General features: G+C 67.9%; 47 protein-coding genes (1 of these 47 running past the window's edge). 23 read left to right on the top strand and 24 right to left on the bottom strand.

Annotated features, from left to right (window positions below; genetic code table 11):
* The 3 genes from ACZK5G_RS22460 to ACZK5G_RS22450 all read left to right on the top strand — a co-directional run.
* A protein-coding gene (locus tag ACZK5G_RS22460; RefSeq protein ID WP_478464891.1) for a polysaccharide deacetylase family protein crosses the window boundary here: on the top strand, positions 1-2,600 show its 3' portion. The gene continues 73 nt to the left of window position 1, outside the view; only the last 2,600 of its 2,673 coding nucleotides appear in the window; the start codon falls outside the window, past its left edge; the stop codon is at positions 2,598-2,600.
* A gap of 3 nt (positions 2,601-2,603) precedes the next feature.
* Positions 2,604-3,953, top strand: coding sequence for a tRNA uridine-5-carboxymethylaminomethyl(34) synthesis GTPase MnmE (mnmE, locus tag ACZK5G_RS22455; protein WP_182266967.1), 1,350 nt, complete (start codon positions 2,604-2,606; stop codon positions 3,951-3,953).
* 270 nt (positions 3,954-4,223) lie between these two features.
* Positions 4,224-5,339, top strand: a complete 1,116-nt coding sequence (locus tag ACZK5G_RS22450) for a glycerophosphodiester phosphodiesterase (RefSeq protein WP_478464890.1) — start codon at positions 4,224-4,226, stop codon at positions 5,337-5,339.
* A gap of 306 nt (positions 5,340-5,645) precedes the next feature.
* On the opposite strand, the gene ACZK5G_RS22445 is transcribed toward ACZK5G_RS22450, so the two are convergent.
* Positions 5,646-6,416 (bottom strand): rhomboid family intramembrane serine protease, encoded by a 771-nt coding sequence (locus ACZK5G_RS22445; protein WP_049400340.1) that lies wholly within the window; start codon positions 6,414-6,416, stop codon positions 5,646-5,648.
* A gap of 106 nt (positions 6,417-6,522) precedes the next feature.
* Positions 6,523-7,485 carry a TerC family protein gene (locus ACZK5G_RS22440; RefSeq protein ID WP_032128501.1) on the bottom strand — a complete coding sequence of 321 codons (963 nt, stop codon included), beginning with the start codon at positions 7,483-7,485 and terminating at the stop codon, positions 6,523-6,525.
* Positions 7,486-7,935: 450 nt separating this feature from the next.
* Here ACZK5G_RS22440 and ACZK5G_RS22435 point away from each other — a divergent pair, with 450 nt between their 5' ends.
* Positions 7,936-9,105, top strand: a complete 1,170-nt coding sequence (locus ACZK5G_RS22435; RefSeq protein WP_478464888.1) for a class I SAM-dependent rRNA methyltransferase — start codon at positions 7,936-7,938, stop codon at positions 9,103-9,105.
* 124 nt (positions 9,106-9,229) lie between these two features.
* The gene (locus ACZK5G_RS22430; RefSeq protein WP_478464886.1) at positions 9,230-10,471 is read left to right on the top strand and encodes a dipeptidase; all 1,242 of its coding nucleotides are present in this window, start codon (positions 9,230-9,232) and stop codon (positions 10,469-10,471) included.
* 92 nt (positions 10,472-10,563) lie between these two features.
* On the opposite strand, the gene ACZK5G_RS22425 is transcribed toward ACZK5G_RS22430, so the two are convergent.
* The 4 genes from ACZK5G_RS22425 to ACZK5G_RS22410 form a co-directional block, all read right to left on the bottom strand.
* The gene (locus ACZK5G_RS22425; protein ID WP_478464884.1) at positions 10,564-11,991 is read right to left on the bottom strand and encodes an amino acid permease; all 1,428 of its coding nucleotides are present in this window, start codon (positions 11,989-11,991) and stop codon (positions 10,564-10,566) included.
* 177 nt (positions 11,992-12,168) lie between these two features.
* A complete protein-coding gene (locus ACZK5G_RS22420) occupies positions 12,169-12,858 on the bottom strand; it encodes a suppressor of fused domain protein (protein WP_229301260.1) in 690 nt (229 codons plus the stop codon).
* 5 nt (positions 12,859-12,863) lie between these two features.
* The gene (locus tag ACZK5G_RS22415; RefSeq protein ID WP_478464882.1) at positions 12,864-13,289 is read right to left on the bottom strand and encodes a hypothetical protein; all 426 of its coding nucleotides are present in this window, start codon (positions 13,287-13,289) and stop codon (positions 12,864-12,866) included.
* A 56-nt stretch (positions 13,290-13,345) separates the two neighbouring features.
* On the bottom strand, positions 13,346-14,428 hold the full coding sequence (locus ACZK5G_RS22410) for an aldo/keto reductase (RefSeq protein ID WP_478464881.1): 1,083 nt from the start codon (positions 14,426-14,428) through the stop codon (positions 13,346-13,348).
* A 100-nt stretch (positions 14,429-14,528) separates the two neighbouring features.
* Here ACZK5G_RS22410 and ACZK5G_RS22405 point away from each other — a divergent pair, with 100 nt between their 5' ends.
* A complete protein-coding gene (locus tag ACZK5G_RS22405) occupies positions 14,529-15,431 on the top strand; it encodes a LysR family transcriptional regulator (protein ID WP_478464880.1) in 903 nt (300 codons plus the stop codon).
* A gap of 124 nt (positions 15,432-15,555) precedes the next feature.
* Here ACZK5G_RS22405 and leuE read toward each other — a convergent pair whose 3' ends face one another.
* Complete coding sequence (leuE, locus tag ACZK5G_RS22400; protein WP_005411716.1) at positions 15,556-16,185, bottom strand: leucine efflux protein LeuE; 630 nt, start codon at positions 16,183-16,185, stop codon at positions 15,556-15,558.
* Positions 16,186-16,200: 15 nt separating this feature from the next.
* On the bottom strand, positions 16,201-17,172 hold the full coding sequence (locus ACZK5G_RS22395; protein ID WP_121504956.1) for a LysR family transcriptional regulator: 972 nt from the start codon (positions 17,170-17,172) through the stop codon (positions 16,201-16,203).
* A 91-nt stretch (positions 17,173-17,263) separates the two neighbouring features.
* Here ACZK5G_RS22395 and ACZK5G_RS22390 point away from each other — a divergent pair, with 91 nt between their 5' ends.
* Complete coding sequence (locus ACZK5G_RS22390; RefSeq protein ID WP_049420932.1) at positions 17,264-18,271, top strand: zinc-binding alcohol dehydrogenase family protein; 1,008 nt, start codon at positions 17,264-17,266, stop codon at positions 18,269-18,271.
* Between the two features lie 121 nt (positions 18,272-18,392).
* Here ACZK5G_RS22390 and ACZK5G_RS22385 read toward each other — a convergent pair whose 3' ends face one another.
* Positions 18,393-18,998 carry a glutathione S-transferase family protein gene (locus ACZK5G_RS22385; protein ID WP_478464878.1) on the bottom strand — a complete coding sequence of 202 codons (606 nt, stop codon included), beginning with the start codon at positions 18,996-18,998 and terminating at the stop codon, positions 18,393-18,395.
* A 44-nt stretch (positions 18,999-19,042) separates the two neighbouring features.
* On the opposite strand from ACZK5G_RS22385, the gene ACZK5G_RS22380 reads away from it, so the two are divergent.
* From ACZK5G_RS22380 to ACZK5G_RS22370, 3 genes are all read left to right on the top strand, one after another.
* Entirely contained in the window at positions 19,043-20,602 is a 1,560-nt protein-coding gene (locus ACZK5G_RS22380) for a DNA recombination protein RmuC (RefSeq protein ID WP_032128491.1), read from the top strand.
* Positions 20,603-20,674: 72 nt separating this feature from the next.
* Positions 20,675-21,073 carry a hypothetical protein gene (locus ACZK5G_RS22375; protein ID WP_032128490.1) on the top strand — a complete coding sequence of 133 codons (399 nt, stop codon included), beginning with the start codon at positions 20,675-20,677 and terminating at the stop codon, positions 21,071-21,073.
* Positions 21,074-21,210: 137 nt separating this feature from the next.
* The gene (locus tag ACZK5G_RS22370) at positions 21,211-21,756 is read left to right on the top strand and encodes a glutathione peroxidase (RefSeq protein WP_010487473.1); all 546 of its coding nucleotides are present in this window, start codon (positions 21,211-21,213) and stop codon (positions 21,754-21,756) included.
* A gap of 84 nt (positions 21,757-21,840) precedes the next feature.
* Here ACZK5G_RS22370 and ACZK5G_RS22365 read toward each other — a convergent pair whose 3' ends face one another.
* The 6 genes from ACZK5G_RS22365 to ACZK5G_RS22340 are packed head-to-tail and all read right to left on the bottom strand — an operon-like array spanning position 21,841 to position 25,937.
* Positions 21,841-22,854, bottom strand: coding sequence for an MlaA family lipoprotein (locus ACZK5G_RS22365; RefSeq protein ID WP_478464876.1), 1,014 nt, complete (start codon positions 22,852-22,854; stop codon positions 21,841-21,843).
* A 1-nt stretch (position 22,855) separates the two neighbouring features.
* Entirely contained in the window at positions 22,856-23,167 is a 312-nt protein-coding gene (locus ACZK5G_RS22360; RefSeq protein ID WP_032128488.1) for an STAS domain-containing protein, read from the bottom strand.
* The gene (locus ACZK5G_RS22355; RefSeq protein ID WP_010487479.1) at positions 23,157-23,819 is read right to left on the bottom strand and encodes an MlaC/ttg2D family ABC transporter substrate-binding protein; all 663 of its coding nucleotides are present in this window, start codon (positions 23,817-23,819) and stop codon (positions 23,157-23,159) included. The genes ACZK5G_RS22360 and ACZK5G_RS22355 overlap by 11 nt, the downstream gene beginning before the upstream one ends.
* Positions 23,816-24,340: an outer membrane lipid asymmetry maintenance protein MlaD gene (gene mlaD / locus ACZK5G_RS22350; RefSeq protein ID WP_010487482.1), complete on the bottom strand. Its 525-nt coding sequence runs from the start codon at positions 24,338-24,340 to the stop codon at positions 23,816-23,818. Before mlaD ends, ACZK5G_RS22355 begins: the two co-directional genes overlap by 4 nt.
* Positions 24,341-24,399: 59 nt before the next feature.
* Positions 24,400-25,149 (bottom strand): MlaE family lipid ABC transporter permease subunit, encoded by a 750-nt coding sequence (locus tag ACZK5G_RS22345; protein ID WP_005414955.1) that lies wholly within the window; start codon positions 25,147-25,149, stop codon positions 24,400-24,402.
* On the bottom strand, positions 25,149-25,937 hold the full coding sequence (locus ACZK5G_RS22340; RefSeq protein WP_049462908.1) for an ABC transporter ATP-binding protein: 789 nt from the start codon (positions 25,935-25,937) through the stop codon (positions 25,149-25,151). Before ACZK5G_RS22340 ends, ACZK5G_RS22345 begins: the two co-directional genes overlap by 1 nt.
* 189 nt (positions 25,938-26,126) lie before the next feature.
* On the opposite strand from ACZK5G_RS22340, the gene recC reads away from it, so the two are divergent.
* From recC to recD, 3 genes are read left to right on the top strand one after another with little or no spacing between them, the layout of a single operon-like run.
* Positions 26,127-29,474: an exodeoxyribonuclease V subunit gamma gene (gene recC, locus ACZK5G_RS22335; RefSeq protein ID WP_478464874.1), complete on the top strand. Its 3,348-nt coding sequence runs from the start codon at positions 26,127-26,129 to the stop codon at positions 29,472-29,474.
* Positions 29,471-33,151, top strand: coding sequence for an exodeoxyribonuclease V subunit beta (gene recB / locus ACZK5G_RS22330; protein ID WP_478464873.1), 3,681 nt, complete (start codon positions 29,471-29,473; stop codon positions 33,149-33,151). Before recC ends, recB begins: the two co-directional genes overlap by 4 nt.
* Positions 33,148-35,028 (top strand): exodeoxyribonuclease V subunit alpha, encoded by a 1,881-nt coding sequence (recD, locus tag ACZK5G_RS22325; protein ID WP_478464872.1) that lies wholly within the window; start codon positions 33,148-33,150, stop codon positions 35,026-35,028. The genes recB and recD overlap by 4 nt, the downstream gene beginning before the upstream one ends.
* Before the next feature lie 163 nt (positions 35,029-35,191).
* On the opposite strand, the gene ACZK5G_RS22320 is transcribed toward recD, so the two are convergent.
* The 6 genes from ACZK5G_RS22320 to ACZK5G_RS22295 all read right to left on the bottom strand — a co-directional run bounded on the left by ACZK5G_RS22320 (position 35,192) and on the right by ACZK5G_RS22295 (position 40,837).
* A complete protein-coding gene (locus ACZK5G_RS22320) occupies positions 35,192-35,587 on the bottom strand; it encodes a hypothetical protein (protein WP_478464870.1) in 396 nt (131 codons plus the stop codon).
* A 61-nt stretch (positions 35,588-35,648) separates the two neighbouring features.
* Positions 35,649-37,688, bottom strand: coding sequence for an FUSC family protein (locus ACZK5G_RS22315; protein ID WP_197655743.1), 2,040 nt, complete (start codon positions 37,686-37,688; stop codon positions 35,649-35,651).
* Between the two features lie 3 nt (positions 37,689-37,691).
* Complete coding sequence (locus ACZK5G_RS22310; RefSeq protein WP_049421033.1) at positions 37,692-39,152, bottom strand: efflux transporter outer membrane subunit; 1,461 nt, start codon at positions 39,150-39,152, stop codon at positions 37,692-37,694.
* Complete coding sequence (locus ACZK5G_RS22305; RefSeq protein WP_478464868.1) at positions 39,149-40,066, bottom strand: efflux RND transporter periplasmic adaptor subunit; 918 nt, start codon at positions 40,064-40,066, stop codon at positions 39,149-39,151. The genes ACZK5G_RS22310 and ACZK5G_RS22305 overlap by 4 nt, the downstream gene beginning before the upstream one ends.
* Complete coding sequence (locus tag ACZK5G_RS22300; RefSeq protein ID WP_010487502.1) at positions 40,063-40,272, bottom strand: DUF1656 domain-containing protein; 210 nt, start codon at positions 40,270-40,272, stop codon at positions 40,063-40,065. The genes ACZK5G_RS22305 and ACZK5G_RS22300 overlap by 4 nt, the downstream gene beginning before the upstream one ends.
* A gap of 109 nt (positions 40,273-40,381) precedes the next feature.
* Positions 40,382-40,837 (bottom strand): MarR family winged helix-turn-helix transcriptional regulator, encoded by a 456-nt coding sequence (locus ACZK5G_RS22295; protein WP_012481667.1) that lies wholly within the window; start codon positions 40,835-40,837, stop codon positions 40,382-40,384.
* A 751-nt stretch (positions 40,838-41,588) separates the two neighbouring features.
* Between ACZK5G_RS22295 and folE the strand changes: the two genes are divergently transcribed.
* From folE to ACZK5G_RS22275, 4 genes are all read left to right on the top strand, one after another.
* Positions 41,589-42,200, top strand: a complete 612-nt coding sequence (gene folE / locus ACZK5G_RS22290; RefSeq protein WP_004141296.1) for a GTP cyclohydrolase I FolE — start codon at positions 41,589-41,591, stop codon at positions 42,198-42,200.
* 112 nt (positions 42,201-42,312) lie between these two features.
* Positions 42,313-43,782 carry a DUF3375 domain-containing protein gene (locus ACZK5G_RS22285; protein WP_032130217.1) on the top strand — a complete coding sequence of 490 codons (1,470 nt, stop codon included), beginning with the start codon at positions 42,313-42,315 and terminating at the stop codon, positions 43,780-43,782.
* Entirely contained in the window at positions 43,769-44,470 is a 702-nt protein-coding gene (locus tag ACZK5G_RS22280; protein ID WP_005411692.1) for a DUF4194 domain-containing protein, read from the top strand. Before ACZK5G_RS22285 ends, ACZK5G_RS22280 begins: the two co-directional genes overlap by 14 nt.
* 16 nt (positions 44,471-44,486) lie before the next feature.
* The gene (locus ACZK5G_RS22275) at positions 44,487-47,867 is read left to right on the top strand and encodes an ATP-binding protein (RefSeq protein WP_478464866.1); all 3,381 of its coding nucleotides are present in this window, start codon (positions 44,487-44,489) and stop codon (positions 47,865-47,867) included.
* A 96-nt stretch (positions 47,868-47,963) separates the two neighbouring features.
* Here ACZK5G_RS22275 and ACZK5G_RS22270 read toward each other — a convergent pair whose 3' ends face one another.
* Entirely contained in the window at positions 47,964-48,743 is a 780-nt protein-coding gene (locus tag ACZK5G_RS22270) for a sulfite exporter TauE/SafE family protein (protein WP_032130226.1), read from the bottom strand.
* A 102-nt stretch (positions 48,744-48,845) separates the two neighbouring features.
* Between ACZK5G_RS22270 and ACZK5G_RS22265 the strand changes: the two genes are divergently transcribed.
* Positions 48,846-49,238, top strand: coding sequence for a YchJ family protein (locus ACZK5G_RS22265; RefSeq protein WP_132811068.1), 393 nt, complete (start codon positions 48,846-48,848; stop codon positions 49,236-49,238).
* A gap of 3 nt (positions 49,239-49,241) precedes the next feature.
* On the opposite strand, the gene ACZK5G_RS22260 is transcribed toward ACZK5G_RS22265, so the two are convergent.
* Positions 49,242-50,522, bottom strand: coding sequence for a GGDEF domain-containing protein (locus ACZK5G_RS22260; RefSeq protein ID WP_478464864.1), 1,281 nt, complete (start codon positions 50,520-50,522; stop codon positions 49,242-49,244).
* Positions 50,523-50,672: 150 nt separating this feature from the next.
* On the opposite strand from ACZK5G_RS22260, the gene egtB reads away from it, so the two are divergent.
* From egtB to ACZK5G_RS22235, 5 genes are all read left to right on the top strand, one after another.
* The gene (gene egtB / locus ACZK5G_RS22255; RefSeq protein WP_478466551.1) at positions 50,673-51,944 is read left to right on the top strand and encodes an ergothioneine biosynthesis protein EgtB; all 1,272 of its coding nucleotides are present in this window, start codon (positions 50,673-50,675) and stop codon (positions 51,942-51,944) included.
* Positions 51,941-52,915, top strand: a complete 975-nt coding sequence (gene egtD / locus ACZK5G_RS22250; RefSeq protein ID WP_478464863.1) for an L-histidine N(alpha)-methyltransferase — start codon at positions 51,941-51,943, stop codon at positions 52,913-52,915. The genes egtB and egtD overlap by 4 nt, the downstream gene beginning before the upstream one ends.
* A gap of 84 nt (positions 52,916-52,999) precedes the next feature.
* Positions 53,000-54,268 (top strand): lytic murein transglycosylase, encoded by a 1,269-nt coding sequence (locus tag ACZK5G_RS22245; RefSeq protein ID WP_180838002.1) that lies wholly within the window; start codon positions 53,000-53,002, stop codon positions 54,266-54,268.
* Positions 54,269-54,308: 40 nt separating this feature from the next.
* Positions 54,309-55,175 (top strand): D-hexose-6-phosphate mutarotase, encoded by an 867-nt coding sequence (locus tag ACZK5G_RS22240; protein WP_478464861.1) that lies wholly within the window; start codon positions 54,309-54,311, stop codon positions 55,173-55,175.
* A 49-nt stretch (positions 55,176-55,224) separates the two neighbouring features.
* Entirely contained in the window at positions 55,225-56,001 is a 777-nt protein-coding gene (locus ACZK5G_RS22235; protein WP_478464859.1) for a DUF2628 domain-containing protein, read from the top strand.
* 6 nt (positions 56,002-56,007) lie between these two features.
* Here the strand turns inward: ACZK5G_RS22235 and ACZK5G_RS22230 are convergent, their stop codons facing one another.
* Entirely contained in the window at positions 56,008-57,195 is a 1,188-nt protein-coding gene (locus ACZK5G_RS22230) for a benzoate/H(+) symporter BenE family transporter (protein ID WP_049421023.1), read from the bottom strand.
* Between the last annotated feature and the right edge of the window lie 476 nt (positions 57,196-57,671).

Here is a 57,671-nt window from a genome sequence, read left to right as displayed (position 1 = left end):
ACAAGGACGCGAAGGCACCGGTAACCGGCGTGACCCAGCCCAGCGCGCAGGCCGCGGCCGCCGCCGATCCCGCCGCCGCGCCGTTGCTGGCTGCGCTGCAGAAGCAGCTCGACGGTTACCGTCGGATCATCGTGCTGCTGGCCGACGAAGAACAGCAGTCGGCCGCCGACCGCGGCACCTCCACGCGTGTGGGCCAGCAGCTGTTCCATGATGGCCTGGAACAACGTACGGCCATCGCCGCGCAGTTCGACACCCTGCTGCGCGGTTCCAGTCCGCAGCGCTTCGCCACCCTCGGCACCGTGCTGGACTACATCGAGTCGGCGCCGGAACTGTTCGATGCCGACCGCTTGGCCTTCCGCGAAGTGCTGCGTGATCTGCATGAGCGCATTGGCACGGATTCGTCGCTGCAGGCGGTGAAGCTGCATCAGCGCATCGGCGAGGACCTGGAGGCGCTCGACGAGATCGAACGCAACTACAACCAGGAACTGACCCGCATCTTCAGCCGCTTCGAGCGCACCCGCGCCATCGAGCTGAAGCGCGAGAAGTGGGACGATTACATCGCGCACCTGCACAAGGACTACAGCCGCGAAGCGATCCTGCGCGACTACGGCGTGATCGAGCCGTACCCGATGTCCATGAAGGACAGCGACCGCGAAATCTTCGGCCGCGACCTGCCGGCCAAGACCGTGGTGCTGACCTTCGACGATGGCCCGCACAAGGCCTACACCGATGAAGTGGTGGCCATCCTCAAGCGCTATGACGTGCCGGGCGTGTTCTTCGAGGTAGGTCGCAACCTGGGCAAGGTCGAGGCCGACGGCAAGGTCAGCCTGGGCCCGATGGCGAAGATCAGCCGCAACCTGATGGAGGAGGGCTACGCTGTGGGCAACCACAGCCTGACCCATGCCCAGCTGTCGCGCACCACCGGGGATGCGCTGCGCCAGCAGGTACTCGACACCGACACGCTGCTGAAGGATGTCGACAGCAAGCGCGCGCCGCTGTTCCGCTTCCCGTATGGCGCGCGCAATGCTGAAGGCCTGCAGCTGCTCAACGAAGCCGGGCTGAAGTCGATCATGTGGAACATCGACTCGATGGACTGGGCCGACCCGGTGCCGGAATCGATCGTGCAGCGCGTACTCGACCAGGTGAACAAGGAACAGCGCGGCATCATCCTGTTCCACGACATCCACGATCGTGCGGTGAAGGCGCTGCCGCAGATCCTCGACCGGCTGATCGCCGATGGCTACCAGTTCGCCGGCTGGAATGGCCGCGACTTCACCGTCACCCGTGCGCGAAAGGGCGACGCCGGTGCCGCCACCGTCACCACCGGCTACGAGAAGTCGTGGGCGATCGTGGTCGGCATCGACAACTACGCCAAGTGGCCGAAGCTGGAGTACGCCAGCCATGATGCTCAGGCAGTGGCCGATACCTTGACCGGGCAATTCGGCTTCCCGTCCTCGCAGGTGATCGTGCTGAAGAACGAGCAGGCGACCCGCAACAACATCCTGGCCGCCTTCCACGACCGCCTGGCCGATGACCGCACCGGCAAGAACGACCGCGTCTTCGTGTTCTTCGCCGGCCATGGCGCGACTCGCCAGCTCGCCTCCGGGCGCGATCTCGGCTACATCATTCCGGTCGATTCGGATCCGAAGGAATTTGCCACCGACGCGATCGCGATGACCGACATCCAGAACATCGCCGAAAGCATGCAGGCCAAGCATGTGATGTTCGTGATGGATGCCTGCTACAGCGGCCTGGGCCTGACCCGTGGCGGTCCCTCGTCGTCGTCGTTCCTGCGCGAGAACGCCCGCCGCAGCGCGCGGCAGATGCTGACCGCCGGTGGTGCCGACCAGCAGGTGGCCGATGCCGGCCCCAACGGCCACTCGGTGTTCACCTGGGTGCTGCTGCAGGCGTTGGCCGGCAAGGGCGACCTCAACGGCGATGGCCTGATCACCGGTACCGAACTGGCCGCCTACGTGGCGCCGGCGGTGTCCGCGGTCTCGCACCAGACGCCGGCCTTCGGCAGTCTGCCCGGCTCGCAGGGCGGCGAGTTCGTGTTCCAGGTGCCGGACAGCCAGGAATTCCTCAACGCCGATACGCGGCAGCTGACCGCCGATGCGATCGCGCTGAACAACAAGGTCGATGCCGCCAGCGAGGCCAAGGGCAGCCAGGCACCGGTAACCGTGGCCGACCTGCAGGGTGGCAAGGCCAAGCTGGTGGTGCCCACCGCCGGCCCGGCATCCGACCGCCAGCGCGCGCAGCAGGCCAATGACCGTGGCCTGCAGCTGTACCGCGAGAAGCAGTACGACGAAGCGGTAGCCCAGTTCACCGAGGCGCTGAAGCTGCGCCCGGACTTCGCCCAGGCCGCCAACAACCTCGGTTTCGTCTACTACCGCCAGCAGCGCTATGCCGAAGCGGCGCGCTGGCTGGAGAACACACTGAAGATCGACCCCTCGCGCGCCGTGGCCTATCTCAACCTGGGCGACGCCTACTTCAACGCCGGCGACAAGGCCAAGGCCAAACAGGCCTACACCACCTACCTGGCGCTGCAGCCGCAGGGCAGCGGCGCGGCCCAGGCGCGTGCGCAGCTGGAGAAACTCTGAGCCATGAACGACGCGATCCGCACCGACACCATCGTGGCCATCGCCAGTGCGCCCGGCGCCGGCGGTGTCGGCCTGCTGCGCCTGTCCGGCCCGCGCGCTGCAGCGATTGCCAATGCGCTGGGTGCACCTGCACTGCGTCCGCGCCACGCGCACTACGCGCGCCTGCGTGATGCCGACGGCGAGGTCATCGACGATGGCATCGTGCTGTGGTTCCCGGCACCGAACAGCTTCACCGGCGAAGAGGTGGTGGAGCTGCAGGGCCATGGCAGCCCGGTGCTGCTGCAGCAACTGGTCGCGCGCTGCATCGCGCTCGGTGCGCGCCAGGCGCGCCCGGGTGAGTTCAGCGAACGCGCGTTCCTCAACGGCAAGCTCGACCTGGCCCAGGCTGAGGCCATCGCCGACCTGATCGCCGCGGGTGACAACCGCGCCGCACGCGCTGCACGCCGTTCGCTGGACGGCGTGTTCTCCCGCCGCATCGACGCGGTGGTCGAGCAGTTGGTGCTGCTGCGCATCCATGTGGAAGCAGCGATCGACTTCGCCGACGAACCGCTGGATACGCTTGGTGGGGCACAGGTGCGGCGTGGCCTGGAGCAGGCGCGCGGCGATCTTGCCCTGCTGCGGCGGGATGCCGAGCGCGGCCGCCGCCTGCGCGATGGCCTGCATGCGGTGCTGATCGGGCCGCCGAATGCCGGCAAGAGTTCATTGCTCAATGCGCTGGCCGGCAGCGAACGCGCCATCGTCACCGACATCGCCGGCACCACCCGCGACACCCTGCGCGAGACCATCCGCCTGGACGGCCTGGAGCTGACCCTGGTCGACACCGCGGGCCTGCGCGACGGTGGCGACGCCATCGAACGCGAAGGCATGCGCCGCGCGCATGTGGAAATCGAGCGTACGGACCTGGCGCTGATCGTGCTGGATGCGCGCGATCCAGCGGCCGGCGAAGCGGCGCTGGGCGATGCCGTGGCGGCGGTGCCGCACAAGGTCTACATCCACAACAAGTCGGATCTGCTGACGGCGCTGCCGACGCTGGACGATCCGGATCGGGTGTTCGTTTCGGCTGCCACCGGCGCCGGACTCGAAGATCTGCATGCGCGCCTGCGTTCGATTGCGTCGGCCGGGGCAGGCGAGCAGGTGGATGGCGAGTTCTCCGCGCGCACGCGCCACGTCGATGCGATCGAGCGCGCGCAGGAACATGCGCAGCGCGCCGATGGTGAGCTGGCGCATGAGCACCTGGAACTGGCCGCCGAGGAACTGCGGCTGGCGCATGACGCGCTGGGCGAGATCACCGGGCAGATGAGTGCCGATGACCTGCTGGGAAGGATCTTCTCCAGCTTCTGCATCGGCAAGTAAGGTCGGGGTCAGATCCCCGGAGGGATCTCTGACCCCGTCATCGATCAATCGCGCGGCTCATGCTCTGGCAGGCGCCAACCTTCGCCCTGGCAGGTGCCAACCTTCGCTCTGGTAGGTGCCAACCTTGGTTGGCACAGGGCGTCCGGGGTCATGGACGCCGGTTGGCAGAGCGCCGACCAAGGTCGGCGACTACCGGATCCATGGGGTCCCCCGCCTGTCACATTGCCGCCGCATACTGACGCCCATCACATACCGCTTGGGGAAGTCGCAGTGAAGTCGTGGGGTTGTGCGTTGCTGTTGTCGCTGGCCGTGGCACCATCGGTGGCCATGAGTGCTGAATCCTCCACCCCGGCCGCGCACAAGGTGTCGGTCTATGGCCACCGCGGGGCAAGCGCACTGCTGCCCGAGCACACCCTGGCGGCCTATGCGCAGGCCATCGCCGATGGCGCCGACTACATCGAACCGGACCTGGTGATGACCAAGGACGGGGTGATGGTGGCCCGCCACGAGAACGAGATCAGTGGCACCACCGATGTCGCCTCGCATCCCGAATTCGCCAGCCGCCGCACCAGCAAGGTCATCGACGGGCAGAAGGTCGATGGCTGGTTCACCGAAGACTTCACCCTGGCCGAGCTGAAGACGCTGTACGCACGTGAGCGCCTGCCGGAACTGCGCAGCACCGCCTACGATGGCCAGTTCCGCATTGCCAGCCTCGACGAGATCCTTGCGTTCCTGGTGCAGCAGGCCGGCCGCGCCAACCGCGGCATCGGCCTGGTGCCGGAGATCAAGCATCCGACCTACTTCCAGTCGATCGGCCTGCCGATGGAAGACAAGCTCCTGACCGCGCTGCGCGGCAACGCCTATACCAACGTCGGGCCGGTCACCATCCAGTCGTTCGAGACCGCCAACCTGCGCTACCTGCGCGGCAAGATCGGGCGGGGCAGCAACATCCGCCTGCTGCAGCTGCTGTGGAAGGGCGATACCCAGCCGGCCGACATCGCCAAGGCCGGTGGCACGCTGACCTACGCGCAGATGATGACGCCGACCGGACTGAAGGACATCGCCAGCTACGCCGACAGCATCGGCCCGGAGCTGCGCTCGATCATTCCGCTGGACGCCAAGGGCGCACTGGGGACACCGACCACGCTGGTACAGGACGCACATGCAGTGGGCCTGATGGTGATTCCGTACACCTTCCGCCCGGAGAACCATTTCCAGGCCAGCAACCTGCGCAAGGGCGCCGACAACGCGCGCAATGCCGAGGGGTCAATTGCCGAGATGCGCGCCTATCTGGCCACCGGCATCGATGCCTTCTTCACCGACGACCCGGCACTGGGCCGGCAGGCGGTGGATGGCATGGGCGCGGCGGGGAATGCGGCGAACTGACCGGCCAATGCCGCCGGGCATGGCCCGGCGCTACCGGATGTGACGGAATGCTCTGGTAGTTGCCAACCTTGGTTGGCATGCAGCGGGAGCGCCGACCAAGGTCGGCCACTACCGGTTCATGAGGTTGCCGGCCAGCGGCCGGCACTACCGGGGCGTTTTCTTCAGCCGCGCGGGTCTTCCGGGAATGCGGCGAACTGACGGGCTCTGGTAGATGCCAACCTTGGTTGGCATGCAGCGGGAGCGCCGACCAAGGTCGGCCACTACCGGGTCATGAGGTTGCCGGCCAGCGGCCGGCACTACCATCGCTCAGCCGCGCGGCTCGTCCGGCCGGCGGAACGGGATCACCACGTAGTCCTGGCCCTCGCGCGGCTGCCACAGCACCGGCACGCGCTGCGGTGACGGCGGCTCCAGCTCGTCGTCGGCCAGCGGTTCGACGTCTTCTTCTTCGTCTTCCCAGCTGTAGCGCGGACGCGGCGGCAGCGGGTCGGCGTTGCGGAACAGCAGCGCAGCAATGATGCCGGCGAAGGCGCCGCCCATGTGCGACTGCCAGGACACACCATCGGCGTGCGGCAGGATGGTCATCAGCATGCCGCCGTAGAACAGCATGCCGATCAGGCCGGTGGCGATGGCCGCGCGATCGCGGCGCAGCAGGCCCAGACTGGCCAGCAGGAACATCAGGCCATGGGTGACGCCGCTGGCGCCCAGGTGCACGCTGCCCGGATTGCCCAGCATCCACGCACCGATGCCCGAGCCCAGCCACAGCAGGGGCAGGGCGCGCACGGTGGCTTTCGGGTAGACGCTGCCGGCCAGCGTGCCGAGGATCAGGATCGCGATGCTGTTGGCGGCGATGTGCTCGACCGAGGCATGCAGCATCGGGCCGCCGATCAGGCCAAGCAGGCCCTTGGCTTCCAGCGGCGCGACCGCCCACGGTCGCCAGTCGAACGTACCCTGCAGGGCGAACACGGCCACCAGCACCAGCACGGCGGCCAGGCTGACATTGAACGCCCGCAGGATGCGCGAGCGGTCATTGCGGGGGGCCGGCACGTCGCCAGCGGGCAGGGGCGCGTTGTTGTTCATACCTCAGCAATGGCGGTGGTTGGTGCGAAACCAAGGCCACCGCCGCGGGAGAGTGGAAACGGCCGGCGGGACAATCCCACCGGCCGCGCCATCCAGCGGGTCAGGCTCAGGCCTGGCCTTCGCCTTCCTTCGGCGGGTACTTCAGGCTCAACACCACGGTAGCGGCGATGATCACCGCCACCACGCCCAGCGAGATCGGGGTCGGGATCTTGAACAGGTCGATGATCATCATCTTGATGCCGATGAAGCCCAGCACCAGCGCCAGGCCGTACGGCAGCAGGTGGAAGCGGTCGGCCATGCCGGCCAGCAGGAAGAACATCGCACGCAGGCCCAGCACCGCGAACACATTGGAAGTGAGCACGATGAACGGGTCGGTGGTGATCGCGAAGATCGCCGGGATGCTGTCCACGGCGAAGATCACGTCGGTCACCGCGATCAGGATCAGCACCGCGAACAGCGGGGTGAACCAGCGCACGCCGTCGCGCTTCACGCTCATCGCGTTGCCGGCGTAATCCGGCAGCAGGCGCAGGTGCTTGCGCATCCAGCGCAGGGCCGGGTTGGCTTCCAGATCGGGCTCCTGCCCGGCGGCGAACCACATCTTCCAGCCGGTGAACAGCAGGAAGGCGCCGAACACGTAGAGCAGCCAATGGAACTGGGTGATCAGCACGCTGCCGGCGAAGATCATGATCGTACGCAGCACGATCGCGCCCAGGATGCCGATGATCAGCACCTTCTGGCGCTGCTCCTCCGGCACCGCGAAGTAGCTCATGATCATCAGGAAGACAAAGATGTTGTCGACCGCCAGCGCCTTCTCGACCAGGTAGCCGGTCAGGAATTCGAGGCCGACCTTGTTGGCCACCACCTGGCCCGCGGTCTCATTCAGGTAGTACCAGAGGCCCGCATTGAACAGCAGGGCCAGCGCGACCCAGCCGATGGACCACCACAGGGCCTCCTTGAAGGTGACCTTGTGCGGTCCACCATGGCGCATCAACACGAGGTCGACCAGCAGGGCGATGACCACCACCGCTGCGAAGCCGCCCCACAACCACACGTTACCGATCGTCTGCATTGGGAATGTCCGTTGGAAAGATGAATGCCAGGCCGGACGGCGAGGATCTGCAACGGAGGATCGGGAGGGGGATCCAGGGACAGAGCTTCGCCAGTACGGCGAAGGTCTCGCTCGCAGTTCCAGTCGGCTGGAACTGCCGTTGCACCGGAGCCTGCGGGCTCGAAATGACGGCGACAACGTCTGGGAGCTACTCCCCTTCTGGCGCCGATTCTGCGGCCTGGCCGGGCTGCCGTCAAATGCCGGGCGGCCGGGGTCCCCGCTCTGGCAGGTGCCAACCTTGGGTTGCCATGCCTGCCTGCCCGCCGCGGTAGGTGCCAACCTTGGTTGGCACGCCGGCCGGCCCGCCCTGGTAGGTGCCAACCTTGGTTGGCACGCCTTGCCCGGGCCGTTCAGCAACGCCCGTCGCGCCAGCTCGACTCTACGAAAGCGCCCCCCGGCTACAATAGGTGGATGAATACCCCCCTTCCGATTGTCCGCCTCAAGAATGCGTGGCGTTCCAGCCACCCGTGGATCTTCCAGAAACTGGTCGAGAAGCCGACCGTCCGGCCCAAGCCCGGTTCCATCGTCGACGTGGTCGGCGTGGACGGGGAGTTCATCGGCCGCGGGTTCTACAACGGGCACTCGCGCATTGCCGTGCGCATCCTCGAAACCGACCAGAATGTGCCGGTCGATGCTGGCTGGTTCTCGCGCAAGATCGCCCAGGCGGTGTCGCTGCGCCGTGAGGTGCTGAAGCTCGACGCGGTGTCCGACGCCTGGCGCGTGGTGCACAGCGAGGGCGATGGCTTGTCCGGCCTGGTGGTGGACCGCTACGGCGACCTGGTGGTGGTCGAATTCTTCGCCGCCGGCATGTTCCGCCACCGCGAGTGGATCTACGACGCCCTGCGCGAGCAGTTCCCGGGCTGCCGCTTCCACAGCTTCGCCGACGAGCACGTGCAGAAGCAGGAAAGCTTCGACTTCCACGGCAACACCACCACCGAAGCGGCGGTGATCACCGAGTACGGCATCAAGTTCCGCGCTGACCCGGCCGGTGCGCACAAGACCGGCTTCTTTGCCGACCAGCGCGAGAACCGCGAGTGGCTGAGCCAGCAGGTGGAAGGCAAGAGCGTGCTCGACCTGTGCTGCAACACCGGCGGTTTCGCCGTGTACGCAGCGGCGCGTGGTGCCATTGAAGTGGTCGGCATCGACATCGATGAAGACGTCATCCAGATCGCCAAGGGCAATTCGCGCCTGAACAACGTGCGCCCGAAGTTCGTCCAGTCCGACATCTTCCCGTGGCTGCGCGACGCCGCCAACCGCGGTGAGCAGTACGACGTGGTGATCCTGGACCCGGCGAAAATGACCCGCGACCGCGACCAGGTGATCACTGCGCTGAAGAAGTACCTGGACATGAACAAGCTGGCACTGGGCGTGGTGAAGCCGGGTGGCCTGTTCGCCACGTTCTCCTGCACCGGCCTGGTGGCCGAGGACCAGTTCCTCGACATGCTGCGCCGCGCGGCCTACTTCTCCGGTCGCACGATCCAGATCCTGAAGGTGGCCGGCGCCGGCCCGGACCATCCGTTCATGGCCCACGTGCAGGAATCGCGTTACCTCAAGGCCGTGTTCTGCCGCGTGGTGGACTGATTTCCAGATGCAGAGTCGAGCGATGCTCGACTCGCGGTGCCTGATCAGTCGAGCACAGTTCGACGCTACAAATCCGCGGTCCGCAGCGCTATGGTCGGGCTCTTCCCATTGCCGGTGAGAGCCCATGCCATCGTTGAGCCACCTGTCCGTCGTGCTTGCCCTGGCGCTGTGCGCGCCGCTGTCGGCTCATGCCATCGAGTTCAGCGCACAGGAGCTGGCGCGCGCCAAGGCCCTGCAGCAGCGCCTGGTCACCCTCGACAGCCACCTGGATACGCCGGCCAATTTCGGCCGAACGGGCTTCGACATCGAGCAGCGTCACGACCGCAACGCGCTTTCGCAGGTGGACTACCCGCGCATGGTCGAAGGTGCGCTGGACGGCGGTTTCTGGGCGATCTACACCGATCAGGGCGACCGCAGCCCCGCCGCGCACCTCGCCGAGCGTGACCATGGCCTGCAGCGGCTGCTGGAGATCCGCGAAATGCTGGCGGCCAACCCCGAGCGCTTCGCGCTGGCATTGACCGCCGATGACGCGGCGCGGATCAAGGCCGCCGGCAAGCGCGTGGTCTACATCAGCATGGAAAACGCCAGCCCGCTGGTGGAAGACCCGAGCCTGCTGTCGTTCTACCACCGCGCCGGCCTGCGCCTGCTCAGCACCGTGCACTTCGCCAACAACGAGTTTGCCGATTCGGCCACCGACCCCAACGGGGCGGAGTGGAAAGGCCTGAGCCCGGCCGGCAAGGACCTGGTGCGGCAGGCGGTGAAGCTGGGCATCGTGATCGACCAGTCACATGCCTCGGATGCGGTGTTCGACGACCTGCTGGCGATGATGCCGGTGCCGTTCGTGCTCTCGCACAGCTCGGCCAAGGCGGTCTACGACCATCCGCGCAATCTGGATGACGCGCGCCTGCGCAAGCTGGCCAAGGCCGGCGGTGTGATCCAGGTGAACGCCTATGGTGGCTACCTGATCGACACCGCAAAGACGCCCGAGCGCAAGCAGGCCGAGGAAGCGCTGAGCAAGCAGCTGGGTGGCTGGGAAGGCATGGGCATCGAACAGGGCGTTGCCCTGCTGAAGGCCGAGCAGGCGCTGGATCACGAGCACCCGGTGCGCCATGCCAGCCTCGACGACTTCTTCGCCCACTTTGAGCACATCCTCAAGGTGGTCGGCCCCGAGCACGTGGGCATCGGCCTGGACTGGGATGGCGGCGGTGGCCTGAGCGACCTGCCCGATGTCAGCCAGCTGCCGAAGATCACCGCGTGGCTGCTGCGCAAGGGCTATACCGAGAAGCAGATTGCCGGCATCTGGGGCGGCAACCTGCTGCGGGTGATGCGCCAGGCGCAGGACTACGCTGCAAAGCAGGGCGGTTGACCGCCCTGCGGTAGTGCCGGCCGCTGGCCGGCATTGCCCGTATCAACAGGATGCGAGGTGCCGGCCAGCGGCCGGCACTACCGGTGATCCGGTTATTTCGCGATCAGCGCGTGGCGGCGGCTGTACAGGAAGTACAGCACCAGGCCGGCCAGGTTCCACAGCAGGAAGTACAGCTGGGTGCTGTGCGGCAGGCTGAGGAACAGGTAGATGCAGCCCAGCGCGGCCAGCGGACCGACCACGAAGGCCAGCGGGGTACGGAAGGTACGTTTGCGGTTCGGCTCGCGCAGGCGCAGCACCACCAGGCAGATGCCCACGGCGGTGAACGCGGCCAGGGTGCCGGCATTGGCCAGCGCCGCGATCTCGTCCAGGCGGGCCACACCGGCCAGCGCCGACACCACCACCGCGGTGAACAGCGTGGTCGCCACCGGCGTGCCGGTACGTGCGTTGACCTTGGACAGGCCACGCGGCAGCAGGCCATCGCGGCTCATCACGAAGAAGATGCGGCTCTGGCCGTACAGGAAGGCCAGCAGCACCGTCGGCAGCGCGATGATCGCGATCACGCCGATCACCATCGCCGCGGTCGGATGGCCCAGCTGGCGCATGATCAGGGCCAGCGGCTCGGCACTATGGCCGAACACCACGTAGCTCATCGCACCGACCGCGGCCAGCGCCACCAGCACGTAGACGATGGTGCAGCCGATCATCGAACCGATGATGCCGATCGACAGGTCGCGGCCTGGGTTCTTGGTTTCTTCGGCGGCGGTGGAGATCGCATCGAAGCCGTAGAAGGCGAAGAAGATGATCGCTGCCGCCGCCATTACGCCGTGTTCGACGCCATCAGGGCCCATCGACTTGGCAAAGCCATACGGCATGAACGGCTGCAGGTTGGCGCTGTCGAAGGCGGGCAGGGCCACGGCCACGAAGATGGCCAGCGCGATCAGCTTGAACACCACCAGGATGGCATTGAGGGTGGCGCTTTCCTTGGTGCCGGCCATCAGCATGCCGGCCACCAGCCAGGTGATGACGATCGCCGGCAGGTTGATCATGCCGCCTTCCACGTGCGGGCCGGCCGCCAGCCAGGCGGGCAGGTGCACGTTCCAGCCGAACTGGGTGTGGACCCATTCGAGGAAGCCGACGAAGTAGCCGGACCAGCCCACCGCCACGGTACTCACCACCAGTGAGTACTCCAGGATCAGGCTCCAGCCCACCACCCAGGCGAACACCTCGCCCAGCGCGCTGTAGCTGTAGGTGTAGGCACTGCCGGCGGCCGGCATCATCGTCGACAGCTCGGCGTAGGACAGTGCCGCGCAGGCGCAGACCGCACCGGCGATGGCGAAGGAGATCAGCACGGCCGGGCCGGCCAGGTTGGCACCGACGCCGATCAGCGTGTAGATGCCGGTACCGACGATGGCGCCGATGCCCAGCGCGATCAGGTGCGGCCAGCTGAGCGTCGGGATCAGGCGCCTGCCGGCTTCGTGGACGGTGACGGAATCTAGGGACTTGCGCCGGAACAGGGACATGCAGGCCTCGGAAGGGGTGACTAAGAACGACAAGTTCCCGAGTGTGACCGAACGCAGCGCAGCATTACCACTGACGGGGGTCATGCGAGGGTCAGATGCGTCACCGGCGCGGCTGTACTCCGAGCATTCTGCCGGAATCGGCACAAATGCTGGCAGGATTCGAAATGATTCGATCCCTCAAGGCGAGCCGGGAGGCGCTTGAAGCGTGAGAGCAGGGGCCAGATCGATGCTGACCCGCTGCGAATCAACCACTGGCGCCGCACCTTGGGTTCTCAACTGGGCCACCAGTACTTCGAAGCCCTGGGCGCGGCCGAACGCGTGCTCGTCCAGGGTCAACGGCAGCAGCTGCAGGAAGTCGAATCGTCCCGATGGCAGTTGCTGGGGTCCCGGGAAATGCAACGACGGAACGAAGACGGCCGCCTGCAGCATGCTCCCTGCGTGATCCACCGGCCCCCCCAGCTTCAGCCGGTCCCATGGCGCCAACGGATTGCCGGGCATGCGTGAGTGGCACAGCAGCAGGTGGTACGCGGTGAACCAGCGCAAGGTGGTCAGTGCCCAGGTCGCTTCTTCCTGCGTCTCAAGCATCAGTTCGATGCCCAACCCCGAATCGCCATCTTCGTGCCGCCCTTCCCAGGGGTTGGACAGGCCGGAGCTGACATAGATCCAGTGCCTTCGATCACCGTGCGGAGGGCAGGCATTGACGCCGACATGCAGCCAGCGCGGGTCGATCTGGTCCTGCTTGAAGACGTTGCGCAGCAGATCCATGTCGATCGGATAGATCCCCGGCCCGGTATCGCCGAACAACCGCCGGTACAGCGTCTCCTCCCGATATTCCCAGCTGCGCTCCAGCAGGGTGTCGTCGTCCATGGTGCTCACTCGGCCACCTTGCCGGGCCAGCGGCAGCCGTCTTCCTGCCAGGCCTCGACGTCATCGTGGAAGGTGGTGCGACGTCCGTCGCGGCTACGCTCGTAGCTCAGGTCCAGCACCAGCGCGCCCTGCGTGCTGAGCCGGTAGCGGCCGTTGAGGCGGCCGTTGATGCGCTCTTCCCAGACGCTGTCGAACTGGTAGGGGCGGTCTTCGGCCAGCACCGTGGTCTCCATCGAAACCTGCCGCAGCAGCAGGCGTTCGTGGTGCCCGGCGTAACGCACGTCGGCCTGGCCATCCTCCAGCCAGCGCCATTCCAGGTGGATGCTGTCGTTGCGACCGCCGCTCAGGCAGCGATGGTCCTGCGCGGTGCCGGCAGACGCAGTGCCGGCCAGCAGCAGCAAGGGCAGGGTGCAGCGAGCCAACCGGACCATCCACGCGCATCCATTCGAGAAGGGGGGCAGCATAGCGCGCCCTCCTTGCCACGGCCTCAGCCTCCGCGTGGCCGCAGGCGTGTACCGCCGCTCATCAGCATTCGCGGCAACGGCATCTGCAGGAAATCGTGCGGGAATGCCGGCGCGACCGCACTGATTGCATCGAGGCGGGCCAGCGCCTCGGCGGGAAGCGCCAGCTCCAGTGCGGCCAGGTTGTGCTCGAACTGCGCCAGGGTGCGGGCGCCGATGATCGGCAGCGCGCCCGCGCCGGGTCGCTGCAGCAGCCAGGCCAGCGCGACCTGGGCCGCCGAACATGAGAGATCGGCCGCGATCTTTGCAACTTCCCCGGCGATCTGCAGCGAACGCGGTGTCAACGCGCCATTGATCAGGGCCACGCTGCGGCGCGATCCGCCCGGCGTGGCCTGCAGCGTATCGGCGCTGGCCAGATCGGCCGTGCTGTACTTGCCGGTCAGCACGCCGCTGCCCAGCGGCGACCACGCCACCACGCCCAATCCCAGCGCGTCGGCCATCGGCAGCAGTTCGTGTTCGACGCTGCGCTGGATCAGGCTGTACTCGATCTGCAGCGCCACCAACGGCGACCAGCCGCGCAGGTCGGCCAGGGTCTGCATGCGCGCGATCTGCCAGGCCGGCGTATCGGAGATGCCGGCGTAGAGTACCTTGCCGCTGCGGACCAGGTCGTCGAAGCCCCGCATCACCTCGTCCACGCCGGTGGTGTCGTCCCAGGCGTGCAGGTACAGCAGATCCAGATAGTCGGTACCCAGCCGGCGCAGGCTGTCCTCCACCGAGCGCAGCATGCTCTTGCGATGGTTGCCGGCGTTGTTCGGGTCGCCGGGCATGGTGGCCAACGTGTACTTGCTGGCGATCACCAGCCGGTCGCGCTGGCCTTGCGCGAAGCGGCCGAGCAGGGTCTCGGCACTGCCATTGGTGTAGTTGTTTGCAGTATCGATGAAGTTGCCGCCCCGATCGACGTAACTGTCGAAGATGCGGCGGGCCTCGGCTTCGTCCGCACCCCAGCCCCAATCGGCGCCGAAGGTCATCGTGCCCAGTGCCATCGGGCTGATTCGCAGGCCGGAGCGGCCGAGCAGGCGGTAGTGGTCCAGCGACATGACAGGTTCCATCACAGGAGGGCGGGCATACCGCCGGGAGGCACAGCATCCGCCGCCCGATCCTGTGGATAAACTGGATGGAACCGGACTCACCATGAAGGTTGGCTTCACAATGAATCCCTCCGCACCGTTGTCGGCGGTGGTCGCCTTCGTCCACGTCGCCGACCATGCCAGCTTCACCCGCGCTGCCGATGCGCTGGGCATCTCCACCTCCGCGCTGTCACAGAGCGTGCGCGCGCTGGAAGCGCGGATGGGGGTGCGCCTGCTGCAACGAACCACGCGCCGGGTTGGCCTGACAGAACACGGTGCGCGCTTCCTCGAGCGTGTACGCGGCGGGCTGGAGCAGATCGAGTCGGCGTTCGCAGATCTCGACAGCGCGCGCGCGGTTCCTGCCGGCAAGCTGCGCATCACCCTGCCGAGGATCGTCGCCGAGCGCCGGGTGCTGCCGTCACTGCCCTCGTTCCTGGCGCGCTACCCGCAGGTGGATGTGGAGCTGTGCGTGGAGCCGGCGTTGACCGATCTGGTGGCCGAAGGCTTCGATGCCGGCATCCGCCTCGGCGAATCACTGGCGCGCGGCATGATCGCGGTACCGATCGGGCCGCCGGAACGGCAGGTGGTGGTGGCCACGCCCAGTTACTTCGCGCAGCACGGCATTCCGGCCAGCCCGCACGATCTGCAGGGCCACGCATGCATCGTCCACCGTCGTGCCAACGGCCGCTTGATGCCCTGGGAGTTCAGTCGCGATGGCCACGACATGGAAGTGGAGGTTGATGGGCGGCTGGTGTTCAACGATGCCGAACTGGCCTATGCCGCCGTGCTGGCCGGGCTCGGCATGGCGCAGGGGTTCGCGTCACTGGTGGCCAATGATCTGGCGGCAGGGCGCCTGCAGGCGGTGCTGCAGGACTGGCAACCGCCGTTCCCCGGTTTCCACCTGTATTTCCCCGCCCGCGAGCATATGGCGCCGAAGCTGCGGGTGTTCATTGATCACATGCGCGCGGAACTGCACGGCGGGTAGAGACCCGCCTCATGAACGCCGATGGCGCCAGCGCCGACCAAGGTCGGCGACTACCGGATCCCGCGCTCTGGTAGATGCCAACCTTGGTTGGCAGATGTAGCGCCGAGCCTGCTCGTCTGCGGTATCAGCCGTTCAGCCCCAACCGGATGCCGAACCCCACCAGGAACAGGCCGGCCACGCGGCGCAGCGCATCGCTGATTCGCGGGTGCTGGATCAGGCGGCGGCGGGCCAGGTTGCCCACGCCGATCAACATCGAGCAGTAGGCGATGCTGACCACCAGGATGATGCCCGCCAGCGCAGCGAAGGTGGCGATGCCCTGGTGTGCCTTCGGATCGATGAACAACGGCAGGAAGGCCATGTAGAACAGGATCGCCTTCGGGTTGAGCAGGCTGACCAGGATCGCCTGCTGGAAGTAGCGCCCCGGCTGCATGCGGATCGGGCCGGCGTCGCCGCCCTCGTGCTTCGGCGTGCGCAGCAGGCTGATGCCGACCCACACCAGGTAGGCCGCACCCAGGTACTGCACCGCGTGGAACACCAGCGGGTTGGCCTTGAGCAGCGCCGCCACGCCCGCCAACGCCAGCCACATCAGGATCTGATCGCCGACCAGCAGGCCGGCCAGCGCGGTATAGCCGCCACGCACGCCGCCACGGCCGGTGGCGGTCAGCAGCGTGAAGGTGCCGGGGCCGGGCAGGGCGAGAAACACCAGCACGGCGACCAGAAACGTCCACAGGTCCTGGATGCCCATCCACGGCATGGCGGCGTTCTCTTGTTACGGGGGGCCGCCATTGTCGGCCAGTGCCGCCGTTGGCGACAGGGGGCGGGTGAGGCCAGTGGGCATGCCAGACAGCAGCGGTTGCAGGTGCTGGCGCAGCTGCGCATGCAGTTGCCGTACCGCGGGCGAGAACTGCTTGCGGTGCGGGCATACCAGCTGCAGCGGGATGCTGCTGCCAACACCATCGAGCAGCAGCTGCAGGCGCCCGGCCAGCACGTCCTCGCGCAGGTCCAGCCAGGACTTGTAAGTGATGCCTTCGCCGGCCACGGCCCAGCGTCGCACTACATCGGCGTCGTCGCAGACCAGCGGACCGCGCACCGGAATCACGCTGCGACGCCCGTCGACCTCGAATGACCAGCGATCGTAGGCGCGGCCGTTGAGTTGATAGACCAGGCAGTCGTGCTCGCGCAGATCCTCCAGGCGGGTGGGCGTGCCACGCCGCTGCAGGTAGCCGGGCGAGGCGGCCAGCACGCGTCGATTGCCTTCCAGCAGCGGCAGGGCGACGTAGTTGGCGTCGTCGAAGTGGCCGATGCGGATGGCCACGTCGACCGGGTCGCGGAATACATCGGCCACCTCGTCGGACAGGCGCAGGTGCAGGCGCAGCCGCGGGTGCGCAGCTCGGAAGGCGCTCAGCCAGGGCAGCAGCAGGTTGCGGCCGAGGTCCGAGGGCGCCGACAGCTGCAGGGTGCCGTGCAGCTCGGTGTCCTCGCCCTGCACGCGGGCCTGTCCCTCGCGCAGGGTGGCCAGTACCTCCTGCGCATACGGCAGGTACAGCGCACCCTCGCCGGTGAGGCGCAGGCTGCGGGTGGTGCGCACGAACAGGCGCAGGTCCAGCTCGCGTTCCAGCCGCGCCACCGCCGCGGCGACCTGCCCGGGCAGCAGGTCGGCCTCGCGCGCCGCCTGCGAGAAGCTGCCCAGTGCGGCAGTGCGGACGAACAGCTGCAGATCGTCGAAGCGGATCATCTTCATTGCCAGAGTGAAAGTGCTGCCCGATTCTGCGCCTTTCTGCGGGAGCGCGTGCGGCGCAACCTGTCGCCTCCTTCCCCACTGGACCGCTGCCATGCGCGCCATTGCCTACACCCAAGCCGGCCTGCCGATCGATGATGCTCAGGCCCTGATCGACATCGAACTGGAGCTGCCGCAGCCCGGCCCGCGTGACCTGCGCGTGGCGGTACGTGCGGTGGCGGTGAACCCGGTCGACACCAAGGTCCGTCGCGGCGTGGCCACCGATGGCCCGCGCGTGCTGGGCTGGGATGCGGTCGGCATCGTCGACGCGGTGGGCAGCGAGGTGACCCTGTTCCAGCCTGGCGATGCGGTCTACTACGCCGGCGTCATCGATCGCCCGGGCAGCAATGCCGAGTACCAGCTGGTGGACGAACGCAGCGTCGGCCGCAAGCCGGCCAGTCTGGATGACGCCGCCGCCGCCGCGCTGCCACTGACCGCGATCACCGCCTGGGAGCTGTTGTTCGACCGCCTGAGAATTCCCGAGGGCGGCGGCGAAGGCCAGACCCTGCTGGTGATCGGCGCTGCCGGCGGTGTCGGTTCGATCCTGGTGCAGCTGGCGCGGAAGCTGACGAAACTGACGGTGATCGGCACCGCCTCGCGTCCGGATACCCAGGACTGGGCGTACGCAATGGGTGCACACCATGTGATCGACCACAGTCTGCCGCTGGCCGAGGGCCTGGCGCGGCTCGGCATCAGCGAGGTGCAGCACGTGGCCAGCCTGACCCACTCCGACCAGCACTACGCGCAGATCGTGGAACTGCTGGCGCCGCAGGGCCAGCTGGGCCTGATCGATGATCCCGGCCAGGTCGACGTGATGGCGCTCAAGCGCAAGGCGTTGTCATTGCACTGGGAGTCGATGTTCACCCGGCCGCTGTACAAGACCGCCGACATGCAGCGCCAGCATGACCTGTTGAACCGGGTGGCCGAGCTGATCGACACAGGCGTGCTGCAGACCACCCTGGGCGAGCATTTCGGGCGCATCGACGCGGCCAACCTGCGGCGTGCCCACGCGCTGCTGGAGAGCCACCGCGCCAAGGGCAAGATCGTGCTGGAAGGCTGGTAAGGCCCGGTTTTTCCTGTGGAGCCGAGCCTGCGCCCGGCTCTACAGCGTTTCATCCACGCATGGCGTGGATCAGCCGTGTCGACCCAGGTCGACACCTGCCAACAGCTGCGGAAGCCACTGCTCAGGCCACACCGTTGTCGACGTACTCGGCGAAACCGGGCTGCTGGCGTAGGCGTTCGAACCAGGCATCTACGTGTGCCAGTACCGGCTTGCTGCCCGGCGTGCTGCACCAGCGTTGGGTCGACAGCCCGAGCACGATGTCGGCCAGAGTGAAGGTGTTGCCCGCCACGTAGCCGTCGGTAGTGGCGAGCTGTGCATCAAGGACGCCCATCAGCCGGTTCCACTGCGCCAGGCTGGCCTCGGCACGGGCGTCATCCGGATAGTCCGGATGCTGGCGCACGCGTGCCATGAACACATGGCGCCATGCGCTGTTGAGGTCGCTGGCCTGCCAGTCCATCCACTGCTCCACCCGGGCCCGTGCCTGCGGCACCACCGGCAACAGGTCGTGGCGCCCGGCGCGCGCGGCCAGGTAGCGGCAGATGCTGTTGGATTCCCACAGCACGAAGCCGCCCTCGCGCAGCACCGGCACCTGTGCGTTCGGGTTCAGGCCGCGCAGCAGGTCGGCATCGGGTGCCGCATGGTGCCGCACCGCCAGGTCCAGCCCGGCACACAGCCACAGTACCTTGCGCACATTGATCGAGGTCGGCTTACCGTACAGTTCGAGCATGGCCTGACGCAGCGTTTGAGACGGGGCCAGCCTACACTGGTGGCATGAACATCGAATTTCTCATGATCCTGGCCGTGGCCCTGCTGCTGGCGACACTGGTGGCACTGGTCATCCTGCTGCGCCGTGGGGCAGGCGACGCGTCCTCGGGTGATCTGCACCAGCAGCTGATCAGTGAACGCGAACAGCACCGGTTGGCCCTGGTCGATGCCGGCCAGCTGCGAGGCCGTCTGGACGCGCTGACTGCGGAGCTGGAAAGCGAGCGTCTGCGGGGACTGCAACACGCCGAGGCCATTACCACGCTGACCACGCAGGTCGCGCGTGAGACTGCCGTGTCAGCCAGCCGCGAGGCACTTCTGGCAGAACGCGAATCGGCCTTGGCTCAGACACGCACGGCGCTGAACGAATCCAGCGCGGAACTGCAACAGGCACAGCAGCGCTATCAGCAGCTGCACGGCGAACATGCGCGCGCGCTGGCGAACCTGCAGCATTCGGAGCAAGCCAGCACGGAACTGCGAAGCTATCTGGAGACTGCGAAGGAAAAGCTTTCGGGCGCCTTTGCTGAACTGGCCGGCAAGGTCTTCGAGGAGCGCGGACAGCAGTTCGAAAAGAACGTGCGCCAGGCCACGGTGCAGTCGCGTGCGGATATCGAAGGTCTGCTGAAGCCGTTCGCCGACAAGCTGGGTGATTTCCGCACCCGGGTCGATACCCTGTATGGCGAGGAAGCCCGCCAGCGGGCCAGCCTGCTCGGCGCCGTGGGCGAATTGAAGACGCTGAACCAGGATATGGCCGCGCAAGCGTCCGCCCTGACCAATGCGCTGAAGGGCAGCGCCAAGGTCCGCGGCGACTGGGGCGAACTGATGCTCGACAACGTGCTGCGTGGGTCGGGTCTGGAAGAGGGCGTGCACTATCAGCGGCAGAAGCACGCCGTGGACGATGACGGCGCACGTCTGCGCCCGGACGTGGTCGTGCAGTTCCCTGACGAACGCAGCGTAGTGATCGATAGCAAGGTCAATCTGATCGCTTGGCAGGAGGCGATGAACGCTGCCACTCCGGAGGAATCCGAAGATGCGCTGCGCCGCCATGCCGTCGCGCTGCGCCAGCACGTCAAGGATCTCGGCGAAAAGAACTACCCCAAAGCACTTGGCACCGAGACGCTGGACATCACCATCGCCTTCGTTCCCATCGAAGGTGCATTGTCCGCCGCGCTGGGTGCCGATGGCAGCCTGCAGGCCTACGCCTTTGACAACCGCGTGGTGTTTGCTTCGCCCAATACGTTGATGGCCCTGCTGCGCGTGGCCGAGCGCCTGTGGACGCGCGACAAGGTGCAGAAACAGGCACTGAAGATCAGTGAGGCAGGCGGGTTGGTGCTGGACGCACTGACGGGCTTCCTGAAGGACTTCAGTGACATGGGCAAGAAGCTGGACGATGCTGGCAAGGCCTACGCCGATGCACGCAACCGTCTGATCGATTCGCCGCAGTCGGCCATCAGCCGTGCGCGTCGACTTGCCGAACTGGGCAGCAAGGCCAAGCGCGCGCTGCCGCCGGAGTTGACCCCGGATCCGATGCAGCAGCTGACTGCCCCGGAGGGCGGCGAAGAGACCTGAGTGCACTGACACACCACCTGCACCATGCAATGCGTATGCTGGTGGTCTCGATTACCGCCTGCAGGTCCGACCATGCGTCTGCGCTTCCTTGCCAGCCTGGCCCTGGCCGTCCTGTTGTCGGCCTGCAGCAGCACGCCGCCCGCCGCCGATGCGGCGGCACAGCCGGCGGCGGCAGACACGCCGGAAGCCACCGAGGCCTACCAGGAGGCGCGCGACGTCGACTGCCAGGCCGCCGGTGGCAGCCTGCAGCGGCTGGGCCGGCTGCAACGCGAGCAGTGCGTGATTCCCTATGCCGATGCCGGCAAGGCCTGCAGCCGCAAAAGCGACTGCACGGGCCAGTGCCTGGCCGGTCCCGAGGTGGGCGCTGGCAGCGCCGCTACCGGTACCTGCCAGCGCGATGTGCGCCAGAACTTCGGCTGCCGCCAGCGCATTGATGACGGCAAGGCGCAGGGCACGATCTGCGTGGACTGATCGTAGTGCCGGCCACTGGCCGGCAACCGCATGAACCCTTGCGAACGGTCGCACGATTGCCGGCCAGCGGCCGGCACTACCGCCATCGCGCGGCGCTATGCTGGTGGGCCATTCCCCGCTGTTGCCGGAGCCCCCGCGTGAGCACCCCGATCCAGGACATTTCCCTCACCACCATCGACGGCCAGCCGTCCTCGCTTGCCGACTACCAGGGCAAGGTACTGCTGCTGGTCAACGTCGCCTCCAAGTGCGGCCTGACCCCGCAGTACGAAGGCCTGCAGGCGCTGTATGCGGAAAAGCACGCGCAGGGTCTGGAAGTACTGGGCTTCCCCGCCAACAACTTCCTCGGCCAGGAGCCGGGCAGCGAGGCGGAGATCCAGCAGTTCTGCCAGCTCACCTACGACGTCAGCTTCCCGATGTTCTCCAAGATCAGCGTAGCCGGTGACGATACCCATCCGCTGTACCAGCAGCTGACCGCCGCCCAGCCGCAGTCGATCGGCGAAGGCCCGCTGCGTGAGCGCCTGGCCAGCAAGGAGATCCCGATCCACGCAGCACCGGCGGTGCTGTGGAACTTCGAGAAGTTCCTGGTTGGCCGCGACGGCAAGGTCATCGCGCGTTTCGCCCCGGACGTGGCTGCCGATGACGCGCGCCTGCGCGAGGCCATCGAGGCAGCGCTGGCAGCCTGAGGAAAGCGTGCCAACCAAGGTTGGCACCTACCGGAAAAGAAAAACCCCGCCGAGGCGGGGTTTTTCATGCGCTGCAGACCGGACTCAGTGCGTCCACTGCGGCATCGGCATCGCATCGACCGGGATCGGCGAATTGGCATCGTCGTGGCCACGGTCGCGCTTGCTGCGCAGATCGTTCTCGATCTGGTAGTTGCGGCGCTGCATCCACGCATCGCGTACCAGCGAGTACTCGTCCACGGCGGTGTCACGCAGGTCGTCGATTGCCAGCAGCTGCGCGCGGGTATCGACCAGCTGCATGCCCTGCAGGCCGATGCGGATCTTGTCCTCTTCGATGCGGCGGATCGGCGACAGCGGAATGTCACCGGCCAGGCCGAACACATCGCGCACGGTGCGAGGGCCGAAGAACGGCAGTTCCACGTAACGCGAACGACGCCAGCCCCAGGCACCCAGGGTCTGCCCGAAGTCCTCATTGCGACGCGGCACCATCGCCTTGCTGGCCGGATCGAACAGGCCGCCGATACCCAGCGTGCTGTTCATCAGGAAGCGGCCGAGGCTGTCCCACGCATCGGCACCGCGGCCCTGCAGCAGCTGGTTGGTGATGGTCACCGGTGCGCGCAGGTTGCTGAAGAAGTTGCTGACGCCGGTGCGGGCGAAGCGCGGCACCACGTGGGTGTAGGCCGTGGCCAGCGGGCGGGCGATGCCACGGTCAACCGCGTTGTTGAACGTGTGCACCTTGCGGTTGAACGGTTCCCACGGATCGTAGGCTGCCGCGCTGCCAGTGTTGCCGGCACCGCCGTAGAGGGCATCGAAGTCGTCGTCACCACCGGGGGCGGTCGCCGCCGCGGCCCTGGCCGCATCGGTGTCGGCGCTGCGGGCCGGTGCGGATGGCGGCGTGGCCGGCGCAGGTGCGGCAACCACGGCTGTTGCCGGTGCGGCATCGACCGTAGCGGTATCGGCGGTGGGGGCAGAGGCCTCGGCGATGGCGCTGGCCGGGACCACGGTGCTGGCTGCGGGCGCATCGCTGCGTGCGGGCTTGCCGGCGCAGGCGGTCAGGGCGGTGGCCAGGACGATCAGGGGGAAAGTGCGTACGACGTTCATGTCAGCTCGCAGCAGAAGTAGCGTTGAAATCCAGGTCGGGCGACAGCCGGTAGGCTGCGCTCAGCTCGTTGTAGCCGGCCGGCGCGCCGGAGACTGCCAGCGGGTGACCGCTCTTGCGCGCACGTGCGGCCAGCTCGGCCAGCAGCGCCAGGCCGGCGCTGTCCACGCGTTCGACCTCACCCAGCTCCAGCCGTGACAGCTTTGCCGGCAGGGCCTGCAGCTGCGGCCACAGTGCGATCACCGCGGCACGGTCGAGCACCCCGCGCAGGCGCAGGGTGTCGCCTTCCAGCAGCGCCAGTGCGTTACTTGCCATTGCCCGCGGGCCCGGCCTGCATGCTGCCGCTGTGCAGTTCGTTGGCCACCTGCTTGATGCCCTTCTGGCGCAGCGGGGTGTCGAACTGGTTGCGGAAGGTCTGCACGTAGGAAATGCCTTCGATGTTGACGTCGAAGATCTTCCACTGGCCGTTCACGTTGCGCATCCAGTACTCGACCGGGGTCGGTTCGTTGCCGGCGCGCACCAGTTCGGTGCTCACGCGCACGCCACGATTGCCCGGCAGCGGGCTTTCACCCTTCAGGCGGAAGCTCGGCTTGCCCTGGATGTTGAGCAGGGTGGAGCCGTAGCGCTGCATCAGGCTGTCGGCCATGGCATCGGCGAACAGCTTGATGTCGGCGTCGGAGGCGCCGCGGGCGTGCGGGCCCAGCACCAGGCGCGCGGCGTAGTCGCGGTCGAAGGTGCGGGTCAGCTCGCTGTCGATGTAGCTGCGCAGGCTGGCCGGGTTGCTGGTGAACTCGCTCTTGCGCTGCTGCAGCGTGGACAGGATGCGGCTGCTGGCATCGATCACCACCTTGCCGGCCTGGCTCTGCGTTGCGGCAGCGGCCGGCGCAGCGGCCTGGGCCTGGGCCAGGAACGGGGTGGCCGCCAGCAGCGCCGAGGCGAGCAGGGCCGGGATCAGTTTCATCTTCATGGTTGCGGTTCCGTTGCAGGCGCCTGCGCGCCATCGTTGGGCTTCTGAGCAGCGCCGCCACCGGCACCGCCACTGAACATGTACTTGCCGACCAGCTGGATCAGGTCCACCGCCGGCTGGGTGAAGACGATCTCGTCACCGGCCTTCAGCACGTCCGGATCACCGCCCGGCTGCAGACCGATATAGCTCTCGCCGAGCAAACCGCTGGTGAAGATGCCGGCCGAGGTGTCCGCCGGCAGGTCCTTGACCTTGCTGTCCATGCGCAGGGTGACGATCGATTCGAACTTCACCGGGTCCAGGTCGATCGAAGCGACCTGGCCGACAGTGACGCCGCCGATCTTCACCGGCGCCTGCTTGCGCAGCTGGCCGACCTGGGAGAAGCGTGCCTTCAGGTCGTAGCCTTCGCTGCCCCAGCTCCAGCGCTGGTTGGTCGAGGCCACGGCCAGCACCATCAGCGAGGCCAGGGCCAGCAGCAGGAAGGCGCCGACGGAAAATTCGAGTCTGGGACCGCGGATGGCCATGTGGATTACCTGATCGAGTCGTTGTGGCCGCGCGCGCCTGCGCACCGCCGGTGGAGGGGTTAGGTGAACAACATTGCCGACAGCACGAAGTTGAACATCAGCACCAGCAGTGAAGCGTTGACCACCGCACGGGTGGTCGCCACCGACGTGCCTTCAATGGTCGGCTCGGCGTGGAAACCCACATAGGCGGCAACCAGCGCGGCAGTGCCGCCGAAGATCGCCGACTTCAGCATTGCCACGCCGAAGTCGTCCCAGAAGTCCACGCTGTTGCGCAGCGCCGACCAGAACACGCCATTGTCCAGGCCCAGCACGTGCACCGCTTCGAAGTAGCTGGCACTGATTGCAAGCGAACAGAAGATGCCGGTCAGCAGCGGCACGGTCAGCACCGCCGCCCAGAAGCGCGGCGCCACCGCCTTGGCCACCGGGTCGATCGCCATCAGCTCCAGCGCCTTGATCTGGTCGGTGGCACGCATCAGGCCTAGCTCGGCGGCGATCGAGCTGCCAGCGCGGCCAATGAACAGCAGCGCGGTCAGCACCGGTGCCAGCTCGCGGTACAGCGAAAGCCCGAGCAGGGTCGACAGTGCGTCGGCCGCACCGAAGGTGGTCAGCGTGCGGTAGCCCTGCAGGGTCAGCACCAGGCCGACGAAGGCACCGCCGACGGCGATGATCGGCAGCGAGCGCGCACCGATCTTGTAGATCTCGCGGGTCAACTCGGCAAGGAAATCACGGGTCGGCAGCGAACCGCGCAGCACGGTCAGCGAGAACAGGCCGGCACGGCCCAGCGAGCGGGTGGCTTGAACGAACGGCATCAGGCGACCCTCGCGCGCGGCGCGGCATCGAACGGGATGGGACCATCGGGCTGGCCGTGCAGGAACTGCCGCAGCAGCGGGTCCTGGCTGGACTGCAGTGCCTCGGGCGTGCCCTGGAACACGATGCCGCCATTGGCGATCGCGATCACCTGGTCGCAGATCGGCAGGGTCTCGTGCACGTGGTGGCTGACGATGATGCTGGTCAGGCCCAGGCTGTGGTTGAGGCGCTGGATCAGGCTCATGATCACCCCCGAGGCGATCGGGTCCAGCCCGGTCAGCGGCTCGTCGTAGATCATCAGCGGCGGATCCAGCGCCAGTGCACGGGCCAGCGCCACGCGGCGCGCCATGCCACCGGACAGCTCGCGCGGCCAGGCATCGGCGGCGGCCAGCAGGCCCACCGAATGCAGCTTCATCTGCACCAGCCGCCGCAGCACGGCGGTCGGCAGGCGGGTGTGCGTACGCAGCGGCAGCGCCACGTTCTCGGCCACGGTCAGGTCGGTCAGCAGGCCGTTGCCCTGCAGCAGCACGCCCACGCTCTTGCGCATTTCCAGCAGCGCGCCGCTGTCATGCGGAATCGGCTTGCCGAACAGGGTGACCTCGCCGGCGACCGGGCGCAGTTCGCCGGTCAGCGCCGCCAGCAGGGTCGACTTGCCGCTGCCGGACGGACCCAGAACGGCGGTGATGCTGCCCTTGGGCACCTGCAGCGACACGTCGCGCAGGATCGTGCGTCCGCTCCGGTCGATGCGGACGTTGGATAACTGCACCAGACTGGAGGTGGAAGCCGACATGGGCACCATTAACGTTTTTTAGACATCGAAGGATCGGGCCCGTCGGCTGAACATAAGCAGACTGGACGGTGCAGTATTGTTGCACGACAAGCCTCGGCGGAGGCCGGGACAATCGACTGGCGTCCCGGAACAATCCGTACCGCTCGCGGCCCAACCATTGAATACTGCCTGCCGTCCTGCACACTGTGCATGATGAGTGACCCAGGCAGCGATTTCCGCCTCTACCATTCCAACTCCCTGGACGTGCTGGCCGCGCTGCTGGCGCGCAATGTGCGTGCGCCCGTTCCTGGCCAGCCGCTGCTGGCACCGGAAGTGGTGCTGATCCCGCAGGTAGCGATGCGGCGTTGGCTGCAAGCGACACTGGCCGCCGAGTTCGGTGTGGCTGCGAACCTCGAATTCCTCACCCCGGGTGAGTTCGTGGCGCGCGCGCTGAAGGCCAACGTCAGCGGCGAGCAGGACGACCTGGACGCGGCCGGCCTGCATTGGAAGCTGTACCAGGCCCTGCGCGACCCGGCGTTGCTGGCGCAGCCACCGATGCGCGCGCTGCAGTCCTATCTTGCCGGCGATGACGCATTGAAGCCGTGGGCGCTGGCTGGCGAGCTGGCCTCGGTGTTCGAGAAGTACCAGGCGTGGCGCCGCGACTGGCTGCTGCGCTGGGCGGCCGGTGCCGATCCGTCCGATCCGCAGGCGATCCTGTGGCGCACCATCACCCACGGCCATGACTACCGCGCGCGCCGCATCCAGGAATACCTGGACCGCTTCGAAGGGGCCGGCCAACCCTTGCCGAAGGGCTTGCCACCGCGCATGTCTGCGTTCGCGACGCTCAACATCTCGCCCGATGTGCTGCGGGTGATGGCCACCCAGGCACGTGTTGGCGAGCTGCATTTCTATATGCCCACCCCGGTGCAGTCGTACTGGGGCGATCTGCAGACCCTGGCCGAGCGCCTGCGCAGCGGCGCGCCCGATCCCTTCGGCGAAGCAGCCGGCGAAAACCGCCTGCTGGAAGCCTGGGGCGCGGCCGGGCGCGACTTCATGGCGGTGCTGGGCAGTTACGAGGTGGTGCATCCGGCCGGCGAAATCGCCGCCTATTCCGATCCGGAGGACGACACCCGGCCGACCCTGGACGAAGGCGGCCTGTCCGACAGCCTGCTGCATCGCCTGCAGCGCGATCTGTTCCACCGCCGCGCGCTGCCCTCGGGCGAGCTGCGCGACGGCCTGCGCAGCGACGACCCCAGCCTGCAGGTGCACGCCTGCCACACCCGCCTGCGCGAGCTGCAGGTGCTGCACGACCAGCTGCGCAGCCTGCTGCAGGACCCGCGCTTCGACCCGCCGCTGCAGGCGCGCGAGATCGCGGTGCTGGCGCCGGACATCGATCCCTACGTGCCGTACCTGGAAGCGGTGTTCGGCGGCCGTGGTGGCGAGGAGGAGCACATCCCCTATGCGCTGGCCGACAGCAGCCCGCTGGCCGGTGAACCGCTGGCCGATGTGTTCGTGCACCTGCTGGGCCTGCCGGTCTCGCGCTTTGGCCTGAATGAAGTGCTGGACCTGCTGGCCAGCGCGCCGCTGGCCGAAGCGGCCGGGCTGGAAGCGGTGGACTTCGACCGCCTGCATGGCTGGCTGCAGCAGGCCGGTGCACGCTGGGGCCTGGATGCGAAGCACCGCCACCAGCACCAGGCGCCGGCGGACGACGCCTACACCTGGCAGTTCGCGCTGGATCGCCTGGTGCTCGGCCATGCCACCGGCAGCGAGGCCGACCTGGCCGGTGTCGCACCGTGGATCGAACTGGAAGGCGGCGCGCTGGACGCGCTGGACCGGCTGCTGCGCCTGCTGCGCGTGCTGGCCATCTACCAGCGTCGCCTCGGCGAGCTGCTGACCCCGGCGCAGTGGCGACAGCGCCTGCTGTCGTTGCTGGATGCACTGCTGCCCTCCGCGCCGAGTTCACCCAACAGCCAGCGCGCGCTGGAGCGCCTGCGCAAGCTGCTCAACCAGTTCGCCGAGGATGCTGCCAAGGCCGGCTTCGCGGAAGGTGTGCCGCCGGAGGTGGTGCGTGCGCACTTCGCCGGCGCGCTGGGCGAGGCCGATACGCGCGCACCGCTGCTGACCGGTGGCATCAGTTTCGGCCGCATGGTGCCGATGCGCCTGCTGCCGTTCCGGGTGATCTGCGTGCTGGGCCTCAATGATGGCGATTTCCCGCGCCGTGACCCGGCGGCCGGTCTCAACCAGCTCACCGCCGAACTGGACACGCCGCGCCGCCGACCGGGCGACCGCTCCACCCGCGAAGACGACCGTTTCCTGTTCCTGCAGCTGTTCGCCGCCGCGCAGGAGGTGTTCTACCTCAGCTACCTCGGTGCCGATCCGCGCGATGGCAGCGTGCGCGAGCCGTCGGTGCTGGTCAGTGAACTGATCGATGCCGCCGCCGCGTATCACCTCGATCCGCCTGCGGCGGTCCGCGACTTCACCGTGCGCCATGCCTTGCAGCCGTTCTCGCCCGCCGCGTTCGGTGACGGCGACCCACGCCGCTTCAGCTATCGCCGCCAGTGGCATCCGGCGGCCGGTCGCCTCACTGGCCAGCGCGGTGGACTGCAGCCGTGGTTCGACGCACCGCTGCCACCGCCGCTCGACGATGCGGTGGAGGACGACGTCGCACTCGATACCCTGCGCCGTTTCCTGTGCGATCCGGCCGGGCAGTTCCTCGCACAGTCGCTGGGCCTGCGCCTGGCCGACGATGTCGAGGAGGTCGATGACCTGGAACCGCTGGTGCTGTCATCGCGCGGCCCGGAAAAGCGCAGCGTGCAGGCGGCGGTGGTGCGCGCCACGCTCAGCGGCGATACCGAGCCGTTGTACCCGCGGCTGCGCGCGCGTGGACTGCTGCCATCGGGTCCATTGGGCGAGCGCCAATTCGAGGGGGAGCAGTTGAAGACGCGCCCGTATGCCAGTGCGCTGCTGGGCTGGATGCAGGGCGAACCGCTGGAAAGCCGTCGCTACGAAGTGGACATCGACGGCGTGCGCCTGCACGGCCGCGTGGCTGATCGGCATCCTGAAGGGCTGGTGCGCCTGCGCGCCGGCACGCTCAATGGCAATGCAGTGATCCGCCAGGGCCTGGACTGGCTGCTGGCCAACGCCGCCGGCGATGCGTTGCCGCTGGTGCAGTTCCACGATGGCGGTGACGCCGGGCCCGGCCCGCATGTGCTGCCAGCACTGAGCGCCCCCGCTGCACGCGCGGCGCTGCGTGCGCTGCTGCAATTGCGCGAGCGCGGCCTGCGTGAGCCGCTGCGCTTTGCCCCGTATACCGGCTGGGTGCTGTACAACGCGCCAGCAGAAAAACAGCGTAGCGAAGGCTGGAAGCAGTGGCATGGCAGCGACCGCAGTTGGGGTGAATCCAGCAGCGACGCCTGGCAGCTGCTGCTGCGCGGTGCCGACCCGTTTGCCACCGATGCCAGCTATGCCGAGCTGCTGCGCAACAGCCAGGTGGTCTTCAGCGCGGTGCGCGAAGGCCGCACTCTCGGCACCGAAGCACGCCAGGAGGGCAACGCATGAACACCGCCATCGCTGATCAGGAAACCCGGCGTATGGCGGGCGATCCCTACCTGGCCCTGCCGCTGGACGGCATCCGCCTGATTGAAGCCAGCGCAGGCACCGGCAAGACCTTCACCCTGGCCACGTTGTTCACCCGACTGGTGGTGGAGCAGGGCCTGCGTATCGGCCAGATCCTGGCGGTGACCTTCACCGATGCGGCCACCCAGGAACTGCGCAAACGCATCCGCGAGCGCCTGGCGCTGGCCGCGCGCCTGGTCGATCTGGAACCGGCCGAGGGCGAAGCGCCAGACCTGCGGTTGACCCGCGAGGTACTGCAGCGCCATCTACAGGGCGGAACCGAGAGCGCGGTCGCACTGAAACGCCGCCTGCAGGTGGCTGCCGACGAGATCGATCTGGCGTCCATCTTCACCATCCACGGCTTCTGCACCCGCGTGCTGCGCGAGCATGCACTGGAAAGCGGCCATACCTTTGATCCGCCGGAACTGCTGGCCAGCGATCGTGAACTGCTGGAGGAGCTGGCCGCTGATCTGTGGCGCGTGCATGCCAATGACCCGGCCACATTGGAGCCGCTGACCTGGCTGTGGTCCAACCCGGACGCGCTGGCCGCCGATCTGCGCGCGCTGCTGGGCACGCCGCCCCTGCACCCGTTGCCACAGCCGGTGACGCTGGCTGATCCACACCCGGCCTTGCAGGCCACCGCCGCCGAACTGCAGCAGGCGCTTCGCGAGCATGGCGAGCAGTTCCTCATCGACCTCTGCGATGCCGTCGACAACAAGTGGATCAACGGCGTGTCCTACAAGCTGGGCTGGCTGCACCCGCTGGGCCGACAGCTGCTGGCCTGGGCTGAGCGCGGCGACCCGCGCGAGCTGCTGGCCAGCGAGCGCCTGCCGGCACTGCTGCCGGCGGTGCTGGCCGACAAGACCAACAAGAAGTTCCCCGACCGCACGCCATCGTCGCCATTGCAGGCGCCGTTGGCGCGCTATGTCGCGCTGCTGGCCGAACGCGATGCCTGGTTGCGTGGTACCGCGTTGAACTTCCTGCACGCGCTTCGCGCCGAAGCCACGCAGCGCCTGCAGGCGCTGAAGCGCACGCGCCGGGTACAGACCTACGACGACCTGATCGATGGCGTGGCGTTGGCACTGGAAGGCCCGCAACGGTTGACGCTGGTGAAACAACTGCGTGCGCAGTACCGCATCGCGCTGGTCGATGAGTTCCAGGACACCGACGATCGCCAGTGGGGCATCTTCCACACCGTGTTCGGCGATTCGCCGGAGGTGCGTGAACTCGGCCTGCCACCGGCGCTGTTCCTGATCGGCGACCCCAAGCAGGCGATCTACGGCTTCCGCGGCGGTGATATCCACACCTACCTGAAGGCCAAGCAGGTGGCACAGCAGGCGCCGGTGCTGGACCAGAACTTCCGCTCGCGACCGGCTGTGCTGCGTGCGTTGCAGGCGCTGTACGACAACGGTGGCGAAGACGCCTTCCTCGAACGCGACATCCAGTTCGAGCCGGTGCGGCCCGGTGGCGTGCGCATCGACGAGGACTACCAGCGTGATGGCCATGCCGCCACGGCACTCACCCTGCGCGTGCTGCGCAGTGGCGGTGACAAGGCGATGAGTGCGGACGCCTCGCGTGATGCCGCGACCCAGGCCTGCGTGGCTGCGATTCACCAGATCCTGGTCGAGGCGCGTGCGGGCAATGCCGTGCTGCGTGGGCGCCCGGTTCAACCCGGTGATATCGCGGTGCTGGTGCGCTCGCATCGCGAGGCCACGCTGGTGCAGCGCGCGCTGGCAGCGGTCGGCATCCCCGCCGTGGCGGCCGGCAAGCAGAGCCTGTTTTCCACCCCTGAAGCGCGCGATCTCCGTGCGCTGCTGCTGGCACTGCTGCAACCGGCCGACGAAGGCCGTCTGCGTGCGGTGCTGGCCACCGTGCTGCTTGGCCAGCGGGCCAGTGCGATCGCGGCGATGGAACGCGAGGGCGACCTGCAACGCGAGTTCCAGGCACAGCTGCTGCACTGGCGTGAGCGCTGGCAGCGCGGCGGACCGTTCGCAGTGATCGCCGACGTCTGTGCCGCGCAGGGCGAACGCCTGTTGGCGCTGATCGATGGCGAGCGCCGCCTGACCAATTACCTGCAGCTGGGCGAACTGCTGCAGGAAGCCTCGGCGCAGGCGCTCGGCATGCACGGCCTGCTGGACTGGCTGCAGGGGCAGATGGCCAGCGCTGACCAGGATGACGAGCAACAGCTGCTGCGCCTGGAATCGGATGCGCGCCGCGTGCAGATCATCACCCTGCACAAGAGCAAGGGCCTGGAGTACCCGCTGGTGTTCCTGCCGTTCGTCGGCATCGACGGCGGCGCGCCGAACACGTCGTCGCACTGTACGGTGCATGTGGATGGCCAGCGCCAGCTGCACTGGAAGCTGGACAAGGACGAAGCCTGGGAAGCGGCCAGTGCCCAGCGCGAGCGCGAGCAGCGCGCCGAGGATGCGCGCCTGCTGTATGTGGGACTGACCCGTGCCGAGCATGCGCTGTGGATCGCCGTGGGTGATCTGGCCGGGCTCGGCAGGACGCGGCTGGCGCCGCTGCTGGGTGACCTGCAGGCGCTGCGCGCGCATGCCGACGTGCACATCGATGACAGCGAGACAGCGGCCGCGCTGCCGCAGCTGGCGGCCGAAGTGGAAGGTGACCTTCCGGCGGTGCGTGCCCTGACCCGGCGCGTCCCGCACGACTGGTGGGTGTACAGCTTCACCCAGCTGGCCCACGCCGATGCCGGCGCGGGCAGTGATATCGAAGCCGCCGCCACCGAACTGCCGGCGCCCGCTGCCGACGAACCCGCTGGCCCGGAACTGCCACTGGAACCGGCGTTGCCGGAACCCGCCGCGGCGGCCGAAGACAGCACACCGGTCGACCCGCGCTTCATGGGCAGTCGCTTCGGCAACGTGCTGCACGAAGCGATGGAGAACGTCGACTTCGCCGCATGGGGTGATTGGCAGCCGGGTCTGCAAGCCCCTGAGGGACAGGCCGAGGTACTGCGCAAGGCGCTGCACGACGAAGGCTATGCTGACGTCGATCTGGATGATGGCGTGTCCGTACTGGTGCCGCTGGTCGGCCACACGCTCACCGTGCCGCTGCCCGAAGGCGGTGCGCTGCACAGCCTGGGTGAAGGCGAGCGCCGCGCGGAAATCGACTTCCATTTCGCCATCGAGCCGACCACGGTGCCGGCGCTGCTGCAGGTGCTGCATGCGCACGGTGTTTCCAGCACGCGACGCGGCTTCGGCCAGCGCCGCCGGTTGGAAGGGCTGATGACCGGCATGATCGACCTGACCTACGTGCGCGACGGGCGCTGGTACGTGCTCGACTACAAGTCCAACCGCCTGCCTGGTTACAGCCCGGACCTGCTGGCCATTGCCATGCGCCACAGCGAGTACGACCTGCAGGCGCTGATCTACACCGTGGCCCTGCATCGCTGGCTGCGTTTCCGCCTGGGTGCGGCCTACGACTACGAGCGCGACATGGGCGGCATCCGCTATCTGTTCTGCCGTGGCCTGGATGCCGCCGGTAACGGTGTGCATGTGGACCGCTTCCCGTTGGCGCTGGTGGACGCGCTGGATGCATTGTTCGCCGGTGGCGAGCAGGCCCAGGCCGAACTGGCCGCGCGTGCGCGTGGAGCAAGTGCATGAGCCTGCTGCAGGAGCTGTATCGCAACGGCCAGCTGCGCACCCTCGACCATGCACTGGCGACCAGCCTGCAGCGCTTGCGGGAGGACACCCCTGACAGCGTGGCAGTGGCGGCCGCACTCGCCTCGCTGGCGGTGTCGCAGGGCCACGCCGGTTTCGATCCGGCGCAACCGCAGCGACTGCTGGAAGGCGTGCCGGAGTGGCCTGCCGCGCAGGACTGGCTGGAGCAGCTGCGCGCATCGCCGTGGGTGGCGACGCCGGAGCAGGCCGATGCCATCGCCGAGGATGCGCCGCTGGTGCTGGAAAACGGATTGCTCTACCTGCGCCGTTACCGCGAGTACGAGCGTCAGCTGGCGGCTGGGCTGCAGCGCATCGGCCGGCATCCGCTGCCGGCGCCGGACATGGCAGCGTTGGCGCCTTTGTTCGCGCAGCTGTTCCCGCAGGCACTGGGCGGCGAAGATCATCAGGCACGCGCCGCCGGCGTGACCCTGCGCCATCCGCTGGCGCTGGTCACCGGCGGCCCCGGCACCGGCAAGACCACCACCATCGCGCGCCTGTTGCTGCTGCTGGCCGCGCAGGCCCGGCACGCCGGCCAGCCACTGCCCGAGGTGGCGCTGGCCGCGCCCACCGGGCGCGCCGCCGAGCGCATGGCCGAGAGCCTGCGCGTGGCTGTGCAACGCCTGCAGGAACTAGGACTGGACCCGGCGCTGTGCGCGGCACTGCCCAGCACCGGCACCACCCTGCATCGCCTGCTCGGGGTGATTCCCGATTCGCCGCGCTTCCGCCACCACGCCGACAATCCGCTGCCGGTGGACGTGGTCGTAGTCGACGAAGCCTCGATGATCGATCTGTCGATGATGGCCAAGCTGGTCGACGCGATCGCCAGCGGCACCCGGCTGATCCTGCTCGGCGATCCCGATCAGTTGCCCTCGGTCGAGGCCGGCGACGTGCTCAGTGCGATCCTGCGCGCCAGCGGTGATGGCATCGGCACCCGCGCCGATGACGCGCAGGCACTGCATGATCTGCTGCTTCCAGCCACGCTGCAGCCGCAGGCGGCACCACGCGCCTTCGCCGGGCGCCGCGTGCAGCTGCAGCGCGGCTACCGGCAGAGCAATGCGCTGGACCTGGCACCGCTGGCCCATGCCGTGCGCGACGGCGACAGCAGCACCGCGCTGCAGCTGCTGCGCAGTGGTGAACTGGCCGGCGTGCATTTCCACGAAGGCGAAGCCGATCCGCTGCGCGGCCAGCGCGAGCACCTGCTGGGCCACTGGCGTGCACTGGCCGATGCGGCTGATCCAGTGTTTGCCCTGCAGCAGGCCGGGCGCCTGCGCGTGCTGACCGCGCTGCGCGAAGGCCCGCAGGGCGCGCGCGGGCTCAACAGCCGCATCGAACAGCTGCTGGCCGGCAACACCCCCGGCTACTTCCAGGGTCGCCTGCTGCTGGTCACCGAGAACAGCTACCGGCATCGTCTGTTCAACGGCGATATCGGCATCTGCCTGCGCGATGGTAGCGGCGCGATGGTGGCCTGGTTCCCCGGCGACAGCGTCGACCAGCCACGCGCCTTCCACCCGGCCGCACTGCCCGCGCACGAAAGCGCCTTCGCGATGACCGTGCACAAGGCACAGGGCTCGGAGTTCGATGAAGTGTGGTTGCAGCTGCCGCGCCAGGACAGCCGCGTGCTGTCGCGCGAACTGGTCTATACCGGCCTGACCCGCGCCCGCCGGGTGCTGCATGTGGCCGGCAGCGCGGACGTGCTGCAGGCGGCGTTGAAGCGCCACGCCAGCCGGTTGGGTGGTCTGGTCTGGCGGCTGGGTGCGGAGGCAGTGGCCGAAGCACCGGCGCGCATTGAACAGCCCACAGTGCAGGGCACGTTGTTCTGAATCGGGCGCGATGCGCCCCCTGTAGAGTCGAGCCATGCTCGACTGCGCTGCAATAATGTAGAGCCGAGCCATGCTCGGCTGATGGGCCATGGAGTCGAGCATGGCTCGACTCTACAAAAGCGCGTTCTGATCGCTTCGGGGTTCATCCACACATTGCGTGGATCTACGCGATCAGTACCAGGCCATCCGGGAACACGATCGCCGCTTCATCAGCACTCACGTCGAAGAAGCCCACGCCGTGCTTCTCGGCCAGATCCTGCACGCGGCCATGCGCGCGCTCGGCCACCGAATAGGCGAACGCGCCGTAGATCACCTGACTACCGATGCTGTACTCGGTCACCTCGGCACGGTCGTCCTCGTCGTTGCTCAGCGGCCCGTTCATTGGCGGGAAGTCCTGTGCCATCTCCGCGAACCACGACTGCAGCGCCGGGCTGCTGACTGCCGGGTCGTCGTACTCGTGGCGTTCGTTCCACTGCGTCTGCTTCTCGAACCAGGCGATGAAGGCCGCCGCCTCACGTGGAGCGGTGCTGGCCTCGAACACCATCATGTCGTAACTCATTGAACCGTCCTGCGGGCGTGGTGAAAGGCTGCCGGGCGTCGCCCGGCGCTAGTGCTCATTATCAGGCCGATGCAGTGTTGGCATCCGCCAGCCCCGGCGCCAACGCCTTCGCCTCCGGGAACAGCGCGAAGCGCAGGCCGATCAAGCCCATCAGCGCCTCGTCGCGCGCCTTGCAGGCGGCCACGCTGCCGACCCGGCCCAGCGAGGTATCCAGCCGCTCGCGCAGCGCCTCGGCCGCCACAATCGGTTTGCGCGCGGCGATCTGACGGCGGTAATGCACGGCGATTTCTTCCAGGATGTGCTCGACCGCTTCGCGGCTGCGCTCGGGCAGTTCCAGCCGTGCGCGACGCAACTGCAGGATGTTCAGGCCGATGCGCGCTTCGTTGAGCATGTCCACCGAGGCGATGTCGCTGCCCTCTGGCGTCGCCGCCAGGCGCGGCGCGAGCAGGCCCAGCAGGTCGAGCATGCGCGCGGCGAAGCGCTGGCGGTCCTGCTGGCCACGGCCTTCGGCGGCTTCGGCCAGCGTGGTCCAGCCCTGCCGCACCAGGCGGCGCGCGGTCCACTCGGCACCTACCGAACGGAACAGGCGGGTCATCACCACCGCAAAGCCAATGCCGATGAACATCGCAATCGACGAGTTGAGGAAGGTCTGGATGTTGGCGCTGTAGGTGTTCTGCAGGCTCAGCAGTGCGGCCAGGTTCACCGTCAACGGCAACGCGAACAATGCGCTCTTGGGGTGGTGCAGCATCAAGCCCAGCGGCAGGAACGCCACCGCCAGCACCAATGCCAGCAGGCCGAAGTCGTGCACCGCCGGGAACACGCCGAACAGGTACACGCCAGCCACCACCGAGGCGACCATCGCCCACACCAGGAACGACACCATGCTCGGTGCCGGGTCGTCCTGTGCAGCGAAGAATGCAGCGGTCACCGCGGCCATCATCGCGCCGTTGCCACCACCTTCCCAACCCAGCGCGATCCACAGCACGCAGTAGCTCATCAGCGCCACGCCGGCACTTAGCGCGGAGAACAGCGCCATGCCGTAGTCGACGTGCTTGTCGGCGGCCACGCGTTCGGTGCGGATGCGGTAGTGCGCGCGGTCCAGCGGCGCGGTGCCGTGGTCGATCGCGTGCTGCAGGGTGCGGCAGTCCTGCCACAGGTCCACCAGTTCCTCCAGGCGCAGCAGCAGGCTGGCCAGCTGCAGGTGCTGCAGGTCGCGGTCCACCTGCGGCTTCAGTGCGCTGATGCGCGCGCGCAGGCGGGCGTACTCGCTGGCGTTGGTCGGCCCGTCCAGCCAGTCGTGGATATCGTCGACCAGTGCCGGCAGCCCTTCCGGTAGGGCCTGTCCGTCGCTGCGCAGCGCACTCAGGCGGTCGGCAATCGAGGACAGCACCGGCAACAGCAGCAGCATGCGCTCGCGCAGGCGCTCCATCGACACCGCCGAACCGGCATGGCGTGGATCATCACGGCGCAGGAACTCGATCAGCGCCTCGAACTGCACCAGGTCGGCGGCCAGCCGGTTGCGCGGCGCATGCGCGCGGCCACGTTCAAGGATCTGCCGGCACCACTGCGCGGCGTCCTCCATCCAGTTGCCGATGCGCGCGCGCAGCATCGGACGTACCGAGGCCGGGAACAGCAGCGACGCGAACAGCACCGCCACCACCGTGCCAAGGATGATCTCCTCGCTGCGTGCCACCACCGTGTCGAAGATGGTTTCCGGCGAGGTCACCGCCGGGAAGCCGATGAAGGCGGTGGTGTAGCCGGCCAGCAGGAACGCGTAGCCGCGCGGCCCGCGGTTGAGCAGGGCCATGAACAGGCAGCCGGCCAGCCAGATCGACATTGCCGCGCTCAGCACCAGCGGCGTCTCCACCAGAGCCGGCAGCACCAGCAGGGTGGCCAGGCCGGCCACCAGGGTGCCGACGATGCGGTATACGCCCTTGGCCCGGGTTGGGCCCAGCAGCGGCTGGCTGACGATGTACACCGTGCCCATCGCCCAGTACGGGCGCGACAGGTTGCCGGCCATGGCGATGTACAGCGCGGCCACCGCGGCCAGGTAGGTCTTGATCGAGAACAGCCAGGCCTGGCGGTCGGTCAGCGCGTTCATGGCTTACTTCGCTGCGGTCGAGGCGTTGGGCGCGGCGGCGCTGGCCTGCCAGCCACCACCCAGCACCAGGAACAGGTGGATCTGGTCGCGCGAGACCTGCGCTTCGGCGGCGGCCAGGGTGGCATCGCTGGTGGCCAGGCTGCGGTCGGCATCCAGGCTGGACAGGTACGGCGTGCGGCCGCCCTGGTACAGCCGGCGGTTCTGCTCGGCGGCCAGTGCGGCCTGCTCCTGCGCGATGCGCAGCGACTGCAGCCGCCGCAGGTCCTGCGCATAGCGGTCCAGCGCGGTCTGAGTCTCGCGCAGCGCCTGCAGCACGGTGTGGTCAAACTCGGCCAGCGCGGCATCAGCACCGGCTTCGGCGGCGTGGATGCGCGCGTGGGTGCCCGAGGACGGCAGCGTCCACGAGATCAGCGGGCCGATCGACCACTGCTGGGTCATCGGCGTGCCGAAGTCCTCGAGCAGGCCGGCGGCACCGAGCGAGGCACCCAGGCGGATGTCCGGGTACAGCTCGGCGGTGGCGACACCAATCCGCGCCGTGGCCGAGGCCAGCTTGCGCTCGGCCTGGCGCACGTCCGGGCGACGCTGCAGCAGTGCACGGCCATCACCGACCGGCAGCGGCTGCGCCAGCCTGGGGGCGTGCGCGCAGTCGATCACACCGGCCGGCAGCTGGCCCGGGGTCTGCCCCAGCAGCGCGGCCAGCGAATAGGCGGCGGCCGAGCGCTGCGCCTGCAGCGGCGGGAGTGCAGCTTCCAGCAGCGCCACCTGGGCATTGGCGCGGGCCAGTTCCGGCGGCGTGCCACGGCCGGCCGCGATCAGGCGCTCGGTGACCGTGCGGCTGCGCTGCTGCAGCTGCAGCGAATGCTCGGCCACGTGCAGCTCGTGGTTGGCGTGGCAGATTTCCAGATAGCTGTCGGCCACCTGCGCGACCACGCTGACCTGGGCCAGGTCGCGTGCTGCGGCGACCGACTGCTCGTCGGCACGGGCCGCTTCGGCGCCGCGCTTGAGCTTGCCGAACAGGTCGAACTGGTAGCTGACCGCGAACTTGCCATCGGCCAGGTTGATCACCGGCAGCTCGTGTTCCTGCAGGAACGATTCGGCCGACAGCTGCGCGCGGCTGACCCCGGCCTCGGCCTCGTACTCGAAGCCACCGGCGTCCAGCGCCTGTTCGTACACCGCCGCCGCACGACGCAGGTGCGCATCGGCGGCTTTCAGTTCAACGTTGTCGCGCAGCGCCTGGGTGATCAGGCCATCCAGCATCGGGTCGTTGTACAGCGACCACCAGCGGTCGGGCAGTGCCTGGTTGGCGGCGATCTGCGGGTTCTGGGTATCGATGAAGGCCGCATTGGCCTGCGGGCGCTTGAATGCCGAGCCTTCCGGCAGCGCGTAATCGGGGCCAACGGTCCTGCATGCGGCCAGGCTGGCCAGCGCGACGATCAGGCCGAGACGGGGCAGGGCGGCGTTCACAGGCCCGCCTGTGTCGGTGCGGTGCCGGCCTTGTCGTTGTGCGGATGGCGGCTGGTGTCCACGGTCACCGTGGCGGTGCGGCCGGCGATCAGTTCCACGCCCCTGGGTACTTCGTCGATGGCGATGCGCACCGGGATGCGCTGCGCCAGCCGCACCCAGTCGAAGGCCGGGGTCACGTTCGGCAGCAGGGTGCTGCCATTGCTGCGGTAGCGGTCCTCGATGCCGGCGGCGATGCTTTCGACATGGCCACGCAGCGGGGTCGATTCGCCCATCAGGCGGATGTCCACGGCTTGTCCCGGGGCCACGCCACGCAGGCGGGTTTCCTCGAAATAGCCATCGATGCGGAACGAGCCGGTATCCAGCAGCGCCAGCACCGGCTTGCCGGCCACCACGTAGTCGCCCACGCGCATGGTGCGGTCGTTGACCCGGCCATCGGCCGGTGCGCGCACCTCGGTGCGCCCCAGGTTGAGCTCGGCCAGGTCGACCGCCGCCTGTGCGGTGGCCAGCGCGGCCTGTGCGGCCTGCAGCTTGGCGCGGCGTACTTCGGCGTCCTCCGCGGCGACCAGGTCCTGCAGGCTGCGGTCACGGCCGATCTCGCGGTGCAGCTGTGCCACCGAGGCCTGGCGCTCGCCCAGGCTGGCCTTGGCCTGCTCCAGCGCGATGCGGTAACGGGCACGGTCGACCACGAACAGCAGGTCCCCCTTCTTCACCGCCTGGTTGTCGGCCACCTGCACCGTTTCCACCAGCCCGGATACGTCCGGCGCCACCTGCACCACGTCGGCGCCGACATGGGCATCGCGGGTCCACGGCTCATCCATGTAATAGACCCACAGCTGGCGCAGCACCAGCAGGGCGACGATCACGGCTGCGCTGGTGAGCAGCACCGGCAGGGTCTTCTTCACGATCTTGTTCACGATTGCATCCAACGCAGGAGGTGGAACAGCAGGCCAAGCACGATCCCGTACAGGGCCAGGTTGAACAGCGCCGGGTGCCATACATGGCGATAGGCGCCGGCACGCTGCAGCAGCGCGTGCAGGCCGCTGTTGACCAGATAGGCCAGCAGCATCAACCCGAGCAGGGTCGGGACGAACACTCCGTGGAGACTGAATTCACCGGGCATCGGTAGGGGCGGGGGCGAGGTGGGGGAGGGGAGGAACAACGAAACAGCAGCAACGGGTAAAAGCCGCTGGCGTGTGCACGGCAGCGGCGGTATTCGGGGGGCAGCGGTCTTACGTGATGCGGTCGGCGGCCTCGGCCAGCAGGCGCCATGCCTTCAGCACGGCGTGCAGTTCATCCATGGAAAGCTCTCCGAACACGTCCTGGCGCAGTCCGATCAACTGGTCTTCCAGCTCGCTGACCAACGCGTGTCCCGCGTCGGTCAGCCACAGCAGGTTGGCGCGGCGGTCGCTGGCGTCGCTCTCGCGGCGGACCAGGTCGCTGGCGCACAGCTTGTCCAGCAGGCGGACCAGGGAAGGACCCTCCATGCCCAGCTGCTGGGCCAGCGCCACCTGGCGGATGCCACCGCCAGAGCGACCGATCATCAGCAGGGGCATGGTGCAGGCGGTGGAGATGCCGTAGCTGCCGAGCCGGCTGTCGGCCAGGCGCTGCCACTGCCGCCCTGCGTACAGCAGGCCGGAGCTGAGCTGCATCTGCAGCACGGTGCGCTCGTCGAGGGGTCGGTCCATAAGAGATAGATAGGATACTACTAATTTCATTCCTATCAATGGGTTTTTATGAATGGGCGGGTGTGTTGAGTAAAGCCTTGCGCCACGTTGCTACGGGTGGGGCAGCGGGGGCCGGACGGGGCAGGACACGCCGTGAACCCCCCTCCGGGGTCCGGCCCAGCCGCTGGCGGCTGTGCGTTCGGGCGCTTGCGAGGCATGCTTCGCAAGCAAGCGCCCTCACCCTTGGGGGCTCGGCCGCGGCTTGCTCGTGTGCGCGTCCTGCGCACACGGCAAGACCGGCGTTGGGCGTCCTGCCCAACCCGTCCGAGGCATGCCTCGGACCCATGCCGCGGACGGTCCTGCCCCGCCCGACCCCAGCTGCCTGCCCATCACCCCGCGGGCGCGGTGGGTTGGCTCTTCAAAGGCAGAAGCAGAAGCAGTGCGGACCAACGGTCCGCACCCACCAATGCCGCAGCGCGCGGTGCTTCCGGAGCCATGAACCCCACCTTTTGCCCCCGCTTTCGGGCGGTCCGGCCGCGCCCGCAGGAAACTGTCAGGGATGGGGAAGGGCGGCAGGGCAGGACCGTGAGGCGCATGGATGCGCCGACCGAGCCCCCAAGGATGGGTTTACGGCGTGTCCTGCCCTGCCGCCCTTCCCCATCCAGACCCGTAACAGGCAGGCGCCGCCAGACCCCCGATGAACCCGACCAACAGGACGACCCACCCCCCGGTCGGGTACGATGCTCGCCCCCCGTTCGGGACGCTGTACGCAATGAGCAAGAACAACGAAAAGGCCGCCCCGCAGGGCGACGTGACCCAGGACCAGGCCGAGGATGCCGTGCGCACCCTGCTGCGCTGGGCCGGTGAGGACCCGTCCCGTGAAGGCCTACTGGATACCCCCCGCCGTGTCGCCGAAGCCTATGGCGACTGGTTCAGCGGTTACCGCGACGACCCGCGCGCCTACATGGAGCGGACCTTCGAGGAAGTGGCCGGCTACGACGAACTGATCGTCCTGCGCGACATCGAGTACGAAAGCCACTGCGAACACCACATGGCGCCGATCATCGGCCGCGTGCACGTCGGCTACCTGCCGGCCGGCAAGGTGGTGGGCATCAGCAAGCTGGCCCGCGTCGTCGAAGCCTACGCCCGCCGTTTCCAGGTGCAGGAGAAGATGACCGCGCAGATCGCCCAGTGCATCCAGGATGTGCTGCAGCCGATCGGCGTCGGCGTGGTCGTCGAAGGCGCCCACGAATGCATGACCACCCGCGGCATCCACAAGCGCGGCGTCAGCATGGTCACCTCGAAGATGCTGGGCAGCTTCCGCGACGACGCGCGGACCCGCGCCGAGTTCCTGCGCTTCATCGAAGTGGGCGGCAAGCGCTGAGCCGCTTGCCTGCACCCCGCCGGCCGCTGCGGGCCGGCATGCCCACGGCTGCCCGCGCGGCAGCCGTGCGTGGCGGCTCGTCCCTGTCAGCCCAACAGACCTCTTTCGCTGCATGAAGCATCGCGAACGCATCTCCCGTTACCGCCATCTGCGCGAACAGCCCCAGTGGAAGCTGCTCGCCGCCGACCACGCTCCGGAAATCATCGGCCTGCTGCAGGGGCTGCTGATGGACGGCGAGCGCACGCTGTCCTCGTCGGTGCTCAACGAGCGCCTGCAACGTGCGCTGGACCAGCTCAACGGCGACGAACTGTCGCGCGACCTGCCGCGTACCGCGCAGGCCTACATCGCGCACTGGCTGGCCCAGGGTTGGCTGGAACGCCGTTTGCCCGAGGGCGCAGACCAGGAGCAGTACGAGCTGTCGACCGCGGCGCTGCAGGCCATCCGCTTCGCCGATGGCCTGGAGCAGGCCCGCGTGGCCGCCACCGAAAGCCGGCTGGCGCTGGTCATCGAACAGCTCTCGCAGCTGGCCGCGCAGACCGAGTCCGATCCGGATGCGCGCCTGTCGGCGCTGCGCGACGAGCGCGACCGCATCGACGCCGAGATCGCCCGCGTCGGCGCTGGCCGCGTGATCGCGCTGGATGGCAAGCGCGCGCTGGAACGTGCGCGTCAGATCATCGGCCTGGCCGACGAGCTGACCGAGGACTTCCGCCGCGTGCGCGACGACTTCGAGCAGCTCAACCGCGATTTCCGCGAGCGCATCATCGACGACGAGGGCGAGCGTGGCGACGTGCTGTCGCAGCTGTTCGAAGGCGTGGATGTGATCGGCGAGAGCGATGCCGGCCGCAGCTTCCAGGCATTCTGGCGACTGCTCAACGACGCCGAACAGAGCGCACAGCTTGATGCTGCGCTGGAAGCGGTGCTGGCGCGTGGCTTTGCGCGCCGCCTGGACCGCAACGAGCGCAACTTCCTGCGCGGCTTCACCAGCACCATGCTCGAGCGCGGTGGCCAGGTGCACGATGTGCTGCAGAACTTCGCGCGCAGCCTGCGCGGCTTCGTGCAGAGCCGTGGCTACCTGGAACAGCGCCGCCTCAACCAGCTGCTGAAGCAGGCGCAGTCCGAAGCACTGGCCCTGCGCGACGAGTTCCCCGCACAACGCGGCATCGGCCGTGACCTGCAGCTGACCACCAGCCGACTGCGCTCGTGGTCGCAGTGGAGGCTGCACGATCCACGCAGTGCCCAGGTCGATGGCAACGTCGAATACAACGACGCGGCCGCGATCAGCCTGGAGAGCGTCGGCGATCTGGTCGCTTCGTCCGAAATCGACTTCCGCACCCTGCGCCGCGACCTGCACGACCTGCTCGATGCACAGCCGCGGCTCAGCATCGCCCAGGCCCTGTCGCAGCGCGAGGCGCCGCAGGGCCTGGGCAGCGTCATCGGCTACCTGTCGCTGGGCACGCGCTTCGGCAACGTGATCGCCGGCGAGCAGGAGCTCGCCGAATGGCGTGGTGGCGACGGCCAGATCCGTCGCGCCCGCATCCCGCTGGTTTGGTTTACCCAGGAGAGACGCCATGAGCTGGCATGAAGATCCCATCGACGCAGCGCAGGCCGACGTGGCGGAAGACGCCTACGAGGCCGAGCCGGTGGCGGCCGTGGCGCAGCCCCGCCGTGGCAACGACGTGTACTACCTGGGCGATACCGGACGCCTGCCGCTGGATGCGCGCCGCGCGCTGTGCCAGCTGCTGATCGGCCCCAGCATCGACCAGCTGCGCCACGCCAAGCTGTGGCCGGCGCTGATCCGCAGCGAGGCGGCCATCCGTTCGTCGCTGGCCGACCTGTTCCTGGAACTGGTGCTCGACCGTGACAGCGGTGTGGCCTTCACACGCCAGGCCGATACCGAAGACGTTGATGCGCCGGTGCTGCTGCGCACCTCGCCGCTGACCTTCATCGATTCGGTGCTGCTGTTGTACCTGCGCCAGCAGCTGGCCGAGGCCGATGCGCGCGGCAACCGCGCGGTGGTCGCCGACGCCGAGATGGCCGAAGCGCTGGCCATCTACGAGAAGAACCTGTCCACCGACCGCGCCGGCTTCAACCGCCGCGTCGCCTCGGCGGTGCAGAAGATGAAGGACAACCACATCCTGACCCGCCTCAGCGGCCAGGAAGACCGCCACGAAGTCTCGCCGGCGCTGAAGCTGCTGTTCTCCGCCGAAGACGTGTCCCAGCTTTCGGCGGTGTACCGCCAGCTGCGCGAAACCCCGGCCGCCGAGGCCTGAGAGACCCGACCATCGCATGGCTATCTCCAAGCACACTCCCGCACTGTTCAACGAAGGCCTGCCGGACCCGCGCCTGCAGCAGTTCCGCATGCGCCGCCTGCAGGTGCACAACTGGGGCACCTTCAACGGCCTGACCGAAGTGCCGATCGCCGAGCGCGGCTTCCTGTTCGTCGGCCGTTCCGGCTCGGGCAAGTCGACCCTGCTCGATGCGATGTCCGCGCTGCTGACGCCGCCGGCCATCGTCGACTTCAACGCCGCCGCGCGTGAAGCCGAGCGCAGTGGCCGCGACCGCAACCTGGTGTCCTACGTACGTGGCGCCTGGGCCGACCAACAGGACAGCGGCACCGGCGAAATCGCCACCCAGTACCTGCGCAAGGGCGCGACCTGGACCGCACTGGTGCTGGAATACCGCGCCGGCGATGGCCGCGTGGTCAGCCTGGTGCGCCTGCTGTGGATCTCCGGCAATGGCACCTCGGCTGGCGACGTGCGCAAGCACTACATGATCGCCGAGCGCCCGTTCGACATCGCCAAGGATCTCGGCGGCTTCGACCTGGACCTGCGCAAGCTCAAGCAGAAGCTGTCCGACCTGCATCACTTCGACACCTTCTCCGGCTATGCCGAGCGCTTCCGCGACCTGCTCGGCATCGACAACGAGATGGCGCTGCGCCTGCTGCACAAGACGCAGTCGGCGAAGAACCTGGGCGACCTCAACGTCTTCCTGCGCGACTTCATGCTCGACACGCCGAAGACCTTCGACGCCGCCGAGCGCCTGGTCAGCGACTTCGCCGAGCTCGATGGCGCGCACCAGGCCGTGGTCACCGCGCGCCGCCAGGTGGAAACCCTGCTGCCGGCACGCGCCTACTACAACGATCTGAAAGAGATGCACCGCCAGCGTGGCGACGACGAAGCACTGAAGCTCGGCGTCGACAGCTTCCGCGAAAGCCGCCGCCAGGCGCTGATCGAAGCGCGCCTGCGCGAGATGGACGTGCGTGACCGTGGCCTGCTCGGCGAAGAAGCCCAGCGCCGTGCCGCACTCGACAACCACACCGAGCGCCTGGCCGAACTGGAACTGCAGCGCCGCCAGCAGGGCGGTGAACGCATCGAGGAACTGGAACGCGAGCAGGGCCGCGCCGAAGCCGAGCGCGACCGGCGCAAGGCCAAGCGTGACCAGGCCCAGGAAGCGGCGCAGCAGCTGCAGGCCGAACTGCCCGACGATGCCCATGGCTTCGCCGAGCTGGTCGAGCGCGCGCAGAACGAACTGCAGGACCGCCAGCGTGCCTCGGCGGCACTGGACGATGCGATCAGCGATCGCCTCGGCGGCAAGCGCGACGACGAGCGCCGCTTCGGTGAAGTGCGCAGCGAACTCGAAGCGATGCAGCGCACGCCGTCCAACATTCCGGCGCCGATGCAGAAGCTTCGCGCGCGCCTGGCCGAGGAAACCGGCATCGCCGAAGCGGCGCTGCCCTTCATCGGCGAGCTGATCCAGGTCCGCTCGGAGGAGCAGGGCTGGCAGGGCGCCATCGAACGTGTGCTGGGCGGCTTCGCGCTGTCGCTGCTGGTCGATGACAAGCACTACAACGACGTCGCCGAGTGGGTGAACCGTACCCACCTGGGCATGCGCTTCACCTACTACCGCGTGCGCCGCAACGATGATGCGTTCGCGCGCGAGCCGTCGGCGAAGTCGCTGCTGCACAAGCTGGAGCTGCGCGAGCATGTGTTCGAAAGCTGGCTGCGGCGCGAGCTAGGCAAGCGCTTCGACTACGAGTGCGTGGATGCCAAGCAGCTGCGCAACGTCGACCGCGGCATCACCCGCGAAGGCCAGGTCAAGCATCCGGGCGACCGTTTCGAGAAGGACGACCGCAGCGCGGTAGGCGACCGCCGCCGCTGGATCCTCGGCTTCAACAACCACGACAAGGTGGGCGCCTTCGAGCGCGAAGCACAGGAACTGGCCAAGCGCATCGCCAGCTGCGAGACCGACATCGCGCGCCTGCGCGGCCAGCGTGACCGCGACAACGAACGCCGCCTGGCCTGCCACGAGCTGGTCAGCATCAGCTGGAACGAGATCGACATCGCCGCTCCGCAGCAGCGCCTGAGCGACATCGAGGCCACCCTGCGTGACCTGCGCGAAGGCAATGCCGATCTGGCCAAGCTGGCCAAGCAGATCGACGCCGTGCGCGCCGACATCGAACAATCCCGCCGCACCTATGAGGACGTCCGCGTCGAGCGCGGCCAGCTGGTCAAGGAGCGCGATCGCCTCGACCGCGCCCGCCAGCAGAGCCGTGCGCTGGTGCTGCCGAGCCTGGCCCAGGAGCAGGAAGCCGGCCTCGCCGAGCGCCTGCAGGAGCAGGGCCCGCTCAGCCTGGAAACGCTGGAAGCGCACATGCGCCAGGTCAGCAACGCGCTGAACGAGCAGCTGTCGTCCTCGCAGCAGGACCTCAACCGCATCGAGAACCAGCTGATCGGCTGCTTCCGTCGCTTCATCCAGCAGTGGCCGGAGGAATCGGGCGACTTCACCGTCTCGGTGGCCTCGGCCGAGGACTTCCTCGCCCGCCTCGAACGCCTGGAGCGCGACGGCCTGCCGCAGCACGAAGAGCGCTTCTTCGACCTGCTGCAGAACCAGAGCAAGAACAACCTGCTGGCCCTGCAGCGCCACAGTGCAGAGGCCCGCAAGTCGATCGGCCAGCGCCTGGACGAGGTGAACGCCAGCCTGGAACAGGTGCCGTTCAACCGTGGCACGCTGCTGACCATTGAACTGAGCGACCGCCGCCTGCCGGAAGTCGGTGAGTTCCACCTGCAGCTGCGCGAGGTGCTGTCGCAGCAGCAGACCGAGCAGCGCGAGCTGGCCGAATCGCAGTTCACCGTGCTGCGCCAGCTGGTCAACCGCCTGGGTTCACAGGAAGGCGAAGACAAGCGCTGGCGCGAACTGGTGCTGGACGTGCGCATGCACGTGGAGTTCATCGGCGTCGAGCTGGATGCGGAAACGCGCCAGCAGGTCGAGATCTACCGCAGCGGTGCCGGCAAGTCCGGCGGCCAGCGCCAGAAGCTGGCCACTACCTGTCTGGCTGCGGCGCTGCGCTACCAGCTCGGCGGTGCCGACAGCCAGCTGCCCAGTTACGCCGCGGTCGTGCTCGACGAAGCCTTCGACAAGGCCGACAACGAGTTCACCGCGCTGGCGATGAACATCTTCGACAACTTCGGCTTCCAGATGGTGGTGGCCACCCCGCTGAAGTCGGTGATGACGCTGGAACCGTTCATCGGCGGTGCCTGCTTCGTCGAAATCAGCGGCCGCCACGACTCCGGCGTGCTGCTGATCGAGTACGACGAAGAAGGCAAGCGCCTGAAGCTGCCCGAGCGCAGCCGCCAGCAGGCCAACGAACCGGAAGAAGCCGAGGCCTGACCCGGCCGATTGAATGGGAATGCCGGCCAGCGGCCGGCACTACCCATGGGCGGGGTTCATGACCCGGTAGTGCCGGCCGCTGGCCGGCAACCGCACTCACGCTCCGCGCAACGTATCCCACGCCATCCGCGCGATCAGCACCACCACCAGCCCCACGAACAGCTTGCGGATGAACGGCGTGCCGCCCTTCAGCGCCAACCGCGTGCCCACCACCGAACCGATGATGTTGGCCGCCGCCATCGGCAGCGCGAACAGCCACAGGATGTTGCCGGTCGGCACGAAGAACGAGATCGCTGCAACATTCGTCGCCAGGTTCACCACCTTCGACGCGGCCGACGCGCGCAGGAAATCCAACCCGAAGAAGCGCACGAACAGGAAGATCAGGAAGCTGCCGGTGCCCGGCCCGAAGAAACCATCGTAGAAGCCGATCGCTGCACCGATCGCCAGCGCGATCACCAGCTCGCGGCGGCCGATTTCCTGCGGCCGGTGCAGCGCGCCGAAGTCCTTTTTCCACAACGTGTAGGCCAGCATCGCGATCAGCAGCACCAGCACCAGTGGGCGCACCGCGTCCTTGGGCAGCAGGCTCACCGCGGTGGCCCCGGCGAAGGAGAAGATGAAGGCGGTGCCGGCCGCGAACAGCACCGGCTTCCACGGGAAGCGCACGTTGCGCGCATAGCGCCAGGCAGCCGCACCGGTGCCGAACATCGAACTGAACTTGTTGGTACCGAACAGCATCGCCGGCGTCTGCTGCGGCAGCACCGTGAACAGGCCGGGCAGCTGCACCAGGCCACCGCCACCCACGGCGGCATCCACAAGACCGGCGATGAAGGCGATCACCACCAGCCACCACAACTCAGGGGGAACCAGTTCCAGCACGGCGATCAATCAAGGTGGGGGCGCGACAGCATACGCCTGTCCTGCTTCAGCTGGCCCGTGCCGCGCGTGGATCAATCCCTGCAACCCGGCGACAATGCCGGCATGAGCCGAAAACCCGCCGATCCCTGTCCCTGTGGCCTTCCCGCCGACTATGCCGCCTGCTGCGGCCGTTTCCACGCCGGTGAAGCCGCGCCCGATGCCGAGCGCCTGATGCGTTCGCGCTACAGCGCCTACGTGCGCGGTCTGGCTGACTACCTGCGCCAGAGCTGGCACCCGGACACGCGTCCGGCCGAGTTGACGCTGGATGATGCACCCGGCCAGCGTACCCATTGGCTGGGCCTGACCGTGCACGAGCACACCGTCACCGGTGCTGACAGCGCCGATGTCCGCTTCACCGCGCGCTATCGCGTCGGCGGCGGCAGTGCGGTCAAGATGACCGAACACAGCCGCTTCCAGCGCATCGACGGCCGCTGGTACTACCTCGACGCGGTCTGAGCCCTACACGCTGCGCGCAGCCAGCACGCGCTGGCCGCCGTGCGCGCGCACCTGGTTGCGGCCGCCGTCCTTGGCCACATACAGGGCCTGGTCGGCGGCCTTGACCACTGCCATCGGGCGCGGATCCACATGGCTGTCGGCCAGGCCGATGCTCACTGTCACCTGTACCACCTGGCCGCTGCCACCGCGTCCGCGCTGCTGGCGGCCGGCTTCGTCATCGCGGCTGCGGGTGCTGCGGTCGCGCAGCTGCATGCGGGTCTCCTCGATGCTCTGCCGCAGCGCCTCCACGGCATCCATGCAGGCCGCCGCAGGGCGGTCCAGGAACACCACCGCGAACTCCTCACCGCCATAGCGGAATGCACGGCCACCGTCGCCCACCCGCGCCAGCCGCGAGGCCACCAGGCGCAGTACATCGTCTCCGGTGTCGTGACCATGGGTGTCGTTGAATGACTTGAAGTGGTCCACGTCCACCATCGCGATGCTGTAGGTGCCGCGTGCCCGCTGCAGGGTCTCGTTGAATGCCCGTCGCCCCGGCAGGCCGGTCAACTCATCGCGGAAGGCCATGTGGAAGGACTCCTGCAGCATCGCGCCCAGCATCAGCAGCAGGGCGGCGCTGCTCAGCGCCGGCAGCAGCACCGGCTGCAGGAAGATCCGCGGCAGCATCCACCACAGGCACAGCAGGGCCAGCAGCATCGCCGTGTGCAGTGGCCGAGGATGCCGCCACGCCTGCCAGCCCAACGCTGCGGTCGCCAGCAGGAACAGCAGCGCCGGCAGCTGCGCCAGCGCGTTCCAGTCGGCGGGAATCCAGGCCCAGTGACGGTTCGACAGCAGATCGTGCATGCCGCGCGGCTGCTGTGTGGCTAGCAGCAGGAAGATCATCACCGCGGTGCCGATGGCAATACCGCGCAGCAGCAGGTCCTGGCGCCGCCGTCCGCGCTCCGGCCACAACGCAAGGCCGGCAGACAACAGCGGCAACCAGGCCGAGATGGCGTGGAAGCGCAGCGGTGTCAGCGTGGTGACATGGCCATTGCGCAGGTAGCCAGCGACGTCCTGGTGCAGCAGCGCGAACATCACCGCCACAAGCATCAGCAGGCACAACGTGCGCACCTGGTGGTAGAGCAGGGCCAGGCCGGCACCGAGGCAGGCCAGCAGCCAGGGCAGGATGCGCTGCGCCGGGCTGGCCACGTCTGCGGTATCCAATGCGGTCCACACCACCACGGCAACCAGCACGGCAGGCAGCACGAACAGGTAATGCGCAGGCTGGCGGAGCGGATGCAGGGGCAAGCAGGAATTCCAGCGCGGTGACGACGCGGCCGCAGCATTGCCGTTAGCGGCGTTCGTGGTGGCTTCTTGAATGCGGCAGGCTCATCCATGTGAACGAAGTGACGCCGAACCATGACGTCGCACTCACCGTCCAGCGCCGATGCTGCCCACATGGACAGCGTACCCGCCGCCGTCGCTGCCCCGCAGCACGATCTCGCCCGCCAGTTCGCCCATGTACGGACGCGCAGCCTGCAGTTGGCCGCGCCGCTCAGCGCCGAGGACGCCATGCTGCAGAGCATGGCTGACGCCAGCCCGAGCAAATGGCACCTGGCCCACACCACCTGGTTCTTCGAACGCTTCGTGCTGGCGGGCTTCGGCACCGCGCCAGCGCATGACCCGGCCTGGGACTACCTGTTCAACAGCTACTACAAGAGCATCGGCCCGGCGCATGCGCGGCCACAGCGCGGGTTGCTGTCGCGGCCCTCGCTGCAGCAGGTGCGCGACTACCGCCAGCAGGTCGATGCGCAGGTGCAATCGCGGTTGGCGGCGGGCGATCTCGATGAACAGGCACTGCAACATCTGCAGCTGGGCCTGCAGCACGAGCAGCAGCACCAGGAACTGCTGCTCACCGACATCAAGCATGCGTTCTGGTGCAACCCATTGCAGCCCGCCTACCGCGAGGACCTGCAGCCTGCCACCAGCGCTGCCAGTGCGCAGGGCTGGATCGAATCACCCGAGCGCATCGTCACCGTCGGTGCTGCAGCCTGGCCGCAGCACACCGCGTTCGCCTACGACAACGAATCGCCAGCGCACCGCGTGCTGCTCCCCGCGCACGCATTGGCCGAGCGTCCCGTCAGCAATGCCGAGTATCGGGCCTTCATCGACGCCGGCGGCTACCGTGAACCGCGCTGGTGGCTCAGCGAAGGCTGGGCGCTGCGCGAAGCCGAGGGCTGGCAGCACCCGCTGTACTGGGATGACGCCCTGCAGCGCGAGTACACCCTGGGCGGTTGGCGCGAACTGGATCCGCACGCGCCGGTCTGCCACCTCAGCTACTACGAGGCCGATGCCTGCGCCCGCTGGTCCGGCGCGCGCCTGCCCAGCGAGTACGAATGGGAAGCCGCCGCTGCGTCGCAGCCGCTGCGCGGCCATTTCGCTGACGACGACCGGCTGCATCCGCTGGCAGCGCAGGGCAGTGGAATACGGCAGCTGTTCGGCGATGTCTGGGAGTGGACCCACAGCGCGTATGGCGCCTATCCGGGCTTCCGTCCCTTCGCCGGCAACCTCGGTGAGTACAACGGCAAGTTCATGTGCGGGCAGTGGGTGCTGCGTGGCGGCAGCTGCGCGACACCCCGCGGCCATGTGCGCGCCAGCTACCGCAACTTCTTCATGCCGCCGGCGCGCTGGCAGTTCTCCGGGCTGCGCCTGGCCAGGGACCTCACATGAGCACCGTGCATGACGCGCTGCAGGCATTGACCGATCTCACCCCCGGGCGGCAGCAGATCCTCTCCGACGTAGTGGCCGGACTCTCACGTACGCCGCGGCAGCTGCCGTCCAAGTACTTCTACGATGCGCGTGGCTCGCGCCTGTTCGAGCAGATCACGCAGACCCCCGAGTACTACCCCACGCGCACCGAGCTGGCCCTGCTGAAGCGTGTGCTGCCGGACATCGCCCGCAGCGTTGGCCCGCGTCTGCACGTGGTGGAGCTGGGCAGCGGCAGCGGACGCAAGACCGCGCTGCTGCTGGCCGCACTTCACGACCCGGTGGCCTATACGCCGATTGAAATCTCGCGGGCCGCGCTGCTGTCCAGCATCGATCATCTGGCGCCGGCGTTGCCGGAGGTGGAGATGCTGCCGGTCTGTGCTGACTTCACCCGCCCCGTCGCCGTTCCCATGCCCGAGCGCGAACCCGCGCGACGGCTGCTGTTCTTCCCCGGTTCCACGCTGGGCAACTTTGAAGGCGAAGACGCGGTCGCACTGCTGCGGGCGATGCGCCAGACGATGGGCCGCGACGGCCTGGCCCTGGTCGGCATCGATCTGCACAAGGACCCGGCGCTGATCGAAGCGGCCTACAACGACGCGCAGGGTGTCACCGCCGCGTTCACTTTCAACCTGCTGGCCCGGCTCAATCGCGAGATCGGCAGCGACTTCGACCTCGACGGCTTCCACCACCGTGCCTGCTACAGCACCGCGCGGTTGCGCATCGAAACCGATCTGGTCAGCCGCTGGGCGCAGGATGTGCATCTGGACGGCCGCGCCTTCCACTTCGCCGCCGACGAACCGATCCGTGTGGAGTACAGCCACAAGTACACCGACGACAGCTTCGAGGCGCTGCTGCAGCAGGCGGGCCTGCAGGTCACGCAGCGCTGGAATGCCGACAGTCCCGCCTACGGCCTGCGCCTGCTGCGTGCCATCTAGGGCGGCCGGCCAGCCGGTACCCCTTCAGGTTCTGCAGCACCGCTACCCCTAAGATGGCCGTGCAACGGCAACACGGAGGACGCCATGCCCATTCTGACCACCCTCGGCCTGGCGGCCGCTCTCGCCTCGCCCCCCGCGCTGCCTGCAGCACCGGATGCCAGCGTCGATCCGGCCTTCAGCCGCTGCCTTTCGGGCCTGCAGGCCACGGCCGCCAGCCAGGGCATCAGCGCCGAGCGCTTCAACGAAATCACCGCCGGCCTCACCCCGGACCCCAGCGTGCTCGGCCTGCTCGACGCGCAGCCGGAATTCACCACGCCGATCTGGGACTACCTGGCCGCGCTGGTCGATCGCCAGCGCGTGGCTGATGGTCGCGCCATGCTGCAGCAGCATCGCGACCTGCTCGATCGGGTGTCGGCGCAGTACGGCGTCGATCCGGCCACCATCGTCGCGGTCTGGGGCGTGGAGAGCGACTACGGCCGCGTGTTCGGCAAGCGCCCCCTGCTGCAGTCACTGGCCACGCTGTCCTGCGCCGGCCGTCGCCAACCCTTCTTCCGCGGTGAATTGCTGGCACTGCTCAAGCTGATCGACCGCGGCGACCTGCAGGCACAGGGCCTCACCGGTTCCTGGGCCGGTGCCTTCGGGCATACGCAGTTCATGCCCAGCACCTACGCACGCATCGCCGTGGACGGTGATGGCGATGGCCGCCGCGATCTGGTCGGCAGCATTCCCGATGCGCTGGCCTCCACTGCCAACTACCTCAAGCGTGCCGGCTGGCGCAGTGGCGAGCCGTGGGGCATGGAAGTTCTTGTTCCCGCTGGCTTCAACGCCAGCCAGGCCGGACGTACCCAGCGTCGCGCCCTGGCCGACTGGCGTGCGCAGGGCCTGACCGCGCTGGATGGCAGTGTGCTGGCTCCGGCCAACCTGCCGGCGGATGCGCGCGCCGCCCTGCTGCTGCCGGCAGGGATCAAGGGTCCGGCGCTGCTGGTGTTCCGCAACTATGACGCGATCTACAGCTACAACGCCGCCGAAAGCTATGCGCTGGCGATCGCCACGCTGGCCGACCAGCTGCGTGGTGGCAACGGGCTGGCTACCGCCTGGCCGACGGATGATCCCGGCATCGGCCGCGATGAACGCCGTCAGCTGCAGACCCTGCTGCTGGCGCGTGGCCACGACATCGGTACCGCCGACGGCATGATCGGTACCGCCACCCGTCGCGCGATCCAGTCCGAGCAGCAGCGCCTGGGCTGGGCCAACGCCGATGGGCGTGCCGGCCAACGCATCCTGCGCGCGCTGCAGGAAGAGGCGGCCGCCATCGCACCCGCTGCGCAGAAGGCCTTGCCCCAGGCACGCTGACCGCGACATCATCGCCGCGGTCTTCAAGGAGCGTCATCGCATGCAGTCGGATCCGGACATCAGCAGCGGCCTGTATCACGGGCTGGAGGCCTGGCACGTGCGCACCCCCAGCGCGACGGCGGTCATCAGCGTGTTCGGCGGACAGCTGCTGTCGTTCATTCCCGATGGGCAGCCCGATGTACTGTGGCTTTCGCCCACGCGCGCCGAGCTGCCCACGCCCATCCGCGGTGGCGTCCCTGTGTGCTGGCCGTGGTTCGGCCGCCAGGGCCAGAACAATGATGTGCCCGCGCATGGCCTGGTGCGCACCGCGCGTTGGGAGCTTCTGCAGGCCAGCCAGAGCGATGACGGTGAGGTCGAGCTGCAGTTGGCACCTGCACCCTGCGCCGATCCCGGCCTGCGCCTGCAGATGCAGTTGCGCATCTGCCGCCAGCTGCGTCAGCAGCTCGTCACCGAGAACACCGGAACCTCGCCGGTGACCTTCACCCAGGCCCTGCACAGCTATTTCCGGGTGGGCGATGCCAACCAGGTCGAGGTCGAGGGCCTCGATGGCCTGCAGTACCTGGACAAGTACGAGGACTATGCGCAGCTGCGCCTGCAACAGGGACCGTGGTCATTGCGCGATCCGCGTGACCCCGGTCGCAGCGATCGCATCTATACCGGTGCCGGCGGCCATTACGTGCTGCGTGATCCCGTACTGCAGCGGCGGATCGAGATCCGCAGCGAAGGCAGCCAGACGCTGGTGGCCTGGAATCCCGGTGCGGAGGCGGCAGCGAAAATGGCCGATGTCGGCGATGGCTGGCACGATTACGTTTGCCTGGAAGTGGCCAACGCAGGCCCGGAGCAGATTACGCTTGCGCCGGGTGAGCGCCATCAGCTGGTGCAGACCCTGGCCAGTACCGCGCTGTAGGCGCTGGCAGCGGTTTCAGTTTGTCGATGCAGTAGCAAGGACGGAAAACATGCAGGAAGCACAATGGTGGTACGCCAATGGCAGGCAGAGCAGTGGGCCGGTGGATCTGGCCGGTCTTCGCCAGCTGCAGCGGGAAGGAACGGTCACGGCGCGAACGCTGCTCTGGTGCGAGGGCATGCCCTCCTGGCGGCCGTTGGCGGAGCTGGATCAGGCCTCAACGCAGGTCGAGGTGGCTCCGGTCCTGGATATCGACGCAGCGCCTGCGGCTGAGGGCATTGCGCCGAGCGTCGGCGATCCGTCCGACCCCTATCGTGCGCCGGTCGCTGCACCGGATGTGGCTGCGGCTGCCGGGCTGGAGGGCGAGATGGCCTTGTACGCCAGCGTGGTCGGTGGCAATTTCCCGATCTATCGCCAGCGCTGGCGGCTGGATCAGGGCGGCATCGCCACGGGCAGTGGCACCTGGCACTGGCCGGCATTCCTGCTCGGCCTGATCTGGATGATGTACCGCAAGATGTACCGCCTGGCGGCGATGTGGGCTGGCCTGCTGCTGCTGATCAGCGTGGTGGAGACCTTGCTGGATGTGCCGGATGGCCTGTCACTGGTCATCACCTTCGCGCTCAGCATCACCACCGGCATCTTTGGCAACAGCTGGTACCTGGCACACTGCCAGCGCCTGATCGCCCAGGCCCGTGCCGTCACCGGCGGCGATGACGCACGGCTGCGCAGCGAGCTGACCGCGCGCGGCGGCACCAGCGTGGTCGCCACACTGATCGCCATCGTCATCGCGGTGGTGCTGAGCACCGTCGGCGCCGCATTGGCGGGATAGGGCAGGTCAGCGTCCCTGGCGGGGCCGCAGTACTACCAGGCACAGCGCACCGGCCACCAGGCCCCAGAACGCCGAGCCGATGCCGGCCAGCGAGACGCCCGAGGCGGTCACCAGGAAGGTGACCAGTGCCGCCTCGCGGTCCCGCTCTACTGCCAGCGCACTGGCCAGGCTGTTGGCGATGGTGCCGAACAGCGCGATACCGGCCACGCAGGCCACCAGCTCTTTCGGGAACGCCGCGAACAGTGCGGCCACGGTGGCGCCGAACAGCCCGACGACAATGTAGAAGGCGCCGGCCGCCATCGCTGCGGTATAGCGTCGTGCCGGGTCCTCATGCGCATCGCGGCCCATGCAGATCGCTGCGGTGATTGCCGCCAGGTTCAGTGCGTATGCACCGAACGGTGCCAGCAGCGTATTGACCACACCGATCCAGCCGATCAGCGGCGACACCGGGGCGTCGTAGCCGGATGCGCGCATCACCGCCACGCCCGGAATGTTCTGCGAGGCCATGGTGACCACGAACAGGGGCAGGGCGATGCCAGCCACTGCAGTCCAGGACAGGGATGGGGTCACCCATTGCGGTACAGCCAGTTGCAGCTGCACCTGCTGTGCGTGCAGCAGGCCACGGCTGGCCGCCACCGCGATGCCGACCAGCAGAGTGGCGATGACCGCATAGCGCGGGAACAGGCGGCGTCCGCCCAGCCAGGTGGCGAACATGGCCAGCGCCAGCACCAGTTGGGTGTTCATGGCCACGAACACGTCCAGGCCGAAGCGCAGCAGCACCCCGGCCAGCATGCCGGCGGCCAGCGCCATCGGCACCCGCTGCATCAACCGGGCGAAGATGCCGGAGAAGCCTGCCAGCATGCCAAGCACCGCAGCGAGCAGGAATGCACCGGTGGCTTCAGCGAGCGAGGCACCGCCTGCACCGACCACCAGCATCGCCGCGCCCGGGGTTGACCACGCGGTCACCACCGGCACGCGATAGCGCAGCGACAGCCCGATGCAGGTGACACCCATGCCCAGTCCCAGTGCCCACATCCATGAGGCGATCTGTGCCTGGTTGGCACCGACGGCTTGTGCAGCCTGGAACACGATGACGGCCGAACTGGCGAAGCCGACCAGCACAGTAATGAAGCCGGCAACGAGGGCCGGTACTGAAAGGTCGCGCCACCACGCTTGCCGCACCTGCATGTTCATTGCCGTCTCTCCACTGTGCATCCGTGCATTGATAGCCCTTGTGGCGTTGACCGCGCAACGCGCGGTCAACGCCACAGTGATCTTCGAGCGTATGTCATGCGTGATGTTGCGTTGGTTCTGTCATCACCCTGCAAAAAAATGCTTGACGAAATCCGCAAGATCTCTAGAATTCGCTCCCTTGCTGCAGCGCACCGCTTCTTCGGAAACGGCACGCAGACAGCAACGCCACCACCGCCGAACGAGATGATCGAACGAAGGTGTTGACGGACTCGAAAAGTCCGGCATAATAGGCGGCTCGCAACGACGAAAGGCCTTCGGGTCCAACGACGAAGCGGCATCGGCAACAACGTCCACTCCGGTGAGACGGCCTTGAAAAAAGGTGTTGACGAAGCGGAAAAGCCGGCTATATGGGCGGCTCGCTACGAAGGAAACTTCGCAGCACACGGGAACGGCGCTGAGGCCACTTCCCCGGATCT

The sequence above is a fragment of the Stenotrophomonas sp. 62841_Sma genome, assembly GCF_056482945.1.
The sequence above is the reverse complement of the archived record's forward strand: the minus strand, read 5'-3'. Positions and strand labels throughout refer to the sequence as shown.

Excerpts from the sequence above, each read along its gene's own strand:
- ACZK5G_RS22275 (WP_478464866.1), top strand. The coding sequence starts at position 44,487 with ATGGCTATCTCCAAGCACACTCCCGCACTGTTCAACGAAGGCCTGCCG.
- ACZK5G_RS22355 (WP_010487479.1), bottom strand. The coding sequence starts at position 23,819 with ATGAAGATGAAACTGATCCCGGCCCTGCTCGCCTCGGCGCTGCTGGCG.
- ACZK5G_RS22405 (WP_478464880.1), top strand. The coding sequence starts at position 14,529 with ATGAATCCCTCCGCACCGTTGTCGGCGGTGGTCGCCTTCGTCCACGTC.
- leuE (WP_005411716.1), bottom strand. The coding sequence starts at position 16,185 with ATGCCGTGGATGGGCATCCAGGACCTGTGGACGTTTCTGGTCGCCGTG.
- ACZK5G_RS22380 (WP_032128491.1), top strand. The coding sequence starts at position 19,043 with ATGAACATCGAATTTCTCATGATCCTGGCCGTGGCCCTGCTGCTGGCG.
- ACZK5G_RS22425 (WP_478464884.1), bottom strand. The coding sequence starts at position 11,991 with ATGTCCCTGTTCCGGCGCAAGTCCCTAGATTCCGTCACCGTCCACGAA.
- ACZK5G_RS22280 (WP_005411692.1), top strand. The coding sequence starts at position 43,769 with ATGAGCTGGCATGAAGATCCCATCGACGCAGCGCAGGCCGACGTGGCG.
- recB (WP_478464873.1), top strand. The coding sequence starts at position 29,471 with ATGAACACCGCCATCGCTGATCAGGAAACCCGGCGTATGGCGGGCGAT.
- egtD (WP_478464863.1), top strand. The coding sequence starts at position 51,941 with ATGAGCACCGTGCATGACGCGCTGCAGGCATTGACCGATCTCACCCCC.
- ACZK5G_RS22245 (WP_180838002.1), top strand. The coding sequence starts at position 53,000 with ATGCCCATTCTGACCACCCTCGGCCTGGCGGCCGCTCTCGCCTCGCCC.
- ACZK5G_RS22395 (WP_121504956.1), bottom strand. The coding sequence starts at position 17,172 with ATGAAGATGATCCGCTTCGACGATCTGCAGCTGTTCGTCCGCACTGCC.
- folE (WP_004141296.1), top strand. The coding sequence starts at position 41,589 with ATGAGCAAGAACAACGAAAAGGCCGCCCCGCAGGGCGACGTGACCCAG.
- ACZK5G_RS22300 (WP_010487502.1), bottom strand. The coding sequence starts at position 40,272 with ATGCCCGGTGAATTCAGTCTCCACGGAGTGTTCGTCCCGACCCTGCTC.
- ACZK5G_RS22420 (WP_229301260.1), bottom strand. The coding sequence starts at position 12,858 with ATGGACGACGACACCCTGCTGGAGCGCAGCTGGGAATATCGGGAGGAG.
- ACZK5G_RS22430 (WP_478464886.1), top strand. The coding sequence starts at position 9,230 with ATGCCATCGTTGAGCCACCTGTCCGTCGTGCTTGCCCTGGCGCTGTGC.
- ACZK5G_RS22440 (WP_032128501.1), bottom strand. The coding sequence starts at position 7,485 with ATGCAGACGATCGGTAACGTGTGGTTGTGGGGCGGCTTCGCAGCGGTG.
- ACZK5G_RS22375 (WP_032128490.1), top strand. The coding sequence starts at position 20,675 with ATGCGTCTGCGCTTCCTTGCCAGCCTGGCCCTGGCCGTCCTGTTGTCG.
- ACZK5G_RS22340 (WP_049462908.1), bottom strand. The coding sequence starts at position 25,937 with ATGTCGGCTTCCACCTCCAGTCTGGTGCAGTTATCCAACGTCCGCATC.
- recD (WP_478464872.1), top strand. The coding sequence starts at position 33,148 with ATGAGCCTGCTGCAGGAGCTGTATCGCAACGGCCAGCTGCGCACCCTC.
- mnmE (WP_182266967.1), top strand. The coding sequence starts at position 2,604 with ATGAACGACGCGATCCGCACCGACACCATCGTGGCCATCGCCAGTGCG.
- ACZK5G_RS22295 (WP_012481667.1), bottom strand. The coding sequence starts at position 40,837 with ATGGACCGACCCCTCGACGAGCGCACCGTGCTGCAGATGCAGCTCAGC.
- mlaD (WP_010487482.1), bottom strand. The coding sequence starts at position 24,340 with ATGGCCATCCGCGGTCCCAGACTCGAATTTTCCGTCGGCGCCTTCCTG.
- ACZK5G_RS22235 (WP_478464859.1), top strand. The coding sequence starts at position 55,225 with ATGCAGGAAGCACAATGGTGGTACGCCAATGGCAGGCAGAGCAGTGGG.
- ACZK5G_RS22415 (WP_478464882.1), bottom strand. The coding sequence starts at position 13,289 with ATGGTCCGGTTGGCTCGCTGCACCCTGCCCTTGCTGCTGCTGGCCGGC.
- ACZK5G_RS22365 (WP_478464876.1), bottom strand. The coding sequence starts at position 22,854 with ATGAACGTCGTACGCACTTTCCCCCTGATCGTCCTGGCCACCGCCCTG.
- recC (WP_478464874.1), top strand. The coding sequence starts at position 26,127 with ATGATGAGTGACCCAGGCAGCGATTTCCGCCTCTACCATTCCAACTCC.
- ACZK5G_RS22435 (WP_478464888.1), top strand. The coding sequence starts at position 7,936 with ATGAATACCCCCCTTCCGATTGTCCGCCTCAAGAATGCGTGGCGTTCC.
- ACZK5G_RS22315 (WP_197655743.1), bottom strand. The coding sequence starts at position 37,688 with ATGAACGCGCTGACCGACCGCCAGGCCTGGCTGTTCTCGATCAAGACC.
- ACZK5G_RS22230 (WP_049421023.1), bottom strand. The coding sequence starts at position 57,195 with ATGAACATGCAGGTGCGGCAAGCGTGGTGGCGCGACCTTTCAGTACCG.
- egtB (WP_478466551.1), top strand. The coding sequence starts at position 50,673 with ATGGACAGCGTACCCGCCGCCGTCGCTGCCCCGCAGCACGATCTCGCC.
- ACZK5G_RS22410 (WP_478464881.1), bottom strand. The coding sequence starts at position 14,428 with ATGGAACCTGTCATGTCGCTGGACCACTACCGCCTGCTCGGCCGCTCC.
- ACZK5G_RS22385 (WP_478464878.1), bottom strand. The coding sequence starts at position 18,998 with ATGCTCGAACTGTACGGTAAGCCGACCTCGATCAATGTGCGCAAGGTA.
- ACZK5G_RS22320 (WP_478464870.1), bottom strand. The coding sequence starts at position 35,587 with ATGAGTTACGACATGATGGTGTTCGAGGCCAGCACCGCTCCACGTGAG.
- ACZK5G_RS22265 (WP_132811068.1), top strand. The coding sequence starts at position 48,846 with ATGAGCCGAAAACCCGCCGATCCCTGTCCCTGTGGCCTTCCCGCCGAC.
- ACZK5G_RS22445 (WP_049400340.1), bottom strand. The coding sequence starts at position 6,416 with ATGAACAACAACGCGCCCCTGCCCGCTGGCGACGTGCCGGCCCCCCGC.
- ACZK5G_RS22240 (WP_478464861.1), top strand. The coding sequence starts at position 54,309 with ATGCAGTCGGATCCGGACATCAGCAGCGGCCTGTATCACGGGCTGGAG.
- ACZK5G_RS22390 (WP_049420932.1), top strand. The coding sequence starts at position 17,264 with ATGCGCGCCATTGCCTACACCCAAGCCGGCCTGCCGATCGATGATGCT.
- ACZK5G_RS22360 (WP_032128488.1), bottom strand. The coding sequence starts at position 23,167 with ATGGCAAGTAACGCACTGGCGCTGCTGGAAGGCGACACCCTGCGCCTG.
- ACZK5G_RS22285 (WP_032130217.1), top strand. The coding sequence starts at position 42,313 with ATGAAGCATCGCGAACGCATCTCCCGTTACCGCCATCTGCGCGAACAG.
- ACZK5G_RS22345 (WP_005414955.1), bottom strand. The coding sequence starts at position 25,149 with ATGCCGTTCGTTCAAGCCACCCGCTCGCTGGGCCGTGCCGGCCTGTTC.